A 57,233-nucleotide genomic window follows, 5' to 3' on the forward strand; every position below is an offset into this window, starting at 1 on the left:
AGAACAACGATTTCATTTGTTGTGAGTGAGATGCCTTTGACGTTATCCAATACTTATGGTTTGGGTTACAAAGGTTGAAATAATCTTTGTAACTCAATACTGTAGGTAACAGTATCTTAACAGAATGGAGGCTGTGATGAATGTTGGAATCTATGTGTATCGTGATGTAGAGGTATTAGACTTTGCTGGGCCTTTTGAAGTCTTTTCTACGGCGAATCGGTTTCTGAACGAAGAAGACAAATGGTCAGTTAGCCTTCTATCTCAAACACAAGGTACCGTCTTAGCAAGAGGTGGTCTTAAAATCCAATCCGACTACTCCATCTACAGTCATCCGGCAATTGATGTACTGATTGTCCCCGGTGGGGTTCATATCCAAGAGATGGAAAACACTCGCGTATTAGATTGGGTGAGAGAGACAGCAGCTAACTCTACGCTTGTGGCTTCTGTGTGTACAGGCGCATTTTTGCTGGCGAAATCGGGTGTCCTTTCTAACCAAACTGTCACGACTCACTGGGAAGATCAAAATGAACTACAACACCTGTTTTCGGAGTTAACCATTATCAATGATACACGTTGGGTAGATTGTGGTGACATTGTCACATCAGCTGGTATTTCTGCTGGGATTGATATGAGCTTGAGGCTGGTTGAAAAATTGCGCGGACGCGACATCGCACTTAAAACAGCAAAACAGATGGAGTTTGATTGGTGTGAACATGGGGTTACTTTATGAGCATTGCTGTAAGACGTTTAACTCATCCAATATCGGAAAATGTGTTAGCACTAGCTGTGTCAGATGAACAGTTGCCTTTTGTGGGTGTAGTATCCGATATTATTCAGAGCAGTTTAGGTTACCCCAAAGAGAGTCAATGGGTAATCTATTCGGGCGAGACTCCTGCAGGTTTTTTCCTACTTGATGAGGCATACCAAGTTACATTAGGAACTACGTTGGAGAATGCTACTGGCCTTCGCGCTTTTTTTATCGATTCGCGGTTTCAGGGTAGAGGTCTCGCTAAGATGTGTTTAAAGCTTTTAGTCAAAGAGTTTAACGCTTGGTTGGGCACTGAACACAATGACCTATATTTGACTGTTAACTGTAGAAACAAGGCGGCGTATCAACTTTATTTAGCAGTAGGGTTTATTGATACGAAAGAACTATATCTGGGTGGTCAAGCTGGTCCTCAACACATTATGTGCTTTAAATCAAAGACAACAGATGAAATGGGGCTATGATGCTGCCTTCTGAATTATGTTGTTGAGATAGGTGATTGCTGTGATATCTAAGTTACCTCGTTGGATTGAGTCGGGTGCGTTTGTTCTCTCTTTACTAGCAGGGACAGTGAATGCTGTGGGGCTTATGGGGTTTCAACATCAGGCGATCTCACATTTATCTGGTACTGCAACTCTACTAGGTACTCAACTGATTCACGATTGGTCTCTTGCTGGTCATATGTTCGCAATTATCGTTAGCTTCTTAGTAGGGTCTGCGATTTCTGGTTTATTCATTTCAAATGTGTCGCTAAAACTCGGTCGTCAATACGAGTGGCTTCTTTGCATTGAAAGTCTATTTTTGCTGATCGCCACTTATTTACTACTCAATGGTTCTCAAAGTGGAACCTACTTTGCTTCAGCTGCATGTGGGTTGCAAAACGCCTTGGCAACCACGTTTAGTGGAGCGGTAGTTAGAACGACTCATGTCACTGGTATCGTTACTGATTTGGGAATCATGATTGGTTCGACATTAAGAGGCGAGACATTTGATAAACGAAAGGCCAAGCTGTTTGTCACCATATTAACGGGGTTTATCGTTGGCGGTATAGTGGGTGCTCTGTTATATCGGAATTTAGCGTTTATGGCGCTCGTTGTCCCTGCGGCAGCATGCCTAGTTTTAGCGTTAGTGTACCGAATTTATCGCAAGAGAATCGCTTATACCAATCGAGCAAGTTAGAGGGAATTTATGAACATTCAATCGATTGATCATCTCGTACTCACAGTTGCTGATTTGCAATCATCTGTGGAGTTTTATGAAACGCTAGGAATGAGATATGAAACATTTGGTGATAATCGGCATGCGCTTCATTTTGGTTCTCAGAAGATCAATCTGCATATCAAGGGACAAGAGATAGAACCTAAAGCAACCTTTGCAGTGCCGGGAAGTGAAGACTTGTGTTTTGTAATAGACACTCCGGTTGGACAAGCTAAACAGATACTCATTTCTAAAGGTATTGACGTATTCACAGAGCCTGTCAATCGCACAGGCGCTACGGGCAGCATATTGTCAATTTACCTGCGCGATCCAGACGGTAATCTTATCGAACTTTGTAATTATCAATAGTCAACTCTAAGGAAAATCATGACCACGCAATGGATTGTCGATGCTTTTACCACACAGCCATTCAAGGGCAACAGTGCAGCTGTTATCCTCGTTGAGGAGTACCCTGACGATGAATGGATGCTTAACGTTGCAGCAGAAAACAACTTATCTGAAACCGCTTATCTTAAACGTCTTGATCACAACCACTACTATATTCGATGGTTTTCTCCAATCACTGAAATTGATTTCTGTGGCCATGCCACATTGGCGTCCGCGTTTGTACTGTTCAATGACTTGTCTCACACTGGCGAAATTCGTTTTTCTACCAACGATGTCGGTGACCTAATCGTGGTACAAGGAGCTTGTGAGCGAATAGAGATGACGTTTCCCATTCTTATGCCTTGTGAAATAGACGAGGTTCCAGAAGCGCTTGTTCGAGGACTATCTATAGAACCATCTAAGGTGCTACGAAGTAAGCAAGCATATTTCGCTATTTACGAGTCAAAACAACATGTTGTCTCTTTAACAACGCAAAATGAGCCACTAAAAACACTTGCTCCTTATGATGTAGTCGCGACAGCTCCAGGTTCCGACGATCAATATGATTTTGTTTCTCGCTATTTTTGGCCAGCGAATGGCGGTGATGAAGACCCTGTCACAGGCTCGATTCATGCGGGTTTGATGCCATATTGGGCTGAACGACTCGGCAAATCAAAACTCACGGCCTTACAAGCTTCTAAAAGAAGTGGGATCTTGTATGGTGAGGTGCTTCAGGACAGTGTCTGTATTTCTGGTAATGCCGTATTATTTGCGAAGTCCACTCTGAACGTTTAGAGTCACGCACCAATTTGACGACTAATGAAATCCACTTATAGGCTTAGAAGTGGGACGCGTAGTCAGTTATTTATCCCAGTAGTAGAAGAGTCAAACGAATGAAGCTTTCAAAAAGAGAAGGTCGTGTTGTTGACAGTGCGATAGAGCAATGGCTTGAACAAGGCACTATCAACCAAGAAGAACATGACAAACTGAAAAACAGCTATCAAGTCGCCAGTGTCGATTGGTCACTTATTGCTAAGTACTCATTTTGGATTGCAATTGTTTGCATCGTTTTATCGGTACTTTCCGTGTTGCTCGATGAATGGCTGATTAAACTACTGGATGAGATATTCTCTGCACCTGACATAGCGAAGAGTGGATTTTTCGCCGTAATATCAGCGGGCTTTTACTTTATTGGCGTAAGACGAAAATCGAAGACTCCGGACAAAGCCTTTAGCAATGAGGCCTTATTTGTACTGGGTATTGTCAGTACTGCTGTGTCGATTTATTTTCTAGGGCAGGTTATTCAAACCAATAGTTTAACCAAGTTAATCCTGCTTGCCTCGCTAGTGTATGGCGTTTTGGGATTGTGGATTCCGTCGCATATTGTTTGGTTGTGTGCGTTACTGTCATTTGGTACTTGGCTTGGTTTTGAAACCTATCAACTAAGCGACGAAGGATATTTTCTTGGACTTAATTTCCCATTCCGTTATGTGCTTTATGGTTTAGTACTGATAGTAACAAGTACGTTGGCAGTAAAACGTTGGCCATCTAAAGAAGATTTCGCCATCACTACTCGTGCGTTGGGGCTATTTGTGTTCTTTATATCGATGTGGTTAATGTCGGTGTTTGGTAATTATGCGGACTTTAGTGTGTGGAGTAATGTCACTCAGTTCTCTTTGCTACATTGGTCGATACTATTACTTATTGCGTCTGTTGTAGCTGTGTATCACGGAATGAAGTTTGATGATGAACTTACGCGTGGCTTCGGGCTCATTTTCATCTTCATTAATCTGTACACGCGCTTTATAGAGTACTTCTGGGAAGGTACACATAAAGCGGTATTTTTTGCTATTTTGGCAACAAGCTTTTGGTTCTTTGGGACTCGTGCTGAAAAGATATACCGCCTTGGACGTGCAAAAGAGTAATCTGCTTCGTTAAACTCATTTAACAATAGTTTTGGGAGCGTTTATCTTACGCATAAGCTCTCCCAATCGAGCCTCATCATATGCTCACCCGCTGGTGCCATCGACTCGTCGATATCCACTCTTGCTCTTATTTCGATGATTTGATCTGGGTTTAACTGATCCTTTTCGATTTGAATACCATTACGCCAATAGTTGATATCGCCCTCATAACGCTGAGGAACATCAATTTGAAATCGAAACTTCTCAGATGGTAGGCTCGATTCTAAACCTCCAAAGTCAGCATTTTTTAAACGCAGAATTACACTACCGTGAGGGATGTTATGAACCAAACGCAGTCGAATCTCACGTAAATCGTAATCTTCGCCAAATGACAGTTCTCCCTCTGCATCAATGACTTCAATTCCACAGCGTGCTGGGATGTCTGCACGGAATCTTAATTGAGCATCGTTGTTTTCTGCCAAACATGTCGTTGATAGTAGTAACAGAGCTAGAACCCAACAATTAGTGACCAATCTGAACATAAATAAATTCCAATAGATGCTTGCTAAGCCGACTCATTAAGCGCAAATCGTGACCCATTCGGTTTTTATTGTCAGGTCATCTTTGGCAACTGTATCTTCCTCAGAAAGAGAAACTCTGGCTCGGATTTCTAGCTTACGCTCATTACCAAGTTCATGACGTGTAAAGGTTTTACCTACCATCCAAGCAAGAGCACTGCCTTCCTTTTCACCGCTACCTGTTACTTTAAAATGGAAAAAGCTGTACTCTAGATTCCTTAGATAATCGTCTTGGTCATACTCTAAGTCGTCTAGTCTGAGTAACACTCGGCCATTTTGACGGTTATCGATAATCTGAATTTGAGCTGCGTCCGCTAGATAACTATCTCCAAATGCCAAATCACCTTTATCTTTGAGCACTTCCAAACCACACTGTGCTTCAATGGATGCTTTAAACTCTATTTCTGCATCGTTATCCATTAGCGAAAAGTTGTTATTTGCATACACTGCATGATTAGTGATAACAAGCATACCAGCGACTAGTAGAGCGGTAGATGTGCGCATAATTACTCCGCGAATGTTGTATTAGTTTGTTTCATTTTAATTAGACGCTGCTTCTCTGTTTCGATTTGCAGAAGCTTAAGTTCGTGTTCAGCTTGAGCAAGTTCTTCTTCTCGTTTACGCTGACGCATTTCGAACGCGTACAGTTTTGTGCAATCAACACGGTCTTCACCGCCAAACTGAATTGTGACTGCAGCATAGATACCGCGGTCATCTTCGTTGTAATAATTGTGATAAGGGTCGTACTGGTTGCTGTATGTATCATCTGCGCCTTGGGAACCATAAGTTCCAAATTGAACAGTTTTACCCGTTGATACTGCTTGTTCACAGGTAGACCCATTAGATGTCCGAATTCTATCAGTACCTGATGGGTTTGATACTGAGGGGATAGGGTTTGCCAGTACATTCATCGAAATCATCATAGCTGCCGACCCCAAAGTGATTCTAAAACTCATGATTAAAATCTCTTAAATGTGAGCTTTGTGCATACTTCATAGGTGTTCGGGGAGTCTGTAACCATCTTAGTACACACTAATTTTTCGGATGTTTTACTAGGAGGGGTTTTAACACTAATGTCTAAGTCAATTTCCTGATTGGCCGCTAGCTCAATTTTATTGTTAAACACCTTCTCGTTGATCCTCAGATAGTAATTTGCAGAGACATTGGAACGATTCACCAGGGTAAATTGCACTTGCGTTTTATCTGAATAGGTTTCGAATTGAGTGTTTTTCCACTTATGAACATTGGCACTGGCTGTGAATGATGCAGCCAACGCAGTTAAGCAGACAAAGTATTTAAGTAGTCGCATACATCACCTCTAGAGCTAACAAAGAAGGGGATAGTAATGCAGTTGCGCGTAATACGATTACCATTTCGCGCCAGCAGGTTAGAAAAGTGAAACAACTTTGTTTTGGCGTTGAAACGCTAACCATCGAAGGAAGGTTGCGTAATTACTGCTCTAACTTTGAGATTGTTTTTGTATCGATGTATCGAAGAAGAAAATTAAATGATGAACCTACGATTGGCTTTGGACTACTTTTAATAATCCATACACTCGATTTATTGAGTACTTCTGAGAAGGGACGCGTAAAACGGTGGCCTTTGCTACTTTAACAACAGATGTTTGGTTCTTTGGAACTCGTGCAAAAAGGGTTTATCGTCTTGGTCGGAGCTAGCATACAGAATCTTAAGTTTCTGAATATCAAAACCTGTAAAGCAACAATAGATACTACTGCTCGTACATTGTGACATTATCCGCGGTCATTGTGTATGCGCTCATTACTTCAGTATTGCCGTCGGAGAGCTCAATATTGGAAGCGGTAGATTGCTCCAACAAAGTTCCTTCGACCCACACCGGTGAGTATAAACCTCGAAACTCAATTCCTTTAGGGTAACTCACTACGACCATTTGATTTCCTGGCGGTGGTGGTGTGTGAATACAGGCGCCGGCAGTAGGAACAAGTATAAACTCAGTAACAATCAACTCATCAAATTCAAGAGGTACAATGAACCCTGGAAGTCGCCCCTTCTTGCCAATGAGCGTGGGATTGATATTCATATTCCAATCTGAATGATTGGCCTCTATTTGCTTTTGTTCTTCAATTAAATCAAGGATATTGATGCCATTCTTTGCAAAGCGTATCAATGCTTCACGATAATTTGTCTCTAGTGCAGCACGTTCAGGTTTGTGTTTATTTTGATAGTCTACGATCGTCATCAAATCATAGCGCTGTGTGGGTGTAAAATTCACGAATTTGTTTTGGTAAGTTGGCGTGTCAATGGTCGGCGAGAGATCTTGCCACTGCCAGTCATTTGCATGTGCTTTCACTATAAATAGCAAAGAAAGACTGAATAAAATAACTAACGAACGCATGCTTTAAATACCGATAATTGACCATTAACCGACAGAACCTATCAGTAACCTTGCCATGTGTACATCCTTAACCAGTTCTTTTTGGTATCTTGTTGTAAGAATGAACCGTGTTGTTTGGTTATGGACTGCGCTGTGTTTCGTTCAAACTTAATATCGTTCTTTGATACATTTTAGGTGTTAGGCCGCTGATGCGCTTAAACGAACGCGAAAAGTGAGAAATATCGGAAAAGCCAAGTTGACTAGCAATGTGAGTCAGTGATCGTTCTTCGCCCATTAGTTCTACTGCGACAGTAAATACTAGATTATCTTTGATATGGCGGAAACTTGTTCGCTCTTCATTGAGCCTTCGCTGCAGCGTACGTGGTGTCAGCTTTAACAGTTTGGCTGCTTGCTCTAGGGTAAGGTTGTGTTCCCGAACATAGGGTAATAATGCCGTAAACACGCGGTCGGTAAAGTTAGCGTGCCAAGTCACTAATGGTTCTTGTGGTGCACAATCTTTACTGGTGATATTTGGAGCGTGCTGCAAAATCTCCTTATCGATTAACCATTCTATACGTTCATTTTCAACGAAATATTGTGGTGACGTCCCTATGATAGCTTTAAATACATCAACTTCCTTCGATTGGATTTTAATTTGTTTAGGAGTCCATGTGGACTTAGTCATGGCTCGGACCAATTCAATAGCGTAAAGCACTGCCCAAATCTCTGACCAAAGGAATAACGGGCTGTCATCAAATTGGCGTTTGCACCAATACCAAGTCCTTCCATGACTCTGTTCTAGTCCAACATTGACGCCAACGGCATCGTACTGAAACACTTGTTTTGTATGGACTAAAGCTTCCTCTACCGTATTGCATTCAGATAACTCACCTAGTAGGCGTGGTATAACTTTTTGCCTAATCGCCGTTCGTAATAGATCGCCGAATTGAGTAATTCCTAATTGATTTCCCAATAAATAGATTAATTTTTTCACTGGCTCTTGGGGTAAGAATTCTTGATCCAAATCGAACAAGTCTGGTGGTAATCCAGATTCTTTTATCGCTTGGTGAGGGTCGTGGTTGTATTCGCGAAAGAGTTCTACCAATACGCGGGCATAACCAGATTTGATCAGTGGCGTAATTGGGTCCTTGCTAGTGGTCATAGGCGTTAAGACGGTATTTTTGAGGTATTGATAATGTTTAGGTTAGACCTTTGGCGCAAAATGGCAAATCTGAAAGAACACATCAACTACAATTTTCGCTCAGTGATAATCAGCAAAGTAAACACGTGTTGGTTCTCTAATATACTAATTTTTAAAGTAATTAAATTTAATTTGTTCCGGTAATAGTCTATACCTAGATAGGATTGGTTATTAAGTTGTTAACAAGGGATGAGTAATGAGCGATAAACCAGAATCAAAAAGTCAGCCAGTAGAGAAACAGAACAAAGATTCTCAGATTGAACAAGCTGAACAAAACGCAGAGCAAGCGAAACAGAACAAAGTGAAAAAAGTTACCAATGCTCTTGTTGTCTTTATTGTAGCTAGTCTCGCTATCAGTATTATTTCAGATCGAATCATTCCCTCTACAGACAATGCGCGCGTCAAAGGCTATGTCGTGCCGATCAAACCTCAGGTTTCTGGGCAAGTGATCGATATTCAGGTAAAGCCTAATCAGTTAGTGTCAGAGGGCGATACATTGATTGCTCTTAATCCGGTGGACTATGAGATAGCTGTTCAAAAAGCGGAACAGGATTTGGAAATTGCTGGACAAAATGTTGGAGCTCAAACGGCGACGATCGCCTCTGCACAGGCTCGTTTGACCAGCAGTATTGTCGAACGAGATAACGTTGAACTGCAAACTCGTCGTGTACTTACTATGGCAGAAAAAGGGGTGATTTCCGCTTCTGAGGCTGATAAAGCAAGAGCGAATTTGGCGAGGGCACGCGCCAATGTTCAAAATGCACAGGCAGATTTGGACAAAGCCAATAAACAGCTTGGCGCAGAAGGTGAAGAAAATAGCCAGATTAAAGCAGCTTTACTTGCATTAGAGAAGGCTCAACTGGACTTAGAACGTACCGTAGTTAGAGCTCCAACCAACGGTGGCGTCTCAAACTTCAGTTTGTCCGAAGGATTTTATGCGAGCGCTGGCCAACCCATAATGACGTTTGTGTCAACAGATAGCATTTGGATTGAGGCTTACTTTAGAGAGAACAGTTTAGGTAATATTCAACCAGGTAATGAGGTTGAAATAGCACTCGACTTTGCTCCAGGAAAGGTCATCACAGGCAAAATATCAAGTGTTGATTGGGGCGTGGATTGGGGGCAGTCCAACCAAGCTGGCAAACTGGCTCAAGCCAATAATCAAACTGGCTGGTTAAGACAAACTCAAATGCTTCCGGTTACGATTGAATTCGATACGGCTGATACGACAGGGTTGCTGCGAATAGGTGGTCAAGCGGATGTCGTGGTATACACCGATAACAACACCATCTTCAACATGTTAGGCAAGGCTTGGATTCGAATCGTTAGCTGGATGTCTTATGTCCGATAACACACAAAATCGCGTACTCAGATTTACGCTTGGTGTCGGTATTGCTACGTTTCTTGCTGCTTGGATAGATTGGCCATTGGCGTTTGTAACACCGATTTTCACCGCTAAGTTTCTGTTTGAAAAGAAGGTATTACACAAAGACATCGTCTATGAACTTCTTCTTGCGATGATCGTAACCGTTGTAATTGGTGTTAGCTTAAGCTTAGGTCTTGCTCAATATCCGGTTCCTCTATTAATAGGGGTAGGAATGTTGATGATGTTGGGGTATTACCTGTTTCTCGACCCGAAATGGAATTTGTTCGCAACCATATTGTTAATGTCGACATTGATGTTGCCTTTTATGGCAATTGATAGTCCACCAATTGCTATATTTTTGGCGTTGGGTTTAAGTTTATCTGGTGCTATTGCAGTCGCAATATTCGCAATAATGCACATCTATATGCCGGAGAGAGAAGAAACGCATCAGGGCTATCAAACGGTTCCATTTACTTCGGAATTCCGCTGGCATTCCGCGTTGAAAGCGATGATTGTCGCTTTCCCTGTTGTCTGTTTCTTCTTCATTTTCCAGATCTCTGAAGCGCTACTTTCGATGATATTTATTGCTTTGTTATCGTTAATGATAACAGGCGAAAAGTCCATCAAGTTAAGTCTGTTTTTGCTAATTAGCAATGGTATTGGTGGTGTGATTGCCATTCTAGTGTTTGGTGTATTAGCTCTAGTCCCTAATATTGTTTTTTACACTGTCTTTATCAGTCTTCTAGCAATTGTTATCGGTAGCAAAATGTACTCAGAGCCTACAAAGGCACCAGTGTACGCGACGGCATTCAATACCGCTTTGGTGTTGATAGGCACGACGTTAATGAGCTCTGGTGTGATTGACGAAAAAATGTGGATAAGGCTCGGACTTCTTGGTTTGGTCGCTTTATATATGATGATTGCTGCTTTCTTTATTGAAACGAGGCAATGGAAGGTCCTGCAGTTCAATGGACAGATGATGAAATCTATTTAGGTAAACGTTATGAATTTTGACAGTTCCTTCAATAAAAATGCGATCGATACTTTTATCAAAATCGCGACCATTTCCATTTTGGTCTATTGGTGTTTTTCCATTCTTAGACCTTTCATGATGCTCGTCGTTTGGGGCGGTATTATCGCCGTCGCACTCTATCCAGTGGCGTTATGGTTACACGCTAAATGCCGTATTTCCAAAGGTAAAGCAAGTGGGTTGCTTTCGTTGATTGGCGTTCTGCTACTACTTATTCCACTCGTTTGGTTATCTAGTGGTTTATATACGGGAGGCACAGAAGTGTATTCGCAGCTACAGGACGGAACACTTCAAGTACCAAGGCCGACTCAAGCCGTCAAAGAATTGCCTGTAGTTGGTGAAAAGATATATGCCGCTATGTATCATGCTTCGACTAACTTAGAAGGAGCGATGGCTAAATATAGTGAGCAGATAAAATCGCTAGCAACAACATTAGCTGGCGCTGTGGGGTCCTTTGCGGGTGGGCTACTACAATTTATCGTTTCGACCATCATTGCTGGCGTGTTTATGGCGAATGCTGAGAACTGCCAAAAAGCGTTCAACAAAGTGGCTAATCGACTCACTAACGGCAAAGGTGCGGAGCTAGTCAACCTATCCAAATCAACAGTTCGTAGCGTCGTACAAGGCGTGTTGGGTGTTGCGGTTATTCAATCGATCATGGCCGCAGTCGGTATGGCGTTCGTTGATGTGCCTGCGATAGGGCTTTGGGCACTAGCGGTCTTGTTAATGGCTATTATCCAGTTACCGCCAATACTGGCGCTTATTCCGGTGATTGCTTATGTGTTCGGTACCCAGTCGACCACAGCAGCAGTACTGTTTTTAGTATGGTGTGTCATCGTCAGCGGTAGCGACGCGGTTCTTAAGCCTATGTTACTAAGTCGAGGATCAGATATTCCCATGTTGGTTTTACTATTGGGTGCGTTAGGTGGAATGGCTATGTCAGGAATAGTCGGCCTGTTTGTTGGTGCCGTTGTATTAAGTTTGAGTTATCAACTGTTCGTATCTTGGCTAGAAGAGCCAGAAAAAGCCAAAGATTAATACAAGGAGAATTGGCTCAATGTGGAAAGGGATTTCTATCTTCGTTTTATTGTTAGTTTTGGGCGGGTGTGCTTCTAATGCTCACTCTCCGAGTTCTTCTGACGATGAGTGGACATCACAGCTAATGGAGCAGCGTCGTTGGCGCGACGCTGAAGATTTAGAGAAAGATTATCTTAAACTCTCGTCTGAGAATCGACTACCAGTTCAACCAGCTCTTGTTAAAGTGATTGGCTCACAGCAGGCGGACGCGATAAAGAGTCTCGCCGCGAAGATCTACTTGATTGAAAACGCAAAACACACCATTGATCTCACGTACTATATTTTCTCTGACGATTTAGCAGGTAAAGCCACATTAGGAGCTTTGTGTGAGGCCGTGCAACGCGGTGTTGATATCCGCATTATGGTAGATAGCTTGGGTTCGTACAGTCTTAACAATGGGAACTTAAAAGGCCTTATGCAGTGTGAAAAAAACGCGGGCTATATTCGTGATAGAGAAGGACAGATTACAACTCAGAAAGCACGTGTACAGGCGGTTGTCTTCAATGCACTAACAGATGGTGATTCCAGATGGAACCATCGCTCTCACGACAAGCTATTTATTGTGGACGGTTTCTATAATCAAAATGCTTATGTGATTACGGGTGGGCGGAATATGTCGCTTCATTATTACGGGATCGATAGTAATGGAAGTAAGGACTACTCAGCGTTTCGTGATATTGAAGTCATAATCCGTCCTTTACTTGAATCGAAACCTGAGCAGTCGCCATCTCGACTAAGTGAGTATTATTTTACGGTCCTGTTTACTAAACCTGGCAACAAAAAGCTTGATACATGGTCAAGTTACAATCGAGACAAGTCTTTATTGTTAACGTCTTATCAGAAGTTGAAAGCAAACCCAGAGTTTAATCAAGCATACATTGGTATAGCTCAGTATCTAGATATAGATTATCGTACTGCAGATACCAAATTTGCGCACGAATTGGACAATCTAAATGCGGACGATGTTGTGACGCGTTATAGCCATAACAAAAGTGCTAATGCCAATTCAATCAGCGGCATTTTGGCGAAAACCGCCTATACCAATACTGAGCTTAAAAAAATAAGAGTGGTGTCGCCATACCTGTTTCTTCAGTCGGATTTACTAAAAGATGAAGGCGTAATCGATAGAGAGCTAAACATCGCGTTGAGTTGGTTGGAACAAGATCCAGAGCGAAGTATTGAGGTTATCACTAACTCAGTACTTACTAGTGATAACTTCTTCACTCAAGCCGTGATCGACATGCACACGGTACCTTCACTCATTATGCAAGATGAAACCCTCAAGCAAACTTGGTTAGACGATGACCTTGATAATAACGAGCTCAACGAAAAGTTCCTTCAATCATCAGCTTGGAAGAAGGCGGTTAACCATCCAAGAATCAAGTTCTACCAATTAGGTAAACCCGACTCGGTATTACTCGGTGGAACACAATACTATGGCAAACTTCATGCGAAATTTCTGATTATTGATGAAACAGCGTTTGTAGGCACGACCAATCTCGATTTTCGTTCGTTGCTTTACAACAATGAAGTGGGGTTTTTCTTATCGGGAGAGCAAATAATCAGCGATCTCAACCAACAATTTGAACTACTTAAGCAAGACTCATTGCTTTGGGGTAGTGAGGAGTGGTTAGAGATGCGGAAGCAGCTTAGGGCGGTTGGGGGTATGAAAGGCAAAACATCTGAAAGCCAGCGAGAAATATATAGCATTCTCGAATCTACGGGGCTCAAGTATCAATTCTAGGCAGGGAGTTATTCGCTATTGATGGCGTAATCTGGCAAATGTCGATCATTTTCGTGCGGTATGTTTGATTGTCAATCAAACTATAGGAGTCGTTAATGATCGTACATTTTAGAGTTCAAGATATTGAAGAGTTGTGGTTGCATATCGACTTGGCTGCTCATCTTCAAACAAGGTTAAGAATGTTAAATAGGTTGTAGAATGCTCAATTCTAAAAACTGAACGCCCAACCTATCATCGGGCCCTGCTGGGTGACATCTATCTGTGTAGTGCCCGAGTCATTTTGAATATTTAAGTAGCGATAACCGAACCAAATGTTGTTTAGATTACTTAATCGATACATTCCAGCGAGATTGAGCCCTCTATTCACATCATTGTCGCCAGCAATACTAGTATCTACAGTAAGACTCAATCCCCAGTCCTGATTAAACCAGTGGGCATATTTTAACCCCACCAACCAGTCGAATTGGTGCCCTGATGAATTGATCGATGGGGCGTCGTATTCGTTAACACCTATGTCAATATTGAACTTACTGTAAGTATGTCTAACCCCAGTCAGCATCACTAAGCCATGGGTGACTTCATAACCAGCGAAGAGGTCATTTAAAGACATAGTGGCATCTAGATCGATAGTGGTTGTGATATCCGGAAGAAACGGCAGTTTCGGTTTGTAAGTCGATGAATTGGAGCTTTTGATATGCAAATAGTTAGCGCGAACACCCAATAGCCATTTACCTTTCTGAGCATAGAAATCGCCCATGAGACCGAAATTTAAGTTACTAACAATATTATCAAAAGGAATGTCAATATCCACGATACCACCTGAATTTCCTGAGGTACCGGTGATGCTTGGTGTCCATATCATTGGGAACACCAACAAATATTCCCATTCCTCGGACTGACTTGACTGAGCGAGGCAAGGGGAAAGCACCGTCATGCTAGTTAAAGCAGCTAAACTAACCGACTTCATATCTATTCCTTTAAATACTAATTTATTCAGATGGTTAACATCTAGGATAGACTATATTAGTCCTATACCACCTAATTACTTGTGTACTAGATGATGGCCAGACCTAGAAAAGAAGAGCAAGTCCACATAATTCGAACAGAACACGTCATGTTTTTTATTGACCTCTTCAAGGGGATGGATGTTGATCTACTTCCTTTATTAAGAGAAGCGCGTATTCCCAATACAATTGTTCAACGACCTAACTATTCTTATTTACCAGAATCAACGTTGAAAAACCTGTTATGTCATCTCGGAAAGCGATTATCTAGCGATCAATTTGGGATTAGGGTATGGGAAATGGTCTCACTTGAATATGTCCCGTATTATCTGAGTAAATTACCCGTTAATACGACGGTTCATGAGGCGCTTAGCAGATTTGGTCAACTGCTAGAAATGGAATCGTCCAATACCAAAGTCTACATAAAAAGGGCTGGTGGAGCGTGGTGGTTTGTAAGGGAGAAAACGGGTGCAGATGAAGTTTGGTTCCAATATGCAGAGATATTTTCTGTGACGTTTATGACACAGTTAGTCCATCAGTTAACAGCAGGACAGTATCATCCGAAAGAAATTGGTGTTCAGTCATCTTCCGTTGAGGCTTTTAAATTGCTACCGCAACTTCAGAATGTGGTGCTCTATAACGAACGCCCTGTGACTGCAATTAAAATACCTGACAGCGTAATGATGCAGATGACCAAGTTTAACGTTCAAAAATCTGTACCCAGCGAACCGTTACCAAAGTTGGGACGGTTTACTCAGAGTTTAAAACTCGCGCTTAAACCCTACTTTACCGCTGGAAAGTTACCTCTAGATGTAGCTTCTGAGGTTATTAATATCCACTCAAGAACGATTCAACGCCGACTTAAAGAGGAGGAAACCAATTACAAGGAATTTAGTGAACAGATCTTGTTTGAACTCATTAAAACTGAACTTATGTCTTCATCTACTATTGCGACAGTTGCTCAACAATTTGGTTACTCTGATTCCGCGCATTTCACGCGAGCATTTAAGCGATACGTTGGTATCACTCCTTCGCAATATAGGTCAAATCTCCCTACGTAAAAGCAACCTTTAAGTTTTGTCGCCAAATGGCAATACGTTAGGTTCGCAAATGTATAAATTATCACCTAAGGTTTAGATGTTAATTGTTTGTGAACTCAGCGTGTTACATAAAAACAATTAGCCTCGTAGCAGCAAATTCAAATCAATGATTCGGAATGTTACGCGAAGTGGATTCCACTTGGCACGGACTAAAGGTGAAATAATGAAATCGATCGGCGGCAAACTGTCTCTTCTCGCAGCTTCTTGTGCCTGTGCGCTCTCAGCGCAAGCAGACACAATTTTGTTTAAGAACGTTAATGTTTTTAATGGCACAGACAACAAACTGTATGAAAACCACTACGTATTAGTGGAAGACAACTTAATCAAAGCGGTATCGAAAGATGTAGTTGAAGTCTCCGATGCGCAAGTCATTGATGGGAGTGGTATGACATTAATGCCGGGTCTGATTGAAGGGCATGGCCATCTGCTATTAAACGGCGGTAACTTGAGTGACCACGAGAATAATCGCACGGTAGAAGAATTAGCCGCGCGGTCTACGGTTAACGCTCGAGCAGCGTTTCGTTCAGGCTTCACCACTTGGCGTGATGCTGGCGGATTGAATACCGGCTTACGAAAAACGATAGACTCAGGGATGCTGGAGGGACCTAGACTTTATACCTCTGGCGCTTTCATTGGTCCTACAGGTTCTCACGCAGACTTTAGTAATCTCACAACAGCCAATCAACATTTTTTCGGTTCTACGACGAGTATGGCGAGAAACAGCGTCAGCTTTAATGCCGATGGTATTACCGACATAAAGGCCGCTGCACGTCAGAATTTCAAACAAGGCAACACGCAAATTAAGATCATGTCTTCCGGCGGTGTCGCTTCATCTTTTGACCCTTGGCAGCTAAATGCGATGTCGCCAGAAGAAATTTCGGCAGCGGTAGAAATTGCCGAGGCTTATGGCTCTTACGTTATGTCTCACGCATACAGTAAAAAAGCAATTTTACGCAACCTTGATGCGGGCGTAAAAACCATTGAACACGGTTTTATGTTTGACGGTGATATTGCTAAAAAGATGAAAGAGAAGGGAGCGTATATCACAACCAATATGACGGCTTTTTCTCCCTATTTGACTCAAATCGAAGCGATCAACTCTAATCCGGCTTCGAAACGAAAAGCAGAATCAGCGACGAAGGCATTCTCCAAGTACATTGAAAATGTCAACAAGTATCAACCTAAATGGGGTTTTCACACGGACTGTGTTGGTGATGTAACCGCTTGCATTAAGCAAACCGACCATACCATATTCCTTGCTGGTAAAGAGCTGGGTAACTTCTTCACACTCAAAGGCTTGACGTCAGTGAATGGCGAAATTGTCAAACTATCTGGGGTCATGGACCCTTATCCTGAAGGTAAGTTAGGCGTGGTTGAAGAAGGTGCATACGCCGATCTTATCTTAGTAGATGGTAATCCACTCGAGGACTTATCAGTAATCGGTGCCAACGAGAAATGGTTTGATGCTGAGCCCCGAGAGGCAGACTTAGACACAATTAAAGTGATCATGAAAGACGGTGTTGTTTACAAGAACACACTATAGCCATTCAATGGGGCTCAGAAACTGAGCCCTCTTAACAAGAGTAATGTACATGTTGAATAGGTGTTCTAGCCTGATTGTTGTTCTATTTTCGTTTTCCGTGTCTGCGAGTCAAATCTCGGTCTTAGATTGGACGGATTTGAAACCTCAAATGAAAGAAGAAATTGTAGTCTTACCGGATATAACCGAAGCTCAGAGAGAATCTTTACAAACGATTTTGTTATTAGACTCTGTGCCCAACAAAGCGAATCAAAAACTTGCTAATCAAATCATTGTTGAGTTGGGTAGTGAAGGTGTCGATGCTCGTGATTTACTCGAGAAAAGAGCGACTTATATGGCTCAGATGCAAGCTCGCTCGGAAACCACGACGGATCGCTTTGATAAACAACATATTCGAATGGCTGGCTTTATCGTGCCGCTAGAAATGACGGGAGAGAAAAGTACTGACTTTCTGTTGGTACCAGTTGCGGGTGCATGTATCCATTTGCCACCGCCGCCAGCAAATCAAATAGTGCGAATACGCTACCCAGAAGGATTTGAAATTAAAAATGTTCAATATCCAGTGTGGGTTGAGGGTATTTTCAACAGCGATAAACAGACAGAGGATGTTTTTCTTGTTGATGGTAATACCTCAGTGACAATGGGCTACAGTATGGAAGCCACTAACATTGAAGATTATTACCAATCAGAAACGTTATAGTGAGACGCATGATGACTAAAACCCTTCTATCAAGTGTTGCTTTAGCTGCGATCTTTGCGTCGCTCGTCCCCAAAATAGCCATTGGTGCCGATTTTGGGAGCCCGGACTCAGTCGATAACACTCTCAAGACAAAGCCAACCCCAAAATTGAACTGGAGAGAATCGTTAGAGCAAAATCAAAATCTTACATTTGGCTTAGATTATCAATCATTGGGGCTTCGTGCTTCGGACACCGTGACAGGAGGCGAAAATAACGCCGCCGCTGGTGTGTTTCGTTTCTACGGGAGTTGGAACTTAGTTGGCCTAGATTCAGGTAATGTTGGTGGACTGGTATGGAAAGTAGAGCACAGACATAAGTACACCGACCTTTCACCTAAAGAGTTTTCGTTTGTCGGCAATGTTACTCCCAGTCTACCTGATGGTGTCGGCTATGTCGGTATGATAGGGCCTGCGTATTCTGACCAAGGCAGTCGTCTCACTAACTTGTATTGGAAACAAAAGTTAAACCAGGGTAGAACGTCACTCATGCTTGGGTATCTTGATACCACCGATTACGTCGATACTTATGCTCTTGCGAGCCCTTGGACGGGATTTACTAACCTGGCCTTTAGCACAGGAGGAGGCGCAATTGGCTTGCCTGATGATGGTGTACTTGGATTAGCCGTAGGTCATATGTTGACTGACAATTTTTATCTGATTGGTGGGGTAGCCGATGCTAACGGTGACTCTAGTGACCCATTTAATTCTTTCTTTGACGACAGCAAACTTTTTACAACGTTAGAGTTTGGTTGGACCGCTTCTCAAGAGCAAATTTATACCGATAACGTACATGTCACAGCATGGAATATTGATGGTGGTACAAGACATAACTTGTCTACTATTACCTTGCCAGATGGTAGTACAACCTATAGCGTTCAAAACGGCCGTGGTATCAACTTTTCAGCGAGCTATTTTGCGACAGCGCAGTTGATGCCATTTATTCGGGGAGGGTTCTCAAGCGGAGATGTAGCCTTGTATGATACTTCTATCAGCGCAGGTATCGGCTACTTTGGTTTGGGTAATGCAACGAGTAATTTGGGTTTCGCCGTAAACTGGAGTGAAGTCAATGAAGCGTTTGGGAGTGGTTTAGACAATCAAATTACCTCAGAGCTATATTATAACTGGGCTGTGAATGACTATATTCAAGTCACACCAGACTTACAGTATATAAAGAACCCTGCGTTTTCTGATAAAGATAGTACTTGGATTATCGGCCTAAGGTTACGAGTCGCTATCTAAAAAAAGAGCTCATATGAGCTCTTTTTTTAATTTCCATCGTAGATGTAGCTATACACTCTGACTGGCCATCCGTAACCTGTATATTCTTTAGCAAGAACATCGGCGACTTCAACTGTGACTTCAATTCTTACCCAAGCACCGATGCCTAATGGCTGATACTCAATGACTCGATTTTTCATTATTAGGTTTCCGCTATTATGAGGAGTGATAATCATCGTTAAGGCGCAATGTATACGCCTTAACGAAAATTAGCTTGGAATAGCCGATATTACTTACCTATTTGTGCCAAAGTGTTCCAAACCATAGCAAACTGTGTCGCTGCTTTATTGATTGATAAGTCGCAAACCAACTGGTAGGGCATCACCAAATAACTTTTTAGAATCAGATTCCGACAGTGTTTTGACCTCGGAAACCAATTCATGCCAACTAGAAGATGCTTTCGACGCTTTCAGCTTATCTAGAACCTGTGCTCGATAGTCATCAGAAATATCTAGAGAGCGGTCGCCGGTTTTACGGCACATCAGGACACAGGCAAAGCCTATCATTGGTTCTTTTAGCCAGTCTTGCTCAAGAAGTTTTGGTAGCCATTGTTCAATTTGTTCCCGCGATATCACGTTATGTTGGCTGCCGTAGAGTGGTGTACGAGAGGCAAGTCTGCCTAATGCCCACCAGTGTGCTTGTTCGAACTGAGACTGGTTGAGGGCCTTACTGAGATACCAAGTAGCTAACAGAACTTTGTCATCAACGTACAAGTTCTCTAAGCTTGCCGATAAACGAACCATGGCCTCATAGCCTTTATCCTTGGCTCCTTGGAATGTTTTGGCATTCTTCATCGCACCAGGATGTAAGTATTTGGCGATCCCTCCTAATATTACTTCCTGCTGTTCTTCATTTAGACCGCCTGAGACACGACGCCAGAAAGTCCACCAATCACTCCAACCTTGTGCATTCTGGAACTGAATGCCTTGTTGGTACAACCCCCAGATTTGTTCCATACGCCATGAGTCAGTCGCATCACCAAAACCAGGGCGCATACAAAAGCCTGTTAAGCGAAGCCAATTCTTTTCGTGTTGTTCAGAACGACGACGACGTTTGCGACCCAGTGAAAAACTGTCAACTAGAGAACGTAAGGTATAGAAATCCCAGTCATCTTTCTTACCAAGGTTTTTCTCAAGTGTTTTGGAGAGCAGCTTGATTTCTTTGCTGTCAGCGCTGTTTTTGTTGCCACTATACAAACGAGAAATCAAATCTTTGCTTGGCTCCAGCCCAGGATGAGCGGTGACCGTTTCTTCTTGTGCCTGCTGATTTCGAACTTCAAATTCAAGCGCCCATCGCTGAGCATCATCCTCAGTGCTTACACATTCAATCTTAAGCGTACCAACCTCGGTTAATTGGCAAGCGAGCTGAACTTCAACTCGTTCTTTTTGATTGGCAGCAAGCTGAGAATCATTACCCTGTAACGTATTGATGTATGGAGGCAACGGTGCGAACTGATCGGGGTCGATTTGAACCATTAACCCGTTCTGTACTTTTTGATGCTCGCCAAAGTAATCATGGGTTGAAGTAAGAAGGTTAAATCGAACAGGTTCACCCAGAGTTAGCGCAAATCGACGACCAGTCAGACGAATTTCTTGCCCTTCATCTGTACCTTTGGACAATAAACATAAAGCTTGGCCAAGTTTGTTCTTTTCTTGTAGGTGTAGGAAGTAGGAACGGGCACTACCACCACCAATTTTAAGCTGTGCACCACGACGTGCTTTTGCAAAAGCGACAGCACCAAGCGCAACAGACCAATCTGGATGTGGGTTAGAGAGTAAAGAAACAGCAGAACCTTTCCAGTTTTCAACGATATCGACCACGCGACGTGTGACCAAGTCGCTGTTGAAAACACCACCATTGAGTAGCAGGCCAACAGGAATCGCTGGGTCACTTTGATCGCCTAAGGCGTCTTTCGCAACCTCTTGGTGCAAATGCAAGAACTCGGAGACATGCTTACTTACCGCAGGGTCGGAAACGTAAGGCAGTCCAAATTCAACGACAGCGCTTCGTTTCTTGTCAGGTAGCTCACCAAACTTCGTGGTCGGAAAGAAGCCTTCTAAAGCTATTTGATGCACTTCTTGTTTGGTAAGAGCGATGCTTTTCGTGCCACCGATTAAACGAGAACCACTACCCAACATAGTGATTTTCTTGTCATTTGGAGCATTTTCAGACAGCAACGCCTCTTTTGCCTTGCGAGTTTGCTGAATCAGCTTGGTAAGACTAGCCGCGTTAAGCTTTTTAGCCTCGTTAAAGCGCTGCTCAGCCATATGTGCAAGTGCCAGATCAAGATTATCACCACCTAACATAAGGTGTTCGCCGACACCGATTCGATTCAGTGTTAGTTCGTCATTGTCGTGTTTAGCTTCAATCAAACTTAAGTCAGTAGTACCACCGCCAACATCACATACCAGAATAAGCGGTACTTGGGCCAACTCTTGTGCTGCGGTATCTTTGTGTCTCGCATACCAGTCATAACAAACGGCTTGTGGCTCTTCTAACAGGTGGACTTTTGGTAGTCCTGCCAATTTTGCGGCTTGTAGAGTGAGCTTCCTTGCGGTTTCATCAAAGGAAGCTGGAACCGTAATGACTACATCTTGATCTTCAAGTTTGTTGTAGTGATGGCGGTGGTTCCATGCCTGACGAATATGGTTGAGATAGCTTGCGCTGGCGATGACTGGCGACACTTTTTCGACATCTTGCGCGCCGGCCCACGGTAGAATGTCGTCTTCACGATCAACTGCAGTGTGCGATAGCCAACTCTTAGCACTTGAGACCTGTCGGCCTTCAACTTTTGCACCCAACTCTCTCGCCCATTCACCAATGATGATATTTTTCAGATCACCATCGACCGATTGATTTTCCCATGGGAGAGTGAGGTCCGCTTCGGACACTTGCTGAGCTGCTGGATGATAACGGAAAGAGGGTAGTAGTGGTTTACGCACTACTTCGCCCGGGCCAACGAGTTGGTCGATTTCAAACAATTCGACCGGAGAGTTAGAGAGGTCGTCTTGAATTTCACAGAATGCGACAACCGTATTGGTTGTACCTAAATCGATACCGACCAGATATTGTGAGGATGCCATGACATGCTCCAGTTAGGTCTTAATAAAGACTGGGATTAGCGATAAAAAACGGCACATTATGTGCCGTTTTGTCATTTAATTATTGTTATGCGTCTTCGCGGACGTCAAATTCAACGTGCCATTTTTGGCCATTATCCGAAGCGATGGCTTCCAGATATAGAGTGCCAAGTTCAGTAACGCGCGATGATAGTGTCACAGGAACCACTTCGCCAACGCTGCGGCCTTCTGATACTGGCAAGGTAACTTGAATTTCTGGAAGTTCTTCAAGCTCTTCTGGTTGCCAAAAGTCAAGATGAACTCCTGCCTCATCATCACGGCGGGTAGTTGAACCGAAGAATTGGAAATGAACCGGTTGACCAATGACAAGTCCAAATTCTTGACTAGGGACTTGAACACTACTGCCTTCTTCCATACCGAACGGTGCAACACAAAGGGCTTCCATTGGAGGAGCCATTCCCGGAATCGCAGGCATCGCGCTTTCAATGCCGATGTAGTAACTCGAGGCAATACCGCCGCGAATTCGAACACCTTGACCACGTCGAACGCTACCGTAATAAGCTGCACCACTTGCAACGGCAAGATCTAAGTTTAGGCCAGAAAGCATTTTTGCCTTGTCTGAGCCCGCAGTTTCAAGCCACGCGTTAATGGTGTAGAACAAACGATCAGAGAGTAGTTTCGATTTAAGGACACCGCCGTTAAAGAGCAAGGCTGTTGGCTTGACGAACTCAGGTGCTGGTTGCATGCCAGGAATACCTGCAAAGGCGTTATCTGTTGCGTTGCTTTGGCGGCTCAAGAACGCAGCAATATGGCGAGTAATCGCCGCATCTTGTGCGTAAGGAAGGCCCATTTGCGTTAATGCACCGCGAGCACGTTGAACCGGATGATCTTGAATGCCCACTTGTGGGAAGAAACCGTCTACAAGAGTTTGTTGAACTTCCTGTTGGGTCAATTCCGTTTTCAGTGTTGCGCCTAGTAACTTAGAGCCACGACTAGGGACAACAATCGGCACTGCTTGAAGCTCAGAATCATTTAGTAAGGCTTCTTTAGCGTCGCGGCAAGCATGAGTCATTGCTTGAACTTGCCACGGTTGCAATTCTTTACCATCTTGCGCTAGCTTCATCTTTAGGCGATAAGCTAAAGCAAGGTCCATATTGTCGCCACCAAGCAGAATATGCTCACCAACAGCAACACGTTCAAGATTCAGGTTACCATCTTGTTCTGTTACTGCGACTAAAGATAAGTCTGTGGTACCACCACCGACATCGACTACTAACACTACATCGCCAACATTGACTTCATCACGCCATTTATCCTCGCTGTTGTCAATCCAGCTATATAAGGCTGCTTGAGGCTCTTCAAGAAGGGTTAGGTGTGATAATCCAACGTTACGTGCTGCTTCTGCAGTAAGATCGCGCGCTGCAGGATCAAAAGAAGCAGGGACGGTTATGGTTACGTCTTGGTCCTCGAGCTTATGCTCAGGGTGTTTGTGATTCCATGTATCCTTCAAGTGCTCTAGATACAGCTCAGTCGCACGAAGAGGAGACACTTTGGTAACTTCTTCTGGACTGCCTTGTGGAAGAAAGCTCTCACGTCGGTTCACACCGCCGTGACACAGCCAAGATTTAGCACTCGCTACGAGACGAATAGGTGTTTTTGAACCAAGGTTTCGAGCAACGGCACCAACCAGAGCCTTTGGCTCACTTGTCCATGGCAGAGTGCGGGAGCCTTGTCCCATCTCGTGCTCATGAGGTTGATATAGAAATGAACCTAGTTGTTTGAAAGATTCTACAGTACCTGGCGCTGTAAGCTGTGGAATAGAAACTACTTCCACTTGTGCGGACTCGTTTGTCGTATCAAGAAACGACATAACACAGTGTGTAGTACCTAAGTCGATACCTACACTGTAATGAGCAGATGGCTGATTCTGTTCGTGCGTTGATAGATCCATTATAGCTCTACCTCTGCTGGTGCGATGACAGATGCGTTGTAGTTCTCAGACAACTTAGGCAGAGTCACTTTGTCGGCTTTCCAACCTTTATGAATTAGTGTGCCTGAGAATGGTGCATTACCTGTTACGTTGCCAGTTAGGCGAACAGATTGCGAATCAAAGCCTTCTTCGATTGTTACGCGAGTTTCTTCGTCTTCACTGCGAATTGGAGACAAAGCAAAGTACTCGGTGATCACTTTTTTACCGCCAGAATGGACAACACGAGCTGCTGCACCCACTTCTTCATCGGAGAATGAAGTTAGGTCTTCTTGCAGGAAATCGACCATGCGAGCTTCTTGCTGCATCAAAGACAGAAGTTGCATTGCAGAATCGGTAGAAGCAGTCGCAAGTTTAGATTCTACTTCTACAACTTTTTCCACGACTTTTTCGACTTCAACGACTTTCTCAACTTCAACGATTTTTTCTACTGGCTTTTCAACCTCGACGATCTTCTCTACTGGTTTTTCGACCACTTTTTCAACGACTTTGCTTTTGCGTGATACCGCGATGGCAAGCAACAAAACGCTAGAAGCCGCTAGGCCAGCGTGCAACATGTCGAAAGTAGTTGGGATAACATTTAGATCGATGTTCATAGGAGTTTCTCTATGTGTCAGTCATTAGTTGTTAATTTTGGGGCGAAGTCTAGCATAATCAAGGCTCATAGCGCGATGGTTTCGCAATAATGTCATTACAAAGTGAGTTTTTTGGCGAAGAATTCAGCAGATAATGATGATTTTACAAATTTAGGTGATCTTCGCTGTTTTTTTTAACACTGTAACTTTTGTCCATGTCAGAGCTGTGTAAGATTTAACAGTAAAAGGTAAGGTATTGTATTTTCGATACTTATATCACATGGCTAATAATATTTAATACAAATATAAAAACTGGTAACACTAATAAAACTATAACCAGTTAGGACAATATATATGGTTACAGGCTTAAGCAAAGAGGACCGTGGTGTCAAGCGGTACTCCGTGTTAGTACTAATTCTCGGATTGGTATTAACGATTTTCATTACACATCTTGTATATAAAGGACAAAAACAACTTTCCGATTCTAATTTTGAGTTCTTAGCTCAAAACCAAGCAGAGAATATAAAAGAACTTGTCATGTTGGACGTTGCTTTTATTGGCGCAGGAGCTAGTTTCTATCACGCAACTCAACCACCAACGTGGGATAATTTCTCCACTTTTGTCGCTCCATTGCTAGCAGATTCAAAAAGTTTGATAGCTATGCAATGGATGAAGAAGGTGTATCCTGAGCAGATTGAGTCGCACGTAGAGCGAGTCAAGCAACACTTTCCAAGTTATCAAATATATACGGTACCTAAAGACGAACCTCGCCAAGATGGTTATATCCTTGAAAATGATGAGCCTATTTATGTGGCAAGTGATGTCTATCCTGTTAATGAAGCCAACTTACGTGCATTGGGGTACTACTCTTCCCGAGAGCGTGTTAGACGAGTGATTCGCAGCACACTGGAAACCGGAGAGCCGAGTTTGTCAGATAAGATTCGCCTATTACAGGACGGGTTTGATCGTTCGTTACCGAAACAAGGAATGCTAGTTTACCACCCAGTATTCGAGGTCGGTGATAACTCATTACGTGGAGTGGTTATTGGAGTTGTTCGGACAACCGCATATTTCGAGCAGATTGTTTCTCGAACCTCCATCGGTAGAGAAGTGGGTATTCAAGTTGTGGATTTAGGGTTTGATGCCGAAGATGACCCCATTATGTATGAGAATCCAGCGTGGCAAACGTTGTCTGGGGATATAAAGAGCATCATTGTGGATCTTTATGACCGACAGTGGAACATTCAGTTTAAACACGATTCAGAAATTTCACAGAATGACAGTTTTATTCTCCTATGTGTTGCTTCAGGCGGTTTTATCATTTCGATTCTATTGGCTTACGTGGTTCAGTTAATGCTGCGTGAACAACGAAGATTGACCAAGTTGGTCAGTCGCAGAACGCGTGACTTGCAATACTTAGTAGAGCGAGACCCTTTAACGGAAGTGTACAATCGACGCGCATTCAATCGGTTAGCGGATTACCATATTTCATGCAATAAGCCATTTTCTTTAGTCATTATTGATATTGATAAGTTTAAGCAAATTAACGATAAATATGGTCACGTTTCTGGTGATGAAATCTTGATGCAAGTTGCTGCGTATATAAAAGCGCAACTGTATCCCGATGATATGCTGTTCAGACTCGGCGGCGATGAGTTTGCTGTGATAAGTCGTTGTGTTGACGAAGAGTTACTCAACATTTATCTAAACGAAGTGTGTGAAGATATTTCCTTTATGAAATGGGACACCATCGATCCAAACTTTGTTTGTACACTGAGTATAGGTGCGTCCGTATTTAGAGGAGAGTCCTTGGAGAAACTCATGAACCGTGCCGATGATTTATTATATAGAAGCAAAGATAAAGGCAGGAACAGAGCAATGGTTGCTTGATTTTTTAGCGATTGAATGGAGAACTGTCGAGGTTTGACGTTTGATACGTTACAATCCGACGGTTCGTTTAACTAATCTTAAAATCCCTATGAATTATAATCGTGTCGTTTGTTTTGATCTTGAAATGTGTTGTTGGAATGTCGACGGTGTTGGCACGACTGGCGAGATAATTGAAGTAGGGCTAGCAGAAATAGATTTAGTTAAACAAGAAGTAGTGAAGCGAGCACAATATTACGTTAAGCCTGAAACTGATAAGGTGTCGTTATTTTGTACAGAGCTTACCGGTATAACACCACGTAAAGTAGAAAAGCAGGGGCGTCCACTAGCGTCTGTGATTCAGTCGATGGTTAAAAATTTTGGTGGGCCTAACAAAATTTATGCCTCATGGGGCCGAGACGACATTATCTTACTCGAAGAATGTCAATCGAAAGGCATCGAAATGCCATTCAAAGAGTTTGTTAATCTAGCGACCTTATATCGCATACAAAATCGACTTAAAGACAAGCGTATTGGTCACAAAGCGGCACAAGAAAGCCAAGGAATAGAGTGGGAAGGTAGACAACACTCGGGCTATGTTGATGCGTATAACCTTGCTAAATTGGCATTGACCATGCTGTAACTCGCTGACCAAGAATGACAAAAGCCGATCAGAAATACTCTCTGCTCGGCTTTTTTGTGCTTATAACGTGTGGCGCTACTTGTCAGTGACTTGAATCTTAGCTCGGATAAACTCGCTGTGATCAACATAGAGGAGCTCTGCTACTTTACGAATCACTGCATCTTCCAGCGGGTCAATAACTCCGTCTGCGTTGGCAACTTCCCACATGGCTTTGATTAAGTCAAAGCGCTTCTCCTGACTCAATTCTCTCAAGCTTGAGGTAAAGTCGTACAAAGACGCTGAGTTCTTGGTTTGTTCTTGCGCTTGAACCAACAGAGTTTTCGACTCTGTTTCATCAAGTCCTAACAGTCGTTCAATTAAAGATAGCTTGGCTTTTTCTTCTTCCTCTTCCACTTGATAATCGGCATTAGACACTTCGCAAAGCAGTGCAGCGATAGCAAGGTTAGGGCTAATTGACTTGTTGTTAGATAAGTCATCGCCTTCAATAAGTTGTTTAAACATTGAAGTAATGGAATTAAACATGGCGTTACCTGATTTTATTGCTTATTTATAATACATAGTGATTGTTGAGCCAGATCACAAGTATTTAGAGTTTAGCTTTCGGAATTAGTTTCAGGGAATGTGGTTTTTGTACCATCTCCATGAAGGACCGATATCTCGATAGGTTTGCCTTCATCATCCAATCGTACCTTTCCGATACCACTTTTATTGACCAGTCGATTATGGTGACTTGGTTCTGGCTTACGTTTGAAGATCTTTAAACGCTTACGCTTAGTAAACAAGTTGAGCGGTGAACGCGGTGAATAAAGCCATTTATCGAGTGTGTCACAAATCGTCAGTAGTGGTTCCGGAAACTCATTCTTTATTCCACTACAGGTTATTTGGTAAATGTGCGAGTCCGTCTGCTTATAACGAAGTTTGACGTCGTAGACGAAGGAGTAGTGTACGTCACCCGACAAAATGACAAAGTTCTTAGGTGTCTTAGTATGGGTAAAAATAGACAGTAGAGTATTGGCGCTTCCAGGATGAGCCATCCAGTTTTCAGCATCAATAATTAGTGGATTACCCATTTTTGTCGCCATACTTTGTAGTGTTTCTATAAATTTCACACCAAACATAGGTGCGGGAGATACGACAACAACAGAGTCTAGACCGATGAGCTCTTGTTGAAATTCGACCATCGCTTCCCAGTCCATTAGACCAGATGGTTTATTTAGATTGGACTCGGAACGCCAGCGTCGTGTGCGAGTATCAAGAACCACTACTTTAGGTGATGAATCAAGACTAAAATGCCACTTCTCGTATCGCAGCAATTGCGTAATTAAGTCATCGTGTTGGTCTTGCGCGATGATTTTGTTTGCGCTGGCATAAGAGAACAGCTCAACCAAACTGTTTCGCCAGTCACTCTTCATCTGAACTGGCGTATTACCCCAAGCTTGGCACAGTAGATAGGACAATAGAGCGTTACCTATTATTCGCTTAGAAAACGCGTTCTCGTAAGCTGCTTTTTCCCAGCCAACAGTTAGGTTCCAATCGTCGGTTACGTCGTGATCATCAAAAATCATATAACTTGGGACATGCGCCATAACTCGCCTGACCTTCGGTAAGCCAGCGACAAATTTATCGAGCTCTGCTTTTTCCCAGTTCCAAAGAGGTTGGTCTTTCTCTAACAAAGGTTGGTTTTCAGAACCATCATTGGGACGCAGTTGGTTAAACTGAATAGCATCCCAGAGTACAGGAGACCAATTAAGCAAGTACATTGCCAAAAATTCTGAGAAGCTAATCAGATGATTTTCGCATTCTCTAGAGCTGAAAATAGGCGTGTCATTTTTGTTAATCAGACCCTTTAGACGATGAGTCTCATCTTGGTAATGGGGGAGTATTTGGTCTCTAGAGTAGAGAGCGTTGGTACAATGGTAGAGTTCATCTGCATTTTCGACAGGCGCACCAATAAATGACTCATTAGGTAACTCAAGTAATTTGATAACTTTATGGATAGCCACCAACATGGGACCGGCAACATGATCAGCGTAGATTTGGTCGCCAGTAAGTAACAAAAGGTCTGGTCGATCATCGTCTTTTGTAGAAGTCGCTAACTGATCGAGCAATGAATCAACTTGAAGCAGGCTGTCTTCACTATGATGATGTGGGTTTCTACATGAACCGTGAAGAATATGATCAGACTTATCTGACAATATGATGTCTATCCAAGATGACGATGAATAGAACATGTTGTCATTAAGAACGCTGCTCTTGGATTCTCGCCAAACCACGTTATAACCTAGGTGGCCAGTCTGAGACGTTAAAAGATTAGTGTGAAACTGAATGATCCATAGTTTGTTGCTTATTTTGTAGACCTGCTCAGTATCAAAATCATTGTAGGAAATCACATCATCGTTATTGATCGCAAGTTGAAGGTTTGAAGGACACAATGAGGTCGCCAACCATAGGGTGATATGCTGAGGGTTAGTGCGACGTAATATTGGTCCTGCCAACACAGGATTGAGCTTTTTCATGAGGCGTTCTTTCTACTTACTTTTTAGGAATGTTCCAGTGCCGGGTGCTCTGATGGTGCCGTAGCTTCATTCATTTGCTCAAGCAGTTCGACAAACTCTGAGCTACTCGTTTCATGACCGATTAGGAAAAAAGCAGTCAAAGCATCCAAAAGATGCTCTTTATTGTTGCTTTGGTCGATCATCTGAGCTAATCGCTCACGAACTAGCTCTATTTCATGCTCAACAAATCCTCGACCTTCAAATGTATCTTCCGCTTCGTCAGGAGCGTTGTCGAACTCTAAGAATAACAAGTCATTATCGACTTTGGCACTCAAAAGTCGTTCTGGAAGCCATGTCTCACCTGTGACGACATCAATATGTTGATCGTTTGGCAAAGATTGGAGAATTTTTTTTAACTTTTCTACTTTCACGATTCGTCTAAATAGTGGAAACTATGACACCCATCACTGTTGGTTATTTATTGAGCCATAAGGCAAATAACAGTGTGGTGACATAAAAATATGCGTTAACCCCATAATATACAACTCTACTTCACTGAGGTAGCTGTTGTTAGGTTATTTGATAAATGGCGTGTGAATTTTGGCTATCAGTCAAAATAGTGATTACGTGCTCCTTAGCTTATTAATTGTAAACATATTCCAGTTGGAGAAACTGCAAGACATGATAAAGAGAAATCTCGCGCTCGCGACCGCAGCATCACTTTGTACAGCACCAGTGGTATTGGCAGAAGAGTCAGCGCAAGAAGCGGATTGGGGCATTGCAGCAGTGTGGCGTACAGCGAACATTCCTTTTGATACCAAAGGAAGTGATACCTCCGTTAGTACCTTTATTCCGATGATGTTCTTTAAGAATGACTATGTCTTTCTAGACGGTACTATGGCAGGCGCCCACCTCTTTAAAACGGATGACAAAGAGTTAGAGCTTAACGCCATTGCGCGTATGCGTTTTATCGACATACCAGCAGACGAGCAAAATGCCGTTGGGGGAGACACTGCGGATTATGGTTTGCAAATGCGCTACAACTTTGATGACGCTTGGCACTTCGACACTGAGCTAATGACAGACGGACATAACCGTTATCATGCAAACTTTAGACTTCAAGGTATGCTTGATTATGGTGACCTTGAATTACGTCCTAACGTTACACTACGTTATAAAGATGCTGACTTTAACACCGAATACTATGGTACATACCGAGGCACTACAGATAGCCTAAGTGGCGGTATGGACTATGCGATGGGCGTTGATGCTAAATACCACGTCGTATCAAACCTATACCTTGTAGGTGCGACTAATATTCGCATGCTAGATAACCAAGCGTATCATTCATCAGTGATTAAAGAACGTTTCGAAGGCGAAGTGTATTTCGGTGTTGGTTTCTTCAACGAGAAGAAAAAATCAACATCAAAAGCGAAGCAAGTACGTCGTGATATCGGAGCTAAACCTTATGTGCGTGTAGCTCATGGTTATGCGTCACCATCGGACATGGGTGATATCCTGACCTTTAATGGTAAGCGCGATCCGTATAATAACCAAGTAACATCAGTATTTTATGGCCATCCATTAACGGATGAGTTGTTTGGTATGCCGTTGGATATCTATTTGAGTCCGGGTATTGCTCACCACTGGAGTTCTGAGGTTCAAGGCTCTGGTACAGAATTTATCACGCTTATCAAAGCATATTACACGTTTAACTGGCCAGTGAAGATGCGTTTAGGTGTGGGTAACGGCCTGTCATATATCGACAACATTACCTATATCGAACAAGAAGAGATGAATAATAAAGATAAGCGTGCAAGTCACCTTATGAACTACATTGATATTTCTTATGATATCAGCATAGGCTCTATTATCGGTAAACCAGAGCTTGAAGAGTTATGGTTGGGTTATGCACTGCATCACCGCAGTGCGATATTCGAAGCTTCGTCCCAGTTTGGTCGAATCAAAGGTGGTAGTAACTACAGCACCTTCTATCTTCAATACCACTTCTAATCAGAAAGCTCCGCATTGCGGAGCTTTTTTGTATCCTTCTCGCTTAACGCGAATTTCCTACCTGTGCTACAATCCTGCCAGTTTTTAATAGTAAAAAGTTAAGTAGGGAACGTTTTGACTTCCTCTCAAAATTCCAATCAACAGTCGCAAGTGCGAGCGAACAATCCACAGTCACTTAAAAAAGCATTAAAAGACTGTATGATTCGCGACCGCTTTCGTTTGAGTAAGCGTATCGCAGGCGCAACAAGAATTAAAAAACCAGAAGCTCAATCTGCAGTATTCGACGAGATTGCTATCGATATTGCGCGATCGATGATGGTTGCTCAACAGCGCGCAGCTACAAAACCCACCATCAACTACCCAGAGCAGCTGCCGGTTAGTCAGAAGAAAGATGAAATTGCCGAAGCCATTGAGAATAATCAAGTGGTTATTGTGGCGGGTGAAACAGGTTCAGGTAAGACGACTCAGCTACCAAAAATTTGCTCAGAATTAGGTCGAGGACAATTTGGCTTAATTGGTCATACACAGCCTAGACGACTTGCTGCGCGCTCAGTGGCAAATCGTATTGCCGAAGAGATGGAGACGTCACTCGGCGAGTTCGTTGGGTATAAAGTCCGATTTAACGATCAGATTTCTGAGAATACTCAAGTGAAGTTGATGACAGACGGTATCTTACTAGCTGAAATTCAACACGATCGTTTTCTTAATCAATATGACACCATCATTATTGATGAAGCGCATGAGCGTAGTTTGAATATCGACTTTATTCTGGGGTACTTACGTGAGTTACTCCCGAAACGCCCTGATTTAAAAATCATCATCACTTCAGCGACCATCGATCCAGAGCGTTTCTCAAAACATTTCAATGACGCGCCAATTATTGAGGTCTCGGGACGAACATACCCAGTTGAAACTCGCTATCGCCCTCTGTCTGGGGACGATGATGGCGATAGAGATCAGCTAGAAGGCATTTTCGAAGCGGTAGATGAACTGTGTGATGAAGGTCTTGGTGACATTCTGATTTTCATGAACGGTGAGCGTGAGATTCGTGATACGGCGGATGCATTAGCAAAACGTAACCTTCGTGATACTGAGATTGTTCCATTGTACGCTCGATTATCCGCTGGCGAACAGAATAAGATCTTCCAACCACATGCAGGTCGACGAATTGTACTCGCCACTAACGTTGCTGAAACATCTCTGACTGTTCCGGGAATTAAGTACGTCATTGACCCAGGTACCGCTCGCATTAGTCGATACAGTTATCGCACAAAGGTTCAGCGTCTTCCTATTGAGCCAGTTTCTCAGGCAAGTGCAAACCAGCGTAAAGGTCGATGCGGCCGTGTAGAAGAGGGGATCTGTATTCGTCTGTATTCGGAAGAAGATTTCGAATCACGCCCAGAATTCACTGATCCTGAAATTCTTAGAACCAACCTAGCGTCGGTCATTCTGCAAATGACGGCTTTGGGGTTGGGCGATATCGAAGCTTTCCCATTTGTTGAAGCACCTGATAAACGCAATATCCAAGACGGTGTACGTCTGCTTGAAGAGTTAGGTGCTATCAATGATAAAGCAAAAGATCCTAAGAAACGTTTAACTCCAATTGGTCGTAAGTTGGCTCGCCTGCCAATCGACCCTCGTTTGGCTCGAATGGTGATAGAAGCACCAAGACTTGGATGTTTAAAAGAAGTCATGGTTATCGCTTCTGCATTGTCTATTCAAGACCCAAGAGAACGTCCTAGTGACAAGCAGCAATCGTCTGACGACAAACACAAGCGCTTTTTCGATAAAGAGTCTGATTTCCTGACGTTTGTAAACCTATGGGATTACATTCAAAAACAACAAAAAGCGTTGTCTGGAAACCAATTCCGCAAGCAATGCAAGCAAGACTATTTAAACTACTTACGTGTACGTGAGTGGCAAGATGTCTACTTCCAAATACATCAAGCCATGCGTGAGATGGATGAAAAACTCAACCAAGAACCAGGCAGTTACCAATCGGTCCATACTGCCTTACTGGTTGGCTTGTTGTCTCATATTGGTGTGAAAGACCAAGAGAAAAATGAGTACCAAGGGGCTCGAAACGCACGATTCCATATCTTCCCGGCTTCAGGTCTGTTTAAGAAGCAACCTAAGTGGATTATGTCGGCAGAGCTGGTGGAAACCTCTAAGCTCTGGGGACGTATTATCGCCAAAATTCAACCAGAGTGGATTGAGCCTCTAGCAAAACACCTAATCAAACGTAGCTACAGTGAACCCCATTGGTCTAAGAAACGCGCAGCCGTAATGGCACACGAAAAAGTGATGTTGTACGGAGTACCAATTGTTCCGAAGCGATTGGTTAACTATGGTGCGATTGACCCAGTTTTAAGTCGCGAACTGTTTGTGCGCAGTGCCTTAGTTGAAGGGGATTGGGAAACCAAGCACGCATTTTTCAAACAAAACAGAAAGCTACTACAAGAAGTAGAAGAGCTTGAGCACAAGTCGCGTCGTCGGGATATCCTTGTTGACGACGATGAGCTGTTTGATTTCTACGATCAACGTGTAGGTACAGAAGTTGTTTCTGGGCGCCATTTTGATACGTGGTGGAAGAAAGCAAGCCAGAAGAACAAAGAGCTTCTTAATTTTGAAAAAGAGATGCTGTTTAAGGGCGACGCTAGTCATGTCACCGATCTTGATTATCCTAACTTCTGGCATCAAGGTGGATTTAAACTCAAGCTAAGTTATCAGTTTGAACCTGGAGAAGATAGTGACGGTGTAACAGTGCATATCCCATTACCTATCCTTAACCAGATTGATAGTGAAGGGTTCGATTGGCAAATTCCAGGGTTGCGACACGAACTGGTGGTGAGCTTAATCAAAGCATTGCCAAAGACACTACGTAAGAACTTTGTTCCAGCGCCAAACTACGCAGACGCATTCTTGGCTCGTGTCACACCGATGGAAGCACCGCTTTTAGATGCATTGGAAAAAGAACTTCGCCGCATGACCGGTGTAGAAGTATTAAGGGACGATTGGAATCTAGAACAACTTCCTGATCACCTGAAAATTACTTTCCGTGCTGTGGATCATCGCAATAGAAAGCTTAAAGAGAATCGCAATCTCTATGAGTTGAAAGAAAGCCTGAAAGACAAAGTGCAACAAACTTTGTCTAAAGTTGCTGATGATGACATTGAGCAGCAAGGTTTGCATACCTGGAGCTTTGGTGAACTGCCAAAAGTCTATTCGCAAAAGCGCGGTGGATTTGATGTGAAAGCTTATCCTGCTCTGGTGGACAATAAAGACAGCGTTGAAATTAAGTTGTTTGAAACGGAAGTCGAACAAGAGCAGGTCATGAAAGAAGGGCAACGTCGTTTGCTGCTACTGAATGTGCCGTCTCCAATTAAATATCTGCACACCAATCTTCCGAACAAATCTAAGCTGGGTCTCTATTTCAACCCTTATGGCAAAGTGTTAGACTTAATTGATGACTGTATAGCATGCGGTATCGATAAGCTTATCGAAGGTCAAGGTGGCTTAGTTTGGGATGCAGACAAATTTGAGCAACTTAAAGAGTATGTGCGTGGAGAGTTGGGCGATACAGTTGTAGACATTGCACAGCAAGTGGAAACAATCCTGACGACTGCGTTCAACATTAATAAAAAGCTAAAAGGTCGCGTAGACTTGACTATGGTATTTGCGTTATCGGATATAAAAGCGCAAATCGAAGGATTGATTTTCAAAGGCTTCGCAACCGAATGTGGCTGGAAACGACTGCCGGATATTCTGCGTTACTTGAAAGCAATTGAGAAACGTATGGAGAAGTTACCGATTGACCCAAATCGAGATCGCATGCACATGCTAAAAGTGGAATCCGTCACTCAAGACTACAAAGAGTTACTTAACAAGATTCCAAAAGGTATGAAAATACCAGAAAACGTTAAAGAGATTCGCTGGATGCTAGAAGAGCTACGCGTGAGTTATTTTGCTCAGCAGCTCGGTACGCCATACCCAGTGTCCGATAAACGCGTATTGAATGCGATAGACGCTTGCTAAGTGTCCAACTAAATAGATTCTATGCAAAAATGTGATAGATATAACTTCTAAGCGTATGAGAATTCAGAAAGTTTTACCGAAAATTAAAACTAGAAGGATTCTCCTACGATATAGTGTGTGATATATAAAGCTCCGCGGTGGCTTTCATTGGACTCGCCGCATTTTATTAAACAAGAAGGTTACAAATGAAAAAGACACTTTTAGCGCTTGCGCTTGTTGGTGCGTCGACGTCAGCGTTTGCTGATGCGTGGTTGTATGGTGGTGTTTCTGCTGGTCGTGCAGACTACAATGGTAACAGCGATACCCCAATGGGTTTCCACGTTGGTACTGGTATTCTGCCTATCATCGGTATTGAAGGTGGTTACTGGAAACACGGTAACTTCGACGGTACTAGCGAGGGCAAGAAAGGTTACGCAGAACTAGGTTCTTGGTACGCAGCACTTAAACCAAGTATCGATATTGGTCCAGTACAGCTTTACGCTAAAGGTGGTTTACACTACTACAACGCTGATTATAAAGATGGTCTAAGTGGCAGCGACAGCGGTACAGACTTTATGTACGGTGTAGGTGCAGAGTACTTCGTGACTGATATGCTTTCTGTTGGTGCGAGTTGGCAACGTTTTAACGGCGTTAAAACCAAATTTGATGACAAAGATCTAGATAGCTTTACCATCAATGCTACACTTCACATCTTCTAAAACTGTGTAAGTGTGTAAAAAGGCGACCTTGGGTCGCCTTTTTCGTACCTGGCGATCTAAAATTGTACGAATAGAGAGTCTTTTGGTGGATTAAAATATCAATTAAGTAACTGAAAAGATAATTCTTTTCATCGTATTGCAATTTCCATTTTCAACTAAGAGAACTAGGTCTACACTCATAGCACTACAATGTGTAGCCTTACTTTTAGGTTGTTTGAAATGTTCAGAAAAACGTTAATTGCGATAGTGCTTTCAGCTAGCGTTATCGTACCTGCTAGTGCTTGTACTGGCATTTCTCTTTCTACGGTCGGAAACGACTTCATACAAGCTCGCACTATTGAATGGGGTGAGAGTAATCTAAATAGTAAACTGATCATCTCTCCGAGAAAGCACCAGTTCACGTCGATTATGCCCGATCATAAACAAGGATTCAGTTGGGGTAGTCGTCTAGGTTTTGTTGGTATATCAGTAAGTGATGACCGGTTTATTGGGGAAGGAGTTAATGAGGCTGGGTTGAGTGCCGGACTATTCTATTTCAAAGGGTACGGTTCGCTAAAACCGTACAATGAGGAAGCAAGACAGAAAAGCATTACCGATATGGATTTTGTACGTTGGATGTTGTCGCAATTTAAAACTGTCGATGAAGTAATAACCGCGATGAAATCTATAGATATAGTGCCAGTATATCTAGATGCTAAAGGACAGCCTTCACCAACAGGGCATTGGCGTGTAACGGACAAAACAGGTCGAAGTGTTGTGATTGAAATTATGAACCAAGGAGAGGTGCATATTTACGAAAATGAAGTAGGCGTTCTGACTAACTCTCCAACGTTTCCTTGGCAGGTGACCAACTTAAACAACTACCTGCACTTACAACCTGGAACCAGTGCTCCTCGGCAGTTTGGAAAGGTCGAGGCAAAATCATTCGGTATCGGTTCAGGGTTCTTAGGCTTACCTGGAGACATTACGCCGCCTTCTAGGTTCGTACGAGCGGCATTTTATGTAACCACTGCACCTGAACTCAAAACCTCGGCACAGGCAGTTTCTCAAGCCTTTCATATATTGAATAACTTCGATATTCCAATTGGCTCTGAGTTTGGCCCACAATATCGAGAGCATATCCCAGATCTACCAAGCGCGACTCAGTGGACTTCAGTGGTTGACCAAACCAATGGCGTTCTGTACTACAAAACGATGAACGACAGCCGAATTAAGAAAGTGGATCTTGCTGCGTTAGATTTTTCTGCAAAAAGCGAGATTAAGAAAGCGTTAGATGATGGAAAGTTTGAATTTGAAGATATTACACAAAGCGTGCAGCCCGCAATTAATAATCAATAAATCCGATAAATCTACCATCATGGTTTTGATAAAAGCGACTCAATTGGTCGCTTTTTTAATGATGTTAAAAACGACTAAGAATACTCCCATCTTTAAGGTGCTAAGGCGATTGAATAGGGGAAAACTGAATGTTTGAACAACTCGTTAAAGTATCCGAGGAACTTGGCACCGAAAAACCACACAGAACCTATCCGTTCTTTTTACAAAAACTTGTAGAAGAAGTCGGCGAGCTATCAATAGAACTACAGATTAAAGATGGCATCACTCCTACTGAAAAAGGTGGAAGTGATGGTGTTGTAGGTGAAGCGTGCGATGTTATTAACTGCGCTATCGACGTCGCTTGGAGAGCACTGCATGAGCAAAACCCAGACCAAAGTTCAGAGGAAATTGCTCGTTTAATCATGGATATTTGCCTAGTAAAGAGAGAGAAATGGCTGTCAAAAGTGGAAGGTATGTAAGTGGATAAACCGTTTGAAGACCATGGATTATTTAGTTGGTCAGAATTGATAACCCCGGATTATGAACAAGCATGCCGGTTCTATGAATCAATGCTTGGTTGGAAGTTAAAAGAGGTAGCGGGTCGAAATGGTAGTCGCTACGCACTGGTTACAAGTGATAACGCTACGGAACCTTTTGCTGGCATACTTACTGTCGATGATAAGGATATTCGAGCACATTGGCGCACCTACGTAACCGTTGACGAAGTTGAAGCTATTGTGAACAAAACAGAATTAGTCGGCGGTTTAGTATTGGTTCCAGTGACGACTATTGAGCGTGTCGGTAAGATAGCGGTGATAGAGGATCCATGTGGCGCGGTTATTTCAGTGATTGAATACGACTCAAAAAGATAATTTTCAGCAGAAGTAATGGCGGGGGATAGAATAGGTCTCCCCCGAATCATTATATGTTGTGTCGATATTTAACCTTGAGCCTTCACAATGTCATGCGTACAGGTAATGGTATAGGTTACCGTTGCCGTTTTATCTCCATTTTCCTCAAACTCAAATTCTCCAACACTTGTGTAACCGTGAGCTGTGTTCTCACCGACTTGAACTTCGACAGGAGCGTTCTGTAAGTCTTCTACTTTGTGTGCAGTCCCATCAATTTCCAACGTAGTATTTTGTGCTGTAATTTTGTCATCGTCAGCCTCGAAGTGAGTGACTTGGAGCTTTGGGTTCATATGATTTTCATTATGATTAGAAATAACTTTAAACGTTGCACCATCTTCAGGAACTTGGTTTCCAAAACCTAAGGTGCCGGTCGCCTCGCTGTCAACTTGTACACCACACGTTTTATCAATGTGTGCGGAGTAAATTAGCTTAGGACCTTCTGAGGAGTTCGCTTGCACACTTGTAGCGATGAACAAGCTCGGTATTAATAATACCGATAGTGTGGACAGTTTCATTTCTATTGCCTTTATTGACTAACTATTAATAGGCAATGTTAAAACGGTTACCGTTGAATTACTTATCACTTTGCGCCACAGACTGGAAAGTGTTGACTCGCCAAGTCGTCTAACTTCGCGAGTCATGACCGAAACTATAAGTAACGTTTTTCTAAATGTGTTCTAAAGAATTGAGCGTTAAGTTCTGAGCCGGTCGCTTGTTTAACCAACTCTCCAGTAGCAAGCGTACTTGCCTGACTCCAAATATTGTCACTTAACCAATCAAAGATCGGAGCCAATTCTAATGAAGAGATTGCGTTGTCCACATCCACCTCTTTTCTCATCGCCGCCATAAACTGCGCTGCATACATTGCCCCTAAAGTGTAAGAAGGGAAATAACCAAAGGCACCATCTGTCCAGTGAATGTCCTGCATGCAACCGTCTTTAAAGTTACCTTGTGTGGAAAGACCGAGGTACTGCTGCATCTTCAGATTCCACAGTTCAGGAATATCCTTATATGAGATCTTACTATTCATCAAATCTCGTTCGATCTCATAACGAAGAATGACATGGGCAGGGTAAGTAAGCTCATCCGCATCAACGCGAATATACCCTGGTTGCACTCGGGTATAGATTTTCTGTAGATTGTTTGCTTCGAATACTTTCGCGTCATTAGTTGAGAAGTGTTTTTGAGCCAGTGGCGCTAAGTTGGCGATAAAAGGTTGGCTTCTGCCTAGTTGCATTTCGAAGAACAAAGATTGAGACTCATGAATACCCATTGAACGTGCTTGGCCAACTGGTAGTCCTGCCCACTGTTTTGGTAAGCCTTGCTCATAACGAGCATGACCGGTTTCATGGACAATTCCCATTAAAGATTGAACAAAGTCAGATTCATCGTAGCGTGTTGTGATCCTGACATCTTGAGGCACACCACCACAGAAAGGATGCGAACTGATATCCAGACGACCATGGTCAAAGTCGAACTGAAGAAGTTTCATCACTTCCAATCCAAGCGCATTTTGATCTTTGGTACTGTATGACTCTTCAGTGGTATAAACCGACTCTGTTTTTTGCTTTTCAATGACCTGTTGAGTTAATTCTGGCAACCAAGATACCAAGTCACCAAAGATTGAATCGAGTTGCTGTGAGTTTACCCCCGGTTCATAGATATCCAGCATCGCATCATAAGGAGTTAAGCCTGATTGTTCCGCTCTAATTTGGGCCTCTTCTTGCGATAGTTTCACTACCTCTTCGAAGTTTTTACAAAAGCCATCCCAATCATTGTCACCACGCTGTGTACGCCAAGCGTGTTCGCACTTGGATCCAGCAAGAGACTTTGCTTTCACTAATTCTTCTGGAACGACAGTGGTAAGCTGCCATTGTCGTTTCATTTCCCCTAAGCTGGCTCGTTGTGAAGGGTCGAGTTCATCACTCTGAGCTTGTTCGAACCATTCTGCTAGCTGCGGCGCGGTCGATAGTTGATGGATATGAAGTGACAGTTGAGCCATCGCTTCTGAGCGAGCTTGGTTGCCTCCAGATGGCATCATTGCCGCTGCATCCCAACCACATATAGCGGATAAATGGCTGAAATTAGAAATTGTTTTATAGTGTTCAACCAGTTTGTTGTAGTTTTCCATGTCTTATGACCTTTTGCGTGAACGATTGTCCTAACTTAACACTAACAAGGAGTTACGGAAAGTGGCCGATAAAATCTGGAGAGGAAATCCAAATTAACCATGGATTTTTAATTGGAGTTACCTCAGAATTCGAACTCTGATGTTTTAGAAAGATGACAGTGGACGTTATGCATATTCTTAACCTTGAAGCCTTCCTTATTGCTATTACTATTCTTACACTAACGCCGGGACTAGATACGGCGCTGGTGATTCGTAACACCTCTAGAGGCGGCTTCAATGATGGTGCAATAACCAGTTTTGGCATCTGCTTGGGGCTATTTGTTCACGCAACATTCTCAGCTCTGGGTATATCGGTGATACTTACGCAGTCAGCGGAATTGTTTGCGTTTGTAAAGACGTTGGGCGCTGCCTATCTAATTTGGTTGGGTATCTCAAGTTTACGAGCATTAAAATCAAATCAGACCATAAAGCTAGAGCAAGATAAGATAAATACCATAGCAGCTTCGCGTTCTCTAAGAGAAGGATTCTTGTCTAATGTGTTGAACCCTAAAACTGCTGTTTTCTACTTAGCGTTTTTACCTCAGTTTATTAACCCAGAATACTCGCCATTTTTGCAATCATTGTTAATGGCCGCGATTCACTTTGTTATCGCTATGGTGTGGCAATGTGGACTATCGGGCATGCTTAATTCCGCTAAATCACTTCTTAACAATGGAAATTTTGTTCGTTGGATGGAAGGTGCGACCGGTGCAGTACTGATCATTCTCGGTATTAAACTGTTGGTTGAAGAGCCGCCGATGAGTTCTTAGCTTTTTCCAATGAACGTTGCGCGGTATAGAATTGATTTAGTGTGACGGTAGGGGACTTCAATAGAAATTTATCGAAACACTGATAGTATGCTTTGGAGTCACTTATTTGCTTGCAGTAATTACGAGCTTCTAGATTGTGGTTGTATAGTTGAGTTTCGCTCGCAAACTCGTTGTACGAGGCGCACCCACCTAAAATCATCAAAGTTGCTACTAAAGAAATTACCTTAATCATATTCGCTCTATCGCTGTTTTTGTTGTAATGAATATTACGACTCTGCTGATAGAGTTAGTTACCATTTCATGCCATTAGTTCCACTCAACAATAAAATTTTTATATGGTAAACGTTTGGTTTCTGGTCGGGTGAATAAAAAAACACCGAGTCAATCGACTCGGTGTCCTGGTTATCGAATTCAGTAACTATATCGGCTTTTTGCCGACTCCGAAGTTCTCTTTAGGCATGAGAGTTACTTTTCCAAAGCCCAATTTCTTAAAATGATTATCGCGATAATTGCGAACAGCCTTGGTATCCGAAACGGCTTCGATTTGCTGTTCCATTCTTAAGAAATCAGAAAGGTCGATGCCCTCTGCTTCAGCGACAGCCTCATGAATATTGCGATGCTGTTGGTAAGAAAACGTCAGTGTTTTCTCTTCATTCTTGTATTCGTAAATGATGGTACGAGCCATGATTTTTTACCTGCTGATAATTTAGCGCTAGATTCTGCCTTGTAGCGGGATAATTGTCACGCTTTCGCCTGCTTTTACTGTATCGATATGTGGTGCAATCTCTATTAGGCAGTTTGCTTCACTCATCGAACGTAGAATACCCGAGCCTTGTTTCCCCGTCGTGCGAACCATTAATTGTCCTGATTCTTCATCAAGCTCGTAGAATCCTCGGCTAAACTCTGTTCTTCCCTGACGAGAGCGCAGTGGCTCAGAGGCAATGGCGACGGCTTTGTGTGGTACAAACTGTCCAACACCTTGCATCTTCTTAATCGCGGGTTCAACAAAGTTAATAAACGACACCATTACGGCGACTGGATTTCCAGGAAGTCCAAAGAAGGGTGTTCCATTAATGTCACCAAAAGCGAGAGGGCGTCCCGGGCGCATATTAATACGCCAAAAATCAACGTTACCGTGCTTTTCAAGAACGTTCTTAATAAAGTCAGCATCACCGACAGAGACACCACCTGAGGTAATAACCAAATCCGCGCTGCGACTCGCTTCAGTGATCGCATTCTCCATAACGGACTCATCATCTTCAAGAATGCCAAGATCTATAATTTCACAACCTAATTTCTGCAACATCGCCATGATGGTAAAACGATTAGAATCATAAATAGAGTGAGCACGCAGAGGCGTTCCAGGGGCTTGAACTTCATCACCTGTAGAAAATACCGCGACTTTTAGGCTACGATTCACTTTTACGCTATCTAGTCCAAGTGAGGCGATCATGCCCATCTCAGGTGCCTGCAATAATGTGCCGGTATCAAATACCGATTGGTTGATCGCAAGATCTTCTCCAGCTTGACGAACATTCTGTCCGGTTTTAATACCGGCATCACCAAAGCTCACTCTATCGCCATCAACGTTAGCCTGTTCACGCATTATAACGGTATCAGCGCCAGCTGGCATTGGTGCTCCAGTCATGATTTGTACTGACTCACCAGAGCGAAGTTCTTGGTCGTAGCCATAACCTGCCATCACACTCGCGACGACATTGAATTGTTTTAGTCCAGCATCGGCACCAATGATGGCATAACCGTCCATTGCTGAGTTGGTAAACGCTGGCACATTAATAGGAGACGAAATATTCTCTGCTAGCGTGCGGCCATAAGCATTGGTTAGTGGGATAGTTTCAGATGCAGACAAAGCATTTACGGCGTTAAGAATTTGCTCTTGGCCTTGTTTCACTGATAAGAAAGCGGGTGATAGCGTATCGCAGCACGCTGCTTCTTTCTTAGGGCTAGAGGTATCTGGGCTAACATAATTTAGGATGAACCTTGTGATGGCGTCTAAATCATTGATGCTCATTGTCGGTAGGGACACATCCAACTCACTATCACTAGCGATAGCAATAATATTCTCATCACTTGGGTGTAGCCAAGGTTTGCCCACTTCTTTACGGTTGAGCTCAATCTTAGGGAAAGCGATGTTCTTGCAACCTTCAACTAAAATCAAATCCAGCGCTTGATGATCAAAGCGCGTCAACAAGTATTCAAAGTTTGATTCGGCCTCTGGAGTTTCCGTCATCAACGCATGTCTGTAACGAGAAGAGATCAACATTTGGCTAGCGCCGGCTTTACGTAGGCGATAGCTATCTTTCCCAGGTTTATCTACATCGAAGTTATGATGCGCATGCTTTAACACACCAATTCTTAGTCCGGTAGCGGTTAATTTTGGAAGTAAGGCTTCCAATAACGTTGTTTTACCGGTACCGCTATAAGCAGCGAAACCCAGAAGCGGGACATTATTAATGGATTTGATGGTCATAGATGGCTCTTCTGTGAATGCTCAATGGTTGCTGATAGTTTCGACAGTTCTTCTGGTGTATTTAGATTAACAAAACAATCGGGATTATCTGAAAAATCAACATACTTGGTATTGCACTCTTGGTATAACAAAATGATTTTTCTATCGCCACGCTCTAAAAATGCTTCCAATTTGGGTAGAACGCGCTTGTGAAACATGGTGAAAACAGGCTGATGAAAATCGCCATCATGTGCCACTAAAATATCGGTCGAGTCTTCGATAGCATGACAAAAACGTTCAACAATATGTTCATCAATAAACGGACTATCACATGGGACAAAGCCAACCCAGTCAGTTGACGAAGCGGCTAAGCCAGCGTGCATTCCACCAAGAGGTCCCGGATAATCTTTATACGTATCGCTAATAACGGGAGCATATTGACCATATTGGTCTACATTGCGGTTGGCGTTAATGGTAATGGATGAAGTTTGTGTGGTGAGCCGTTGTAAAACATACTCGATTAAGGGCTTACCATTAAATTCTACTAAGCCCTTGTCATTTCCGCCCATACGAGACGCTTGGCCTCCGGCGAGGATAACCCAACTAGTCTGAGTTGGATGCAACATAATCACTCTCTTGATCGGTTTGTTTTTTATCAATAATTTGTAGCAGTGGAGATTCTATCAAGGTGCAATCTTTTATCCACCATTGTTTTCGACACAATTTAGTTAACGCATTGGATTGATGACTCGTAACTACAATACTAGAACCGTGCTTTAACAGATCCTCAGCCATGAAAACCAAACGTTCTATTGACTCTTGGTCAAGTGAAGCGCTTGGTTCGTCCATTAACAAAATAGAAGGTTTCAGAACCCAAGCGCGAGCCATAGCGACTCGCTGTTTTTCACCACCAGATAACACTGATACATGCTCGTCAGCGAGCGTTTCAAGCCCGACTAATCGCAACGCCGCAATTACTTCTGCGCGCTTATCATGGGCTTCAAGTCTCTTATGCTTAATGCCATACGCGACATTTTGATAGACCGAGCCGTCGAAAAGGTAAGGGGATTGGTGAAGATAGATAACGTCTTTGCGACCAGAACCACCAAACAAGCGCGACATTATACTTTGGCAACTAGGAAACACCTCACCTGACGTAGGTTTTAATAAGCCAGCCAATATCTTCAGTAGTGTAGTCTTACCAACGCCATTATCGCCTTTTAAGTAGACGGCTTCGTTTGGTCCGATCGTTAACGATGGTATATGGAATAAGACACGGTCTTTGAACCGCATGGAAACCTGCTTTGCCTTAAGCTGTATTGTCATTATTGTCCCTCAAGCAGAGTCTTGAATTAATTATAGTGTTTGAAACAAAAAACGTTGAGCAAGTTAAGTTCTTAGAACGCCTTTACCTCGCATTGATGACAGCATAAAGTTGAGCACTAATGCCAACACCAACAAGACGATTCCTAAGGCGACACCTTGTGCGAAAGCTCCTTTGTGACTTTCCATAGCAATGGCGGTAGGGATATTTCTGGTAAGGCCCATGATATTGCCACCAACCATCATTGAGCAGCCCACTTCAGTTACGATTCGAGAAAAACCTGCAATCACAGCAGCCATTAACGGAAAACGCGACTCCCAAATGAGTGTCATAAGTGTTCTAAAACGAGATACACCTAGTGTTACAGAGGTTTCCATTGCTCTTCGGTCGGTGCTTTGTAACGCGCCATGCATCATTGACACCAAAACTGGAAAACAGATCAGTATTTGACCCACAATCATGGCTCGTTGAGTAAACAGCATTTCCCAGTCACCTAAAGGTCCCGAACGTGATAGCAGCATATATAAAAGCAAGCCAATCACAACGGTGGGAATCGCTTGCATGGTGTTCACCAATGAGAGCAGAAACCACTTGCCGGGGAAATTGCTGTAGGCCAGAAGATATGAGGCAATAATAGCGGGCAAAACAACCAGTGATACAGCTGATATAGATACGCTGAACGAGACGGCTACGATACGCCATAGGTCTTTATCGAGGCTAAATAGGAGGCTTAACGCCTCCATAGTGGTTTCCGTGATGCTCATTAACTGTTCGTTTTCTTCGCATCAGCGACAAACAATTGTTCGCCCATTTTACGATAGCTATTGATCATAGATTGTCCCTTATCTGATACCAACCAATCACTCAGTACGCGAGCGCCTTTGGTATTAAGGGTAGGGTAACGTTCAGGGTTTACAATAATGACTTGGTACGGGTTGAAGAGTTGCTTGTCGCCTTGGAATAAGATTTCAAGGTCTAGCTTAGCTTGATAGGCAAGCCACGTCCCTCTGTCTGTCATTGTGTAGCCTTGCATTTCTGAAGCCATATTAAGTGTTGGCCCCATACCTTGACCTACCGAACGATAGCCGCCGAAGTTAGGTTCAATCTTGGTTTGTTTCCAGATTTGCAGTTCTTTTTTGTGAGTACCAGAGTCATCACCTCGAGAGATAAAAATGGCGTTAGTTTTAGCGATGTGGGAAAACACTTCTTCTATGGTTTTCTGATCATGAACGTCAGCGCTGTCTTTCTCTGGTCCTACGATAACGAAATCGTTATACATGACGCTACGTGGTTCTATGCCATAGCCAGCATCGACAAAGTTCTGTTCCGCTTTTGGAGCGTGTGTCATCACAACATCAACATCTCCATTTTCTCCCATTTTTAGAGATTTACCTGTACCAGCTGCGATAATATCAACTTGATAGCCAGTATCAGTAGTAAATTCTGGGAGCAGGTAGTCTAGAAGACCTGAATGATAGGTACTGGTTGTAGTTGCGAGGCGGATGCGAGATTGGTCGGTATCTGTATTATCTGCATAAGCCGTTGCAGATAGTGCTGCTAGAGACACAGCAGAAACCATTAATCTTGAGAATGTCATAGTATTGTCCATTTTGGTTATTTTTATCATTAATCTACGTAAACGCATGATAGTTTGGTGAAGAACAACGCCACCAGCACGATTCATGCACTAGATACCCTTCGTTATGTTTATGGTACCTGTTTCTATACGCGTGGTACCCATAAGCAAAGACAATGCCATAATTTCCTTAGAAAAAAAGCGGCAAAGTGCGACATTTTGCTAATATTTCTCGCAGTTAAACTACAATTAGTTTGAGCTGGGACAAAATGTCGCAATTTAACCCATGATGTTTTGTAGCAGATTGGTACACTCTGTCTCAAATAGGAACGAATACAAATATTTATGACTTTTTTTCAAACCTCTGAAATTACCAACCAATTGACGTCACCATATCTCGCATTCTCTGTACTGGTCGTTGATGATGAAGTCGGCATGCAAGCCATTCTTAAAAAAGCATTGAGTAAAGGGTTTGGACAAGTAGACACTGCAGGAAGTGTTGAAGAAGCCGAACAGCTTAGGATCAACCATCACTATGACCTTATCATTTTGGATATCAACTTACCTGGTAGGTCTGGGATTGAGTGGGAAGAAGCGTTTAACGACTTAGATCGTAAAGCCGACGTGATATTTATGACTGGTTACGCCGACTTGGAGGTCGCGATCAGTGCGTTAAAATTAGGAGCGTCTGATTTCATCCTAAAGCCCTTCAACCTGGATCAAATGCTGCAAGCCGTTAAACGCTGTATGGATAAGCGACTGGCTGAAAGAATTAATGTCGCTTTGAGTCATGACATAAGCCGACGTGTTAGTAAAGAAATTATCGGCCTTTCTGAAAAGACGAAGAACTTAAAACAGCTCATTGGTCAATTTGCGCCATCTAGAGCGTCAGTGTTGATAGAAGGTGAGTCGGGTACGGGTAAGGAGTTAGTTGCGAGAGGTATTCATACAGCCAGTAAACGCCAGGGGCCATTTGTTGCCATAAATTGTGGTGCATTAGCTCCAGAGCTATTAGAAAGTGAATTGTTTGGTCACGCCGCAGGTGCTTTTACAGGTGCTAAAAAGAATCGAGAAGGACTTTTCCGAGTAGCCAGCGGGGGAACATTATTCCTAGATGAAATAGGTGAAATGCCTCTGGCTATGCAAGCATCGTTACTGCGTGTATTAGAGCAGAGAACGGTTAGACCTGTGGGCACAGAAAAAGAGATCAGTATTGATGTTCGAGTCGTTGCCGCAACTAATCGCAACCTACAAGAAGAGGTCGATCAAGGGAAGTTTAGACAAGATCTTTACTACCGTTTAAATGTTTTAAAAATAGAAGTGCCAGCGTTAAGAGAACGCCTTGCTGACTTATCAGATTTGGTACCTTTCTTTACTCGGTCACTTGCCAAAGAGCTAGGTGTTCCAGAACCCAAATGGGCTCATGAAGATATGCACTCTATGCAAGATTACGATTGGCCGGGTAATGTGCGTGAACTTAAGAACTTGTTAGAGCGCTGCATTCTTCTCAATAAACCGCCAGCTCACTACTTTAATGAGTTAAAAGGAGCACCGGTTAACACTTCTATCACCATGTCTGTCAACGATTTGACCACGATGCCCGCGAATTCGACGATTCAAGATGGTCAGTTTGGCTATCCTAATTCATGGTCTCTAAAAGATGTCGAAAAATCTCATATTCAACAAGTGGTAGAAGCACATTCCGGCAATAAATCGGCAGCATCGCGAGATCTAGGTGTAGCACGAAAGACGTTGGAGCGTAAGTACAAAGAGTGGGACGAAGGCTGCGTAGATGAATAAATTGATGCGCCTATGGAGCAAATGGCGCTACAGAACCAAATCAATGGTTCGATACCGCCTATTGTTTTTAACGTCAGCGCCTATTTTCCTCACTCTAATCGCACTATTTGGTATAACGGCATACTGGTCTATTCACTATACATGGCAGAGTGCGCTGATCGACGTATCTGAGCGCCTGAGCATCGTTGGCGACAAAATCGATAGCTTGCAAGATGAACAATTCGACCACATCCAAGCCTTCTCTGAATCGTATGAATTTCGGACTCGCTTGAATCATATTCAAACCAATAACGAATTTGATGTATGGGTGAGGTCCCAACGCGAGCGTTATCAACTGGACTTCTTGCGTTGGATGCCGGCCAACAAAATTAGTCAGTCAGAATACCGAAAAATGGCACAGCAACGCTCTTTCTTTGATGTGTTGTCGAGATCTGCTGCTTTTGAAATGGAACCGTCACTGGCGGAACACTCAGAAGTTTGGCAGCAAGAAAATCACGTGCTTGAGGAGCGCTCTTTGGTGAGCCGTTCTATCATCGCTGTGTTTGACGACAACAGTCACCTGTTAGGCTATTTGGATGGTGGCGTGCTGATGAACAACAACTTGGCGTTGGTGGATCGAATTCGTGACACTATTTATCCAGTGAGCAATCTTGAACGTCATATACAAGGGACGGTGACCTTGTTCTTGGACGACTTACGAATCGCGACTAATGTACCGATGGATGAGTCATACACGGGTAGACGAGCACTTGGTACCTTAGTGTCCCAAGAGGTTAGCAATGCAGTGTTAATAAAGGGAGAGAGTTGGATAGATAAAGCGTACGTTTACGACACGTGGTACATCGCTGGTTATAAGCCTATTCGTGATATCGATAATAACATTGTGGGAATTGCTTACACTGGATATCTAGTTTGGCCATTGATTAAAACTTATATCACTAATATTGGTGAGGTAAGCGTCATCATCATTGGCTTGCTATTGGTTTCGGGCTTTATTGTTTATCGTGGTGCTCGCGATCTATTTAGACCCATAGAACAGATCCACCGTGTGGTGAAAATGGTTCAGTTAGGCAAAGATGAAGAACGCATTGGTGAGTTGGGGCTGGATGATAAACACGAACTAAGTCAACTCGCTAAGCAGTTTGACAACATGCTTAATCAACTACAATTCCGTAATGAGCAGATTCAAGAAGCAGCCCATGAACTTGAAGGTAAAGTGCATTCTCGTACCGCTAGCCTAAAAGAGAAAACGGAGCAACTTGAGTTACATATCAAGCTGTTAAACCAAACTCGAAATAAACTGGTTACCAATGAAAAGCTGGCCGCTTTGGGGGAGCTAACTGCGGGCATTGCCCATGAGATTAACAACCCAACGGCAGTTATTCTGGGTAATGTTGAGCTTATGCGCTTCGAATTGGGATCCGATGTATCTCGCGTTGAAGAAGAAATTGATGTCATATTGGCGCAAATCGACCGTATTCGAAACATTACTCGAAGTCTACTGCAATACAGTCGCCAAGGTGGTGTGCAAGATGAAGTAACATGGCAGCACGTGAATCCAATTGTGGATGAAAGCGTCACTTTGGTAAGAACTGGAGCGAAGAAACGCGACGTGGAATTCATCGTAGACCTTAATGCGAAAACGCCAGTTGAAGTGAATAGACATCAACTCCTGCAAATACTAGTCAACCTACAAATGAATGCCATTCATGCTTTGCAAGGTAAGGGGCGTTTAACCGTCTTAACAGAAGATTGGGTAGAAGCAGGGCAAAGCATCGGTTCGCTTATTCATGTTATCGACGAAGGTTGCGGCATTTCTGATGCCAATATCAAACGAATTTTCGATCCATTTTTCACCACTAAGCGAGATGGTACTGGATTAGGTCTTTCTGTATCTCAGAGTATTCTGAGTCAAACGGGAGGTGAGATCCGTGTGAAGTCGAAACTTGGCGAGGGTAGCCAGTTTACACTCTATTTGCCGCAAAAAGCAGATCATCATTTACTGGTTAGCGCTTAACGTAATAAGTATGAGTGGAGTATATAAAGCGTATTACCACCAAGGCCGTTCCTAATGATTGCTTAAGTTCCAAAGCTAAGGGATTGGTTCCCAGATTAGACGTTCTTGCATCACAAGGGAGTAATTTAAGCTATTTACGCTATACCACTTACAAGGAAGTAAAGTTCATCATCTGTATAAACGTCATTCTTTCACTACTATTAGAGAGGATGAGCACTTTGTCTATATGAAGAGGGAACAAAATGAAATCAATGACTTGTAGACAACTTGGTGGGGCTTGCGATGTGGTGTTTGAAGCAGAAACATTCGAACAAATTGCTGAGTTAAGTAAGCAGCACGGGATGGAAATGTATCAGAAACAAGAGCCAGCACACCTTGATGCAATGAATAAGATTCAGGCGATGATGCAAAATCCTGAGGAAATGAAAGCGTGGTATGAAGAAAAGAAACGTGAGTTTGACGCTCTGTAATATGAGAGGTGCTTGTAACTATTCACAATAGATATCTCGATGTATATCGAGATATCTTTGCAAACGGTCGATGTTAATGTGGCTTGAAGCTACATACAGATAGCGACAGTTCCAGCAACCATTAAAGTGATAATGGCATACCACACAAATTGTGTTTTCTGATCCGCTACATTGATTCGAATGTAGTTAATTTCGTCTTTTGCCATTGCTTCGAAATCACTAAAGCTAACTTGAAAGTCACGGCTTGCGTTTACAACGTCGTTTTGCAATTTGTTAAACGTCGCTTCAATAAAATTCTTTGCTTCTCCCAGTGGTGCAGAAGAAAGTGCCATGCGGTCCCATACCGCCATTCTTGATTCAAACTCACTGTCACTAACACAGTTAAGCTTTAATAAATCATGTTCACGCTTGATGCGTTCTTTACCCATTTTATCGTAATTCAGATTCTGAAATTTGTTCACGACAATTACTCCAAAGGTTTCAGATAGGTAGTAAGCGTTATCGCGCCTACTACCGTAACTGCCCGGAATAGTAGATAGGTCGTTGTGGCACATCAACTTGCAGTTTTTATCTAAACGACAAATTTCATTTGCTTAGTATGATCGTGCGGACGTTGTTAGCTTGATCTGACAGCGATTTGTGGTGGGTTAATACCATGCTTTTTAAATTCTTCCATAACTCTCAGAGTAATATCAGTTTCAAATAGTTTCTCGTAGGCGGTATCAACAACATACGCCTTACAAGTCAACTGAATCGCTAGATAATTGTCAGTGATGGTCTGTTTCACCAGAACGGTAACAGGTTTAGGCAGGTGAATGTAACGACTAGAGGAGGCCGCTTCTTGAATCAAGTTTCTCGCCAAGACGATATCTTCATTCATTCCAATATAGAACGGAATCACAACTTGCATATCGAGTGCACCGTAGTTTCCGCTAACCGTCACCTCATTAAGGAACTTGTTGTTTGGAATGGTAATGATGTCATCATTTAAGGTTCTCATACGCACAGAACGCAGCCCTATAGTCAAAATGTCGCCATAGTTACCTTCGAATGTGACGCGGTCACCTACTTGGAAAGGTCGGTCAATCATCACTGTTAGGCCTGCAATAAAGGAGGCTGCAAGGTCTTTCATCGCGAAACCTACCGAAACGGCAAGCGTACCACCTATAAGGGCAAGAATGTGGTCGTTAATTCTAAAGCTTAACATGAAAACTACGATACCAGCGGTCATGTAGATGAAGAATTGTAAGAAGGACTGTAGCTTTTGCAATAGCATCCGATATTGCACGAACTGACTACCAATGCTGTCCACCAAGGAGTTCATAAACTTAATCAGCAACCAAGTTGCCATTATGATGATGACACTGAGAACGACACCGGACCAACGAATCAAGGTGGCAAATTGAGTAATACTGTCCACAGAAGCTACTTCTTCATTGGCAAAGCTGACAGAAGGCAGTAATAACAAAACAATGATGTAGATAAGCTGTTTCATGTAACCTCCTATTTAACCAGCAAATGTTGGCGATCCAACACGTTAGTAATGTGTCTAAACCAGTGATCGGAAATACGAGCCTTGTCCTCTTTCCACTCTATGTAACCTCGGCTTTGAAAATAACGCAATGTGCCAATAACTTCAGAGATAGTAAGTTGGGTACAGTCGGACACATCCTCAGGAGAAGCCGCTTCCAGTTGAACGATGGAGCGTAGTATGGCCAACATCGGTTTTGGCATTTTATCGAGTTCTTCGGATTCAGGAGCATGAAAGAGGCGGACTACTACGGCATCGGTGTCTTTATTTCGTCGTAGTGAGAACCTAAAGAAACGCAAAGCAACCGTCGGGTTGCCATCGGAGTAATGCCACAAAATACGGTAGAAACCTTGTTTCGCTCGATCTTCTTCAGACTCACTATCGTTATCCCATTGCTTAGGCACAACAAGACCTTCAAAGCCAACCTTATGCTCGGGGCCTTGGTTAATTCGGCTATCTAACAAAGCGCCAATTTGCTCTTCTGACCATTTGGGAAGAAATGCAACCCAATCGAAAAGCAGACGCTCACCTCTGGCTCTATCAACAAATCGCCAACTAGCTTTCTCAATGGAAAATACCGCTCTATGGCTCTTTTTGGAACGACGCAGTAAATTGGTAAAGCGGATGAGATCGTTGAGTCCGCCCACCTTGGGCTTTACGAGTCTTTGGCAGTTATCAATTGCGATAAGATAATTGGTATTGCTTTTACGCAAATGACTGAGGATTTTCATTTCGCTTGCGTCTTCTTCTAATCCAATGCTTACAGCAAAGTGAATTAATAGCTGGTTATAACCTGCTAGAGGGCAGTTTACATAAACTGGCTCAGCGTTTTTTACTTTATGCAATACCTGCTTCAGAAGCCTAGTTGCCCCAACACCTCGTTCGCCAGTGATGACGCATATAGCAGGGCTATTGGTGAGCAGGTATTTTGACAGTTGTTGAAATTCATCTTTGGCATATTCTACTAAAGGACTGAAATCATCGCCGGGTAGGACATAATCAAACGCAGAATCTCCTTTAATTCGAACTAGGTTACTGTCTGCACTGCTACCGGTTTGTTTTGCGACCTCTATTTTAAATAGGTAGGTGAGTCCCTGATTGAATACCGTATATTGAGATAAGAGCCCAATAAGGCGGTTTTTAAGGTGATGCAGTGCAATCCATAACGTCGCGAGTGAGGTGGCGATGAGGCCGACTATAAATATATCTTTTTTACTTGTCGCCCATGTCACCCATAGTGGCTTCTCGGAGATCTTCTCTAACGAACTAAAAACAGTATCTTTCCACATTACGATTACCGTGATGGTAATCAACGCGAACCACAAAGAAAAAAAGCTCGATATCCAGTAATAAATTGTTCCTTTGCCAAGAGTTTGAGCCGCTATTTGCAATACAAGACCCGCAACGATAAAGCTCCAAACGTAACGTCTAACAGTGGAAAGTCGTAGTGTGACGATCTCTTTACTGGTCGCGAAGCTATTGCGATGAACAAACTCCAAAATAAAGGAGATCGCAATAGAGCCTCCAAGTATCCACCAAGTAAATAACTCTAGATATGACAGTTGAGATAACGCTTCGATGCTACTAAGAACACGTAAAGAGACGGTAATAGCGATCAACCAAGCAATTGCTATACTTGCACGACCAAGATACCAGATAAATCGAACCCAAATCGGTGGCTTGCCTACCACAGATGCAACATGTGATTTTAGTTGATCAAATAATCGCCTTTGATTAGTCAGCCACCACATTAGAACGCAATAAATAAAGAATACCTTGATACCTACCCAAATAACGGGGACAGGGGAGATAAATATCTCCGTCACCAGGGTCTTCAAACTTCTTAACTGAAAGAAGATAAAGTATTCGGCGTTCAGAGTGGTAATACGCCACTCTTGTTTAAACTGAGTTACGCCATCTGGACCGAACCCGGTGAGTTGATCGAATGTCTTGTCTGAGGCGAGTTCTAACAAAGTTTGTTTACTATGGCTCAAACTGTTAAGTGTGAGATATTGCGTTTCAACGTCAAACCAATGTTCGTCAGTTACATCATCGCGAAACACCGCAAGTGCTTCATCGTAAGACAAGATTTCACGATCTTGTTGATCTAACGTATAAGCGAGTAGACGTCTTACCTTATTGTTGTCTTGAGGCGTTAAGAATAACTTCGCAGGTAACGCAGCGATTTCAGTAGCCAGTGATTGGGCGTCTTCAGAGGGGACAGGATTATCGTCATCTTGGTAATCCCATCGTGCAGAGGCTGGAAAGCTAAGGCAAAGCGTTAACACTGCTATCCAGAGAGATTTATTGATCATTATTAGCACACCACTGTTCGTAACTAGTTGTAACTATTTAAATTCTTAATTTAGTGTAGTTAGCGTCGCCACACTCTGCACGTGACAGCCGATAAAAAGATAGAGAATATTGCTTCACAGCTAAAAAGATGCACGTCTAGTCACCAGAATCCTACGCATCAATAGGGCGGGAATGCAGTTGTCACTTGCATCTGAAGGCAAGAGACTGTAGGGTTGCGCAGTTTTGTTTAATCTCAAAGGTAACGCTTGTGCTATCAACCGCAAATATCACTCAACAGTTTGGTGCTAAACCACTGTTTGAAAACATTTCTATCAAGTTTGGCGAAGGTAACCGTTATGGTCTGATCGGCGCGAATGGCTGTGGTAAGTCTACATTCATGAAAATCTTGAGCGGCGAGTTGGAGCCAACAAGCGGTAACGTTTCTTACGACCCTAACGAGCGAGTAGCAAAACTAAACCAGGACCAATTCGCCTATGAAGAGTTCACGGTTGTAGACACTGTTATTATGGGTCACAAAGAACTTTGGGCCATCAAGCAAGAACGTGATCGTATTTATTCTTTGGCTGAAATGAGCGAAGAAGATGGGATGAAAGTTGCGGACCTTGAAGTTCAGTTTGCTGAGCTTGATGGTTATATGGCGGAAGCAAAAGCAGGAGAACTGCTACTTGCGGTTGGTATTCCTGAAGAACAACACTTTGGATTAATGAGTGAAGTTGCTCCAGGTTGGAAGTTGCGTGTTCTATTGGCGCAAGTGCTGTTTGCAGACCCACACATCATGCTACTTGACGAACCAACCAATAACTTGGATATGGATACGATTCGTTGGCTAGAGCAGGTACTTAACCAACGTAATTGCACCATGATTATCATTTCGCACGACCGTCACTTCTTAAACAGCGTGTGTACACATATGGCTGATTTGGATTACGGTGAGCTACGTGTTTATCCGGGTAACTATGATGAATACATGTTTGCAGCTACACAAGCTCGTGAACGTCTGTTAGCTGATAACGCTAAGAAGAAAGCTCAAATTGCTGATTTACAAACGTTTGTTTCTCGTTTCTCAGCTAACGCATCGAAAGCGAAGCAAGCAACTTCTCGTGCTAAGCAAATCGATAAGATTCAGTTAGAAGAAGTGAAAGCGTCAAGCCGTCAAAACCCATTTATCCGCTTTGATCAAGAAAAAGAGCTGTTCAGAAATGCTTTGAACGTGGAAAACTTATCTAATGGTTTTGAAGAGGTATTGTGGTCTGACTTTAACGCTATCTTTGAAGTTGGCGAGCGTGTTGCAATCATCGGTGAGAATGGTGTAGGTAAAACAACGCTACTTAACACGTTAGCCGGTGAACTTGAACCGAAAACGGGTGAGTTTAAATGGTCAGAAAATGCCAATATCGGTTACTACGCCCAAGACCATGCTCATGATTTTGAAGAAGACATGAACCTGACTGATTGGATGGGTCAGTGGCGCCAAGAAGGCGATGATGAACAAGTGGTACGTAGTTTCTTAGGACGGATGTTGTTTGGCCAAGATGATATTAAAAAGTCAGTAAAAGTGCTGTCTGGTGGTGAGCAAGGTCGTATGCTTCTAGGTAAACTTATGATGCATAAGCCGAACATGTTGTTGATGGATGAACCAACTAACCACATGGATATGGAATCTATCGAATCCTTAAACTTGGCATTAGAAAACTATAAAGGTACGCTATTTTTCGTATCACATGACCGTCAGTTTGTATCGTCAATCGCGACACGTATTCTCGAAATCAAAGACAACAAGATCTCGGATTTCAAAGGCACATACGAAGAGTTCTTAAAAGCTCGCGGTGTTTAATCATCTAGAGTACTGACCTCAGAGTCGCAATTCCTAAGTAAAACAGGAACCTCTTATAGCGCCATTCGAACC

Annotated in this window: 51 protein-coding genes; 27 read left to right on the plus strand and 24 right to left on the minus strand. The window is 42.9% G+C overall.

The window, feature by feature from the left end; all coding sequences use genetic code 11:
- Positions 1-136: 136 nt before the first annotated feature.
- The 6 genes from OH456_RS24560 to OH456_RS24585 all read left to right on the plus strand — a co-directional run bounded on the left by OH456_RS24560 (position 137) and on the right by OH456_RS24585 (position 4,275).
- Entirely contained in the window at positions 137-730 is a 594-nt protein-coding gene (locus OH456_RS24560; RefSeq protein WP_270034393.1) for a DJ-1/PfpI family protein, read from the plus strand.
- Complete coding sequence (locus tag OH456_RS24565; RefSeq protein WP_107306892.1) at positions 727-1,230, plus strand: GNAT family N-acetyltransferase; 504 nt, start codon at positions 727-729, stop codon at positions 1,228-1,230. Before OH456_RS24560 ends, OH456_RS24565 begins: the two co-directional genes overlap by 4 nt.
- A 40-nt stretch (positions 1,231-1,270) precedes the next feature.
- Positions 1,271-1,945, plus strand: coding sequence for a YoaK family protein (locus OH456_RS24570; protein WP_038222344.1), 675 nt, complete (start codon positions 1,271-1,273; stop codon positions 1,943-1,945).
- A gap of 9 nt (positions 1,946-1,954) precedes the next feature.
- A complete protein-coding gene (locus OH456_RS24575) occupies positions 1,955-2,332 on the plus strand; it encodes a VOC family protein (RefSeq protein ID WP_031496537.1) in 378 nt (125 codons plus the stop codon).
- An 18-nt stretch (positions 2,333-2,350) separates the two neighbouring features.
- Positions 2,351-3,145: a PhzF family phenazine biosynthesis protein gene (locus OH456_RS24580; protein ID WP_198557796.1), complete on the plus strand. Its 795-nt coding sequence runs from the start codon at positions 2,351-2,353 to the stop codon at positions 3,143-3,145.
- A 98-nt stretch (positions 3,146-3,243) separates the two neighbouring features.
- Positions 3,244-4,275: a hypothetical protein gene (locus OH456_RS24585; protein WP_236110622.1), complete on the plus strand. Its 1,032-nt coding sequence runs from the start codon at positions 3,244-3,246 to the stop codon at positions 4,273-4,275.
- Positions 4,276-4,316: 41 nt separating this feature from the next.
- Here OH456_RS24585 and OH456_RS24590 read toward each other — a convergent pair whose 3' ends face one another.
- From OH456_RS24590 to OH456_RS24610, 5 genes are all read right to left on the minus strand, one after another.
- Complete coding sequence (locus OH456_RS24590) at positions 4,317-4,796, minus strand: hypothetical protein (protein WP_006071408.1); 480 nt, start codon at positions 4,794-4,796, stop codon at positions 4,317-4,319.
- Positions 4,797-4,832: 36 nt separating this feature from the next.
- Positions 4,833-5,336, minus strand: a complete 504-nt coding sequence (locus OH456_RS24595; protein ID WP_031496530.1) for a hypothetical protein — start codon at positions 5,334-5,336, stop codon at positions 4,833-4,835.
- Positions 5,337-5,338: 2 nt separating this feature from the next.
- On the minus strand, positions 5,339-5,788 hold the full coding sequence (locus OH456_RS24600) for a hypothetical protein (RefSeq protein ID WP_031496528.1): 450 nt from the start codon (positions 5,786-5,788) through the stop codon (positions 5,339-5,341).
- Between the two features lie 773 nt (positions 5,789-6,561).
- A complete protein-coding gene (locus tag OH456_RS24605; RefSeq protein ID WP_270034395.1) occupies positions 6,562-7,206 on the minus strand; it encodes a DUF3299 domain-containing protein in 645 nt (214 codons plus the stop codon).
- 118 nt (positions 7,207-7,324) lie between these two features.
- Positions 7,325-8,347: a helix-turn-helix domain-containing protein gene (locus OH456_RS24610; RefSeq protein WP_031495396.1), complete on the minus strand. Its 1,023-nt coding sequence runs from the start codon at positions 8,345-8,347 to the stop codon at positions 7,325-7,327.
- Positions 8,348-8,582: 235 nt separating this feature from the next.
- On the opposite strand from OH456_RS24610, the gene OH456_RS24615 reads away from it, so the two are divergent.
- Genes OH456_RS24615 through OH456_RS24630 form a run of 4 tightly spaced genes read left to right on the plus strand, consistent with a single transcriptional unit; the run spans position 8,583 to position 13,603 of the window.
- Entirely contained in the window at positions 8,583-9,737 is a 1,155-nt protein-coding gene (locus tag OH456_RS24615) for an HlyD family secretion protein (RefSeq protein WP_006071414.1), read from the plus strand.
- Positions 9,727-10,746 (plus strand): DUF2955 domain-containing protein, encoded by a 1,020-nt coding sequence (locus OH456_RS24620; protein ID WP_236110626.1) that lies wholly within the window; start codon positions 9,727-9,729, stop codon positions 10,744-10,746. The genes OH456_RS24615 and OH456_RS24620 overlap by 11 nt, the downstream gene beginning before the upstream one ends.
- Positions 10,747-10,755: 9 nt before the next feature.
- Entirely contained in the window at positions 10,756-11,820 is a 1,065-nt protein-coding gene (locus tag OH456_RS24625) for an AI-2E family transporter (RefSeq protein WP_006071416.1), read from the plus strand.
- Between the two features lie 19 nt (positions 11,821-11,839).
- On the plus strand, positions 11,840-13,603 hold the full coding sequence (locus OH456_RS24630) for a phospholipase D family protein (protein WP_270034396.1): 1,764 nt from the start codon (positions 11,840-11,842) through the stop codon (positions 13,601-13,603).
- 208 nt (positions 13,604-13,811) lie between these two features.
- Here OH456_RS24630 and OH456_RS24635 read toward each other — a convergent pair whose 3' ends face one another.
- Positions 13,812-14,570, minus strand: a complete 759-nt coding sequence (locus tag OH456_RS24635) for a hypothetical protein (RefSeq protein WP_006071418.1) — start codon at positions 14,568-14,570, stop codon at positions 13,812-13,814.
- A 147-nt stretch (positions 14,571-14,717) separates the two neighbouring features.
- Between OH456_RS24635 and OH456_RS24640 the strand changes: the two genes are divergently transcribed.
- The 4 genes from OH456_RS24640 to OH456_RS24655 all read left to right on the plus strand — a co-directional run bounded on the left by OH456_RS24640 (position 14,718) and on the right by OH456_RS24655 (position 19,224).
- Complete coding sequence (locus OH456_RS24640; protein WP_252039055.1) at positions 14,718-15,668, plus strand: helix-turn-helix domain-containing protein; 951 nt, start codon at positions 14,718-14,720, stop codon at positions 15,666-15,668.
- A 202-nt stretch (positions 15,669-15,870) separates the two neighbouring features.
- On the plus strand, positions 15,871-17,250 hold the full coding sequence (locus OH456_RS24645) for a metal-dependent hydrolase family protein (protein WP_270034397.1): 1,380 nt from the start codon (positions 15,871-15,873) through the stop codon (positions 17,248-17,250).
- A 49-nt stretch (positions 17,251-17,299) separates the two neighbouring features.
- Positions 17,300-17,947, plus strand: a complete 648-nt coding sequence (locus tag OH456_RS24650; RefSeq protein WP_270034398.1) for a DUF3299 domain-containing protein — start codon at positions 17,300-17,302, stop codon at positions 17,945-17,947.
- A gap of 11 nt (positions 17,948-17,958) precedes the next feature.
- Positions 17,959-19,224, plus strand: a complete 1,266-nt coding sequence (locus OH456_RS24655; RefSeq protein WP_270034411.1) for a carbohydrate porin — start codon at positions 17,959-17,961, stop codon at positions 19,222-19,224.
- Positions 19,225-19,250: 26 nt separating this feature from the next.
- On the opposite strand, the gene OH456_RS24660 is transcribed toward OH456_RS24655, so the two are convergent.
- The 4 genes from OH456_RS24660 to OH456_RS24675 form a co-directional block, all read right to left on the minus strand.
- Complete coding sequence (locus OH456_RS24660) at positions 19,251-19,403, minus strand: hypothetical protein (RefSeq protein WP_006071423.1); 153 nt, start codon at positions 19,401-19,403, stop codon at positions 19,251-19,253.
- Between the two features lie 144 nt (positions 19,404-19,547).
- Positions 19,548-22,346, minus strand: a complete 2,799-nt coding sequence (locus OH456_RS24665) for an Hsp70 family protein (RefSeq protein WP_270034399.1) — start codon at positions 22,344-22,346, stop codon at positions 19,548-19,550.
- Positions 22,347-22,431: 85 nt separating this feature from the next.
- Positions 22,432-24,294: an Hsp70 family protein gene (locus OH456_RS24670; protein WP_198557805.1), complete on the minus strand. Its 1,863-nt coding sequence runs from the start codon at positions 24,292-24,294 to the stop codon at positions 22,432-22,434.
- Positions 24,294-24,926, minus strand: a complete 633-nt coding sequence (locus tag OH456_RS24675; protein ID WP_006071427.1) for a DUF2760 domain-containing protein — start codon at positions 24,924-24,926, stop codon at positions 24,294-24,296. Before OH456_RS24675 ends, OH456_RS24670 begins: the two co-directional genes overlap by 1 nt.
- 333 nt (positions 24,927-25,259) lie before the next feature.
- On the opposite strand from OH456_RS24675, the gene OH456_RS24680 reads away from it, so the two are divergent.
- Together OH456_RS24680 and OH456_RS24685 are read left to right on the plus strand one after the other, a co-directional pair.
- A complete protein-coding gene (locus OH456_RS24680) occupies positions 25,260-26,795 on the plus strand; it encodes a sensor domain-containing diguanylate cyclase (RefSeq protein ID WP_198557806.1) in 1,536 nt (511 codons plus the stop codon).
- A gap of 88 nt (positions 26,796-26,883) precedes the next feature.
- Complete coding sequence (locus OH456_RS24685) at positions 26,884-27,414, plus strand: 3'-5' exonuclease (protein WP_006071429.1); 531 nt, start codon at positions 26,884-26,886, stop codon at positions 27,412-27,414.
- A 75-nt stretch (positions 27,415-27,489) separates the two neighbouring features.
- Here OH456_RS24685 and OH456_RS24690 read toward each other — a convergent pair whose 3' ends face one another.
- The 3 genes from OH456_RS24690 to OH456_RS24700 form a co-directional block, all read right to left on the minus strand.
- Entirely contained in the window at positions 27,490-27,936 is a 447-nt protein-coding gene (locus tag OH456_RS24690) for a tellurite resistance TerB family protein (protein ID WP_006071430.1), read from the minus strand.
- A 71-nt stretch (positions 27,937-28,007) separates the two neighbouring features.
- Positions 28,008-29,930: an alkaline phosphatase D family protein gene (locus OH456_RS24695; RefSeq protein ID WP_270034400.1), complete on the minus strand. Its 1,923-nt coding sequence runs from the start codon at positions 29,928-29,930 to the stop codon at positions 28,008-28,010.
- 23 nt (positions 29,931-29,953) lie between these two features.
- Positions 29,954-30,340, minus strand: a complete 387-nt coding sequence (locus tag OH456_RS24700; RefSeq protein WP_198557808.1) for a hypothetical protein — start codon at positions 30,338-30,340, stop codon at positions 29,954-29,956.
- Between the two features lie 250 nt (positions 30,341-30,590).
- Between OH456_RS24700 and OH456_RS24705 the strand changes: the two genes are divergently transcribed.
- The 6 genes from OH456_RS24705 to OH456_RS24730 all read left to right on the plus strand — a co-directional run bounded on the left by OH456_RS24705 (position 30,591) and on the right by OH456_RS24730 (position 38,844).
- A complete protein-coding gene (locus tag OH456_RS24705) occupies positions 30,591-31,922 on the plus strand; it encodes a MipA/OmpV family protein (RefSeq protein WP_270034401.1) in 1,332 nt (443 codons plus the stop codon).
- A 114-nt stretch (positions 31,923-32,036) separates the two neighbouring features.
- Positions 32,037-35,957: an ATP-dependent RNA helicase HrpA gene (gene hrpA / locus OH456_RS24710; protein WP_270034402.1), complete on the plus strand. Its 3,921-nt coding sequence runs from the start codon at positions 32,037-32,039 to the stop codon at positions 35,955-35,957.
- Between the two features lie 185 nt (positions 35,958-36,142).
- Positions 36,143-36,655, plus strand: a complete 513-nt coding sequence (locus tag OH456_RS24715) for a porin family protein (RefSeq protein ID WP_006071435.1) — start codon at positions 36,143-36,145, stop codon at positions 36,653-36,655.
- A gap of 219 nt (positions 36,656-36,874) precedes the next feature.
- Positions 36,875-37,993 carry a linear amide C-N hydrolase gene (locus tag OH456_RS24720; protein WP_062460490.1) on the plus strand — a complete coding sequence of 373 codons (1,119 nt, stop codon included), beginning with the start codon at positions 36,875-36,877 and terminating at the stop codon, positions 37,991-37,993.
- 128 nt (positions 37,994-38,121) lie between these two features.
- Positions 38,122-38,451, plus strand: coding sequence for a hypothetical protein (locus OH456_RS24725; RefSeq protein ID WP_268667074.1), 330 nt, complete (start codon positions 38,122-38,124; stop codon positions 38,449-38,451).
- Positions 38,452-38,844, plus strand: a complete 393-nt coding sequence (locus OH456_RS24730) for a VOC family protein (protein WP_270034403.1) — start codon at positions 38,452-38,454, stop codon at positions 38,842-38,844.
- 68 nt (positions 38,845-38,912) lie between these two features.
- Here OH456_RS24730 and OH456_RS24735 read toward each other — a convergent pair whose 3' ends face one another.
- On the minus strand, positions 38,913-39,398 hold the full coding sequence (locus tag OH456_RS24735; protein WP_006071439.1) for a hypothetical protein: 486 nt from the start codon (positions 39,396-39,398) through the stop codon (positions 38,913-38,915).
- 134 nt (positions 39,399-39,532) lie between these two features.
- Positions 39,533-41,014: a carboxypeptidase M32 gene (locus tag OH456_RS24740; protein WP_270034404.1), complete on the minus strand. Its 1,482-nt coding sequence runs from the start codon at positions 41,012-41,014 to the stop codon at positions 39,533-39,535.
- 167 nt (positions 41,015-41,181) lie between these two features.
- On the opposite strand from OH456_RS24740, the gene OH456_RS24745 reads away from it, so the two are divergent.
- Entirely contained in the window at positions 41,182-41,823 is a 642-nt protein-coding gene (locus OH456_RS24745) for a LysE family translocator (protein ID WP_270034406.1), read from the plus strand.
- A gap of 418 nt (positions 41,824-42,241) precedes the next feature.
- Here the strand turns inward: OH456_RS24745 and OH456_RS24750 are convergent, their stop codons facing one another.
- From OH456_RS24750 to OH456_RS24775, 6 genes are all read right to left on the minus strand, one after another.
- On the minus strand, positions 42,242-42,508 hold the full coding sequence (locus OH456_RS24750; protein WP_270034407.1) for a DUF2960 family protein: 267 nt from the start codon (positions 42,506-42,508) through the stop codon (positions 42,242-42,244).
- A 27-nt stretch (positions 42,509-42,535) separates the two neighbouring features.
- Positions 42,536-44,308 (minus strand): bifunctional molybdopterin-guanine dinucleotide biosynthesis adaptor protein MobB/molybdopterin molybdotransferase MoeA, encoded by a 1,773-nt coding sequence (locus OH456_RS24755; RefSeq protein ID WP_270034412.1) that lies wholly within the window; start codon positions 44,306-44,308, stop codon positions 42,536-42,538.
- Between the two features lie 2 nt (positions 44,309-44,310).
- Positions 44,311-44,919, minus strand: a complete 609-nt coding sequence (mobA, locus tag OH456_RS24760; RefSeq protein WP_270034408.1) for a molybdenum cofactor guanylyltransferase MobA — start codon at positions 44,917-44,919, stop codon at positions 44,311-44,313.
- Entirely contained in the window at positions 44,897-45,619 is a 723-nt protein-coding gene (locus OH456_RS24765) for an energy-coupling factor ABC transporter ATP-binding protein (RefSeq protein WP_031494333.1), read from the minus strand. The genes mobA and OH456_RS24765 overlap by 23 nt, the downstream gene beginning before the upstream one ends.
- A gap of 63 nt (positions 45,620-45,682) precedes the next feature.
- Positions 45,683-46,381, minus strand: a complete 699-nt coding sequence (locus OH456_RS24770; protein ID WP_006071480.1) for an ABC transporter permease — start codon at positions 46,379-46,381, stop codon at positions 45,683-45,685.
- Positions 46,381-47,214, minus strand: coding sequence for a substrate-binding domain-containing protein (locus OH456_RS24775; protein WP_252039063.1), 834 nt, complete (start codon positions 47,212-47,214; stop codon positions 46,381-46,383). Before OH456_RS24775 ends, OH456_RS24770 begins: the two co-directional genes overlap by 1 nt.
- A gap of 324 nt (positions 47,215-47,538) precedes the next feature.
- Here OH456_RS24775 and OH456_RS24780 point away from each other — a divergent pair, with 324 nt between their 5' ends.
- The 3 genes from OH456_RS24780 (at position 47,539) to OH456_RS24790 (ending at position 51,480) form a co-directional block, all read left to right on the plus strand.
- Positions 47,539-48,993 carry a sigma-54-dependent transcriptional regulator gene (locus tag OH456_RS24780; protein ID WP_239941546.1) on the plus strand — a complete coding sequence of 485 codons (1,455 nt, stop codon included), beginning with the start codon at positions 47,539-47,541 and terminating at the stop codon, positions 48,991-48,993.
- Positions 48,986-51,010, plus strand: a complete 2,025-nt coding sequence (locus OH456_RS24785; protein ID WP_270034409.1) for a sensor histidine kinase — start codon at positions 48,986-48,988, stop codon at positions 51,008-51,010. The genes OH456_RS24780 and OH456_RS24785 overlap by 8 nt, the downstream gene beginning before the upstream one ends.
- 242 nt (positions 51,011-51,252) lie before the next feature.
- Positions 51,253-51,480 carry a hypothetical protein gene (locus OH456_RS24790; RefSeq protein WP_006071484.1) on the plus strand — a complete coding sequence of 76 codons (228 nt, stop codon included), beginning with the start codon at positions 51,253-51,255 and terminating at the stop codon, positions 51,478-51,480.
- Positions 51,481-51,569: 89 nt separating this feature from the next.
- Here the strand turns inward: OH456_RS24790 and OH456_RS24795 are convergent, their stop codons facing one another.
- The 3 genes from OH456_RS24795 to OH456_RS24805 form a co-directional block, all read right to left on the minus strand.
- The gene (locus OH456_RS24795) at positions 51,570-51,908 is read right to left on the minus strand and encodes a hypothetical protein (protein WP_038222382.1); all 339 of its coding nucleotides are present in this window, start codon (positions 51,906-51,908) and stop codon (positions 51,570-51,572) included.
- Positions 51,909-52,096: 188 nt separating this feature from the next.
- Positions 52,097-52,975 carry a mechanosensitive ion channel family protein gene (locus OH456_RS24800; protein WP_062460461.1) on the minus strand — a complete coding sequence of 293 codons (879 nt, stop codon included), beginning with the start codon at positions 52,973-52,975 and terminating at the stop codon, positions 52,097-52,099.
- A gap of 8 nt (positions 52,976-52,983) precedes the next feature.
- The gene (locus tag OH456_RS24805) at positions 52,984-55,326 is read right to left on the minus strand and encodes an ATP-binding protein (protein WP_270034410.1); all 2,343 of its coding nucleotides are present in this window, start codon (positions 55,324-55,326) and stop codon (positions 52,984-52,986) included.
- A 248-nt stretch (positions 55,327-55,574) separates the two neighbouring features.
- Between OH456_RS24805 and OH456_RS24810 the strand changes: the two genes are divergently transcribed.
- Positions 55,575-57,161 carry an ABC-F family ATPase gene (locus OH456_RS24810; RefSeq protein ID WP_038230565.1) on the plus strand — a complete coding sequence of 529 codons (1,587 nt, stop codon included), beginning with the start codon at positions 55,575-55,577 and terminating at the stop codon, positions 57,159-57,161.
- Positions 57,162-57,233 lie beyond the last annotated feature (72 nt).

This window comes from Vibrio sp. La 4.2.2 (assembly GCF_027586995.1).
GTDB classification, from domain to species: Bacteria; Pseudomonadota; Gammaproteobacteria; order Enterobacterales; family Vibrionaceae; genus Vibrio; species Vibrio mediterranei.

Excerpts from the sequence above, each read along its gene's own strand:
- OH456_RS24725 (WP_268667074.1), top strand. The coding sequence starts at position 38,122 with ATGTTTGAACAACTCGTTAAAGTATCCGAGGAACTTGGCACCGAAAAA.
- OH456_RS24640 (WP_252039055.1), top strand. The coding sequence starts at position 14,718 with ATGTTTTTTATTGACCTCTTCAAGGGGATGGATGTTGATCTACTTCCT.
- OH456_RS24705 (WP_270034401.1), top strand. The coding sequence starts at position 30,591 with ATGATAAAGAGAAATCTCGCGCTCGCGACCGCAGCATCACTTTGTACA.
- OH456_RS24745 (WP_270034406.1), top strand. The coding sequence starts at position 41,182 with ATGCATATTCTTAACCTTGAAGCCTTCCTTATTGCTATTACTATTCTT.
- OH456_RS24625 (WP_006071416.1), top strand. The coding sequence starts at position 10,756 with ATGAATTTTGACAGTTCCTTCAATAAAAATGCGATCGATACTTTTATC.
- OH456_RS24620 (WP_236110626.1), top strand. The coding sequence starts at position 9,727 with ATGTCCGATAACACACAAAATCGCGTACTCAGATTTACGCTTGGTGTC.
- OH456_RS24790 (WP_006071484.1), top strand. The coding sequence starts at position 51,253 with ATGAAATCAATGACTTGTAGACAACTTGGTGGGGCTTGCGATGTGGTG.
- OH456_RS24610 (WP_031495396.1), bottom strand. The coding sequence starts at position 8,347 with ATGACCACTAGCAAGGACCCAATTACGCCACTGATCAAATCTGGTTAT.
- OH456_RS24650 (WP_270034398.1), top strand. The coding sequence starts at position 17,300 with ATGTTGAATAGGTGTTCTAGCCTGATTGTTGTTCTATTTTCGTTTTCC.
- OH456_RS24780 (WP_239941546.1), top strand. The coding sequence starts at position 47,539 with ATGACTTTTTTTCAAACCTCTGAAATTACCAACCAATTGACGTCACCA.
- OH456_RS24785 (WP_270034409.1), top strand. The coding sequence starts at position 48,986 with ATGAATAAATTGATGCGCCTATGGAGCAAATGGCGCTACAGAACCAAA.
- OH456_RS24560 (WP_270034393.1), top strand. The coding sequence starts at position 137 with ATGAATGTTGGAATCTATGTGTATCGTGATGTAGAGGTATTAGACTTT.
- OH456_RS24805 (WP_270034410.1), bottom strand. The coding sequence starts at position 55,326 with ATGATCAATAAATCTCTCTGGATAGCAGTGTTAACGCTTTGCCTTAGC.
- OH456_RS24630 (WP_270034396.1), top strand. The coding sequence starts at position 11,840 with ATGTGGAAAGGGATTTCTATCTTCGTTTTATTGTTAGTTTTGGGCGGG.
- mobA (WP_270034408.1), bottom strand. The coding sequence starts at position 44,919 with ATGTTGCATCCAACTCAGACTAGTTGGGTTATCCTCGCCGGAGGCCAA.
- OH456_RS24605 (WP_270034395.1), bottom strand. The coding sequence starts at position 7,206 with ATGCGTTCGTTAGTTATTTTATTCAGTCTTTCTTTGCTATTTATAGTG.
- OH456_RS24695 (WP_270034400.1), bottom strand. The coding sequence starts at position 29,930 with ATGAAAAAGCTCAATCCTGTGTTGGCAGGACCAATATTACGTCGCACT.
- OH456_RS24770 (WP_006071480.1), bottom strand. The coding sequence starts at position 46,381 with ATGAGCATCACGGAAACCACTATGGAGGCGTTAAGCCTCCTATTTAGC.
- OH456_RS24795 (WP_038222382.1), bottom strand. The coding sequence starts at position 51,908 with ATGGGTAAAGAACGCATCAAGCGTGAACATGATTTATTAAAGCTTAAC.
- OH456_RS24715 (WP_006071435.1), top strand. The coding sequence starts at position 36,143 with ATGAAAAAGACACTTTTAGCGCTTGCGCTTGTTGGTGCGTCGACGTCA.
- OH456_RS24735 (WP_006071439.1), bottom strand. The coding sequence starts at position 39,398 with ATGAAACTGTCCACACTATCGGTATTATTAATACCGAGCTTGTTCATC.
- OH456_RS24720 (WP_062460490.1), top strand. The coding sequence starts at position 36,875 with ATGTTCAGAAAAACGTTAATTGCGATAGTGCTTTCAGCTAGCGTTATC.
- OH456_RS24595 (WP_031496530.1), bottom strand. The coding sequence starts at position 5,336 with ATGCGCACATCTACCGCTCTACTAGTCGCTGGTATGCTTGTTATCACT.
- OH456_RS24590 (WP_006071408.1), bottom strand. The coding sequence starts at position 4,796 with ATGTTCAGATTGGTCACTAATTGTTGGGTTCTAGCTCTGTTACTACTA.
- OH456_RS24660 (WP_006071423.1), bottom strand. The coding sequence starts at position 19,403 with ATGAAAAATCGAGTCATTGAGTATCAGCCATTAGGCATCGGTGCTTGG.
- OH456_RS24740 (WP_270034404.1), bottom strand. The coding sequence starts at position 41,014 with ATGGAAAACTACAACAAACTGGTTGAACACTATAAAACAATTTCTAAT.
- OH456_RS24645 (WP_270034397.1), top strand. The coding sequence starts at position 15,871 with ATGAAATCGATCGGCGGCAAACTGTCTCTTCTCGCAGCTTCTTGTGCC.
- OH456_RS24615 (WP_006071414.1), top strand. The coding sequence starts at position 8,583 with ATGAGCGATAAACCAGAATCAAAAAGTCAGCCAGTAGAGAAACAGAAC.
- OH456_RS24775 (WP_252039063.1), bottom strand. The coding sequence starts at position 47,214 with ATGACATTCTCAAGATTAATGGTTTCTGCTGTGTCTCTAGCAGCACTA.
- OH456_RS24585 (WP_236110622.1), top strand. The coding sequence starts at position 3,244 with ATGAAGCTTTCAAAAAGAGAAGGTCGTGTTGTTGACAGTGCGATAGAG.
- OH456_RS24600 (WP_031496528.1), bottom strand. The coding sequence starts at position 5,788 with ATGAGTTTTAGAATCACTTTGGGGTCGGCAGCTATGATGATTTCGATG.
- OH456_RS24765 (WP_031494333.1), bottom strand. The coding sequence starts at position 45,619 with ATGACAATACAGCTTAAGGCAAAGCAGGTTTCCATGCGGTTCAAAGAC.
- OH456_RS24675 (WP_006071427.1), bottom strand. The coding sequence starts at position 24,926 with ATGAACATCGATCTAAATGTTATCCCAACTACTTTCGACATGTTGCAC.
- OH456_RS24690 (WP_006071430.1), bottom strand. The coding sequence starts at position 27,936 with ATGTTTAATTCCATTACTTCAATGTTTAAACAACTTATTGAAGGCGAT.
- OH456_RS24685 (WP_006071429.1), top strand. The coding sequence starts at position 26,884 with ATGAATTATAATCGTGTCGTTTGTTTTGATCTTGAAATGTGTTGTTGG.
- OH456_RS24800 (WP_062460461.1), bottom strand. The coding sequence starts at position 52,975 with ATGAAACAGCTTATCTACATCATTGTTTTGTTATTACTGCCTTCTGTC.
- OH456_RS24580 (WP_198557796.1), top strand. The coding sequence starts at position 2,351 with ATGACCACGCAATGGATTGTCGATGCTTTTACCACACAGCCATTCAAG.
- OH456_RS24655 (WP_270034411.1), top strand. The coding sequence starts at position 17,959 with ATGACTAAAACCCTTCTATCAAGTGTTGCTTTAGCTGCGATCTTTGCG.
- OH456_RS24635 (WP_006071418.1), bottom strand. The coding sequence starts at position 14,570 with ATGAAGTCGGTTAGTTTAGCTGCTTTAACTAGCATGACGGTGCTTTCC.
- OH456_RS24665 (WP_270034399.1), bottom strand. The coding sequence starts at position 22,346 with ATGGCATCCTCACAATATCTGGTCGGTATCGATTTAGGTACAACCAAT.
- OH456_RS24565 (WP_107306892.1), top strand. The coding sequence starts at position 727 with ATGAGCATTGCTGTAAGACGTTTAACTCATCCAATATCGGAAAATGTG.
- OH456_RS24670 (WP_198557805.1), bottom strand. The coding sequence starts at position 24,294 with ATGGATCTATCAACGCACGAACAGAATCAGCCATCTGCTCATTACAGT.
- OH456_RS24750 (WP_270034407.1), bottom strand. The coding sequence starts at position 42,508 with ATGGCTCGTACCATCATTTACGAATACAAGAATGAAGAGAAAACACTG.
- OH456_RS24680 (WP_198557806.1), top strand. The coding sequence starts at position 25,260 with ATGGTTACAGGCTTAAGCAAAGAGGACCGTGGTGTCAAGCGGTACTCC.
- OH456_RS24575 (WP_031496537.1), top strand. The coding sequence starts at position 1,955 with ATGAACATTCAATCGATTGATCATCTCGTACTCACAGTTGCTGATTTG.